The sequence below is a fragment of the Streptomyces sp. CBMA123 genome (genome assembly GCF_014596465.1).
Taxonomy (GTDB): Bacteria; Actinomycetota; Actinomycetes; order Streptomycetales; family Streptomycetaceae; genus Kitasatospora.
Map to the genome: position 1 here is coordinate 1 of NZ_MECK01000368.1, position 48176 is coordinate 48176.

The 48176-nt window shown below is 74.1% G+C and carries 33 protein-coding genes; 20 read left to right on the forward strand and 13 right to left on the reverse strand.

Features of this window, described 5'->3' with window-relative positions; translation table 11 throughout:
• The 4 genes from BG452_RS30730 to BG452_RS30745 form a co-directional block, all read right to left on the reverse strand.
• Positions 1-1948, reverse strand: a 1948-nt coding sequence (locus BG452_RS30730; RefSeq protein ID WP_317621297.1) for a class I tRNA ligase family protein, incomplete at its 3' end; no start/stop codon positions are given.
• 151 nt (positions 1949-2099) lie between these two features.
• On the reverse strand, positions 2100-3431 hold the full coding sequence (locus BG452_RS30735) for a lysine N(6)-hydroxylase/L-ornithine N(5)-oxygenase family protein (protein WP_188307627.1): 1332 nt from the start codon (positions 3429-3431) through the stop codon (positions 2100-2102).
• 32 nt (positions 3432-3463) lie between these two features.
• Entirely contained in the window at positions 3464-4603 is a 1140-nt protein-coding gene (locus BG452_RS30740; protein ID WP_188307628.1) for a saccharopine dehydrogenase family protein, read from the reverse strand.
• A 61-nt stretch (positions 4604-4664) separates the two neighbouring features.
• Positions 4665-5933 (reverse strand): ATP-grasp domain-containing protein, encoded by a 1269-nt coding sequence (locus BG452_RS30745; RefSeq protein WP_317621298.1) that lies wholly within the window; start codon positions 5931-5933, stop codon positions 4665-4667.
• A gap of 830 nt (positions 5934-6763) precedes the next feature.
• On the opposite strand from BG452_RS30745, the gene BG452_RS30750 reads away from it, so the two are divergent.
• Complete coding sequence (locus BG452_RS30750; protein WP_188307630.1) at positions 6764-8701, forward strand: prolyl oligopeptidase family serine peptidase; 1938 nt, start codon at positions 6764-6766, stop codon at positions 8699-8701.
• A gap of 76 nt (positions 8702-8777) precedes the next feature.
• Here BG452_RS30750 and BG452_RS30755 read toward each other — a convergent pair whose 3' ends face one another.
• The 6 genes from BG452_RS30755 to BG452_RS30780 form a co-directional block, all read right to left on the reverse strand.
• Complete coding sequence (locus BG452_RS30755) at positions 8778-9341, reverse strand: NUDIX hydrolase (protein ID WP_188307631.1); 564 nt, start codon at positions 9339-9341, stop codon at positions 8778-8780.
• A 147-nt stretch (positions 9342-9488) separates the two neighbouring features.
• The gene (locus BG452_RS30760; protein WP_188307632.1) at positions 9489-10679 is read right to left on the reverse strand and encodes an amidohydrolase family protein; all 1191 of its coding nucleotides are present in this window, start codon (positions 10677-10679) and stop codon (positions 9489-9491) included.
• A gap of 25 nt (positions 10680-10704) precedes the next feature.
• Positions 10705-11829 carry an FAD-dependent oxidoreductase gene (locus tag BG452_RS30765; protein ID WP_317621299.1) on the reverse strand — a complete coding sequence of 375 codons (1125 nt, stop codon included), beginning with the start codon at positions 11827-11829 and terminating at the stop codon, positions 10705-10707.
• The gene (locus tag BG452_RS30770; protein ID WP_188307634.1) at positions 11826-13442 is read right to left on the reverse strand and encodes an FAD-dependent oxidoreductase; all 1617 of its coding nucleotides are present in this window, start codon (positions 13440-13442) and stop codon (positions 11826-11828) included. The genes BG452_RS30765 and BG452_RS30770 overlap by 4 nt, the downstream gene beginning before the upstream one ends.
• A gap of 146 nt (positions 13443-13588) precedes the next feature.
• The gene (gene purB / locus BG452_RS30775; RefSeq protein WP_188307635.1) at positions 13589-15013 is read right to left on the reverse strand and encodes an adenylosuccinate lyase; all 1425 of its coding nucleotides are present in this window, start codon (positions 15011-15013) and stop codon (positions 13589-13591) included.
• A gap of 101 nt (positions 15014-15114) precedes the next feature.
• Complete coding sequence (locus BG452_RS30780; protein ID WP_188307636.1) at positions 15115-16140, reverse strand: beta-ribofuranosylaminobenzene 5'-phosphate synthase family protein; 1026 nt, start codon at positions 16138-16140, stop codon at positions 15115-15117.
• A 320-nt stretch (positions 16141-16460) separates the two neighbouring features.
• Between BG452_RS30780 and BG452_RS30785 the strand changes: the two genes are divergently transcribed.
• The 10 genes from BG452_RS30785 (at position 16461) to BG452_RS30825 (ending at position 28967) form a co-directional block, all read left to right on the forward strand.
• Positions 16461-17687, forward strand: coding sequence for a Rieske 2Fe-2S domain-containing protein (locus BG452_RS30785; protein ID WP_188307637.1), 1227 nt, complete (start codon positions 16461-16463; stop codon positions 17685-17687).
• A 135-nt stretch (positions 17688-17822) separates the two neighbouring features.
• Positions 17823-18380, forward strand: coding sequence for an NADPH-dependent FMN reductase (gene ssuE / locus BG452_RS30790; protein WP_188307638.1), 558 nt, complete (start codon positions 17823-17825; stop codon positions 18378-18380).
• Between the two features lie 26 nt (positions 18381-18406).
• Complete coding sequence (locus BG452_RS30795; RefSeq protein ID WP_188307639.1) at positions 18407-19408, forward strand: phosphoribosylaminoimidazolesuccinocarboxamide synthase; 1002 nt, start codon at positions 18407-18409, stop codon at positions 19406-19408.
• A 10-nt stretch (positions 19409-19418) separates the two neighbouring features.
• A complete protein-coding gene (locus BG452_RS30800) occupies positions 19419-22247 on the forward strand; it encodes an FAD-binding and (Fe-S)-binding domain-containing protein (protein ID WP_188307640.1) in 2829 nt (942 codons plus the stop codon).
• Positions 22244-23164: a PfkB family carbohydrate kinase gene (locus BG452_RS30805; RefSeq protein ID WP_188307641.1), complete on the forward strand. Its 921-nt coding sequence runs from the start codon at positions 22244-22246 to the stop codon at positions 23162-23164. Before BG452_RS30800 ends, BG452_RS30805 begins: the two co-directional genes overlap by 4 nt.
• Positions 23165-23257: 93 nt before the next feature.
• Entirely contained in the window at positions 23258-23350 is a 93-nt protein-coding gene (locus BG452_RS47840; RefSeq protein WP_317621300.1) for an Ms4533A family Cys-rich leader peptide, read from the forward strand.
• A 145-nt stretch (positions 23351-23495) separates the two neighbouring features.
• The gene (locus BG452_RS30810; protein ID WP_188307642.1) at positions 23496-25214 is read left to right on the forward strand and encodes an ABC transporter substrate-binding protein; all 1719 of its coding nucleotides are present in this window, start codon (positions 23496-23498) and stop codon (positions 25212-25214) included.
• Between the two features lie 32 nt (positions 25215-25246).
• Positions 25247-26281 (forward strand): ABC transporter permease, encoded by a 1035-nt coding sequence (locus tag BG452_RS30815; protein ID WP_188307643.1) that lies wholly within the window; start codon positions 25247-25249, stop codon positions 26279-26281.
• Positions 26278-27267: an ABC transporter permease gene (locus BG452_RS30820; RefSeq protein ID WP_188307644.1), complete on the forward strand. Its 990-nt coding sequence runs from the start codon at positions 26278-26280 to the stop codon at positions 27265-27267. Before BG452_RS30815 ends, BG452_RS30820 begins: the two co-directional genes overlap by 4 nt.
• Entirely contained in the window at positions 27264-28967 is a 1704-nt protein-coding gene (locus BG452_RS30825; protein ID WP_188307645.1) for an ABC transporter ATP-binding protein, read from the forward strand. Before BG452_RS30820 ends, BG452_RS30825 begins: the two co-directional genes overlap by 4 nt.
• 43 nt (positions 28968-29010) lie before the next feature.
• Here the strand turns inward: BG452_RS30825 and BG452_RS30830 are convergent, their stop codons facing one another.
• Both BG452_RS30830 and BG452_RS30835 read right to left on the reverse strand, forming a co-directional pair.
• Positions 29011-30807, reverse strand: coding sequence for an acyl-CoA dehydrogenase (locus tag BG452_RS30830; protein WP_188307646.1), 1797 nt, complete (start codon positions 30805-30807; stop codon positions 29011-29013).
• A gap of 140 nt (positions 30808-30947) precedes the next feature.
• A complete protein-coding gene (locus BG452_RS30835) occupies positions 30948-32294 on the reverse strand; it encodes an MFS transporter (RefSeq protein WP_188307647.1) in 1347 nt (448 codons plus the stop codon).
• A gap of 937 nt (positions 32295-33231) precedes the next feature.
• Here BG452_RS30835 and BG452_RS30840 point away from each other — a divergent pair.
• Genes BG452_RS30840 through BG452_RS30860 form a run of 5 tightly spaced genes read left to right on the forward strand, consistent with a single transcriptional unit; the run spans position 33232 to position 44873 of the window.
• Positions 33232-39246, forward strand: a complete 6015-nt coding sequence (locus tag BG452_RS30840; protein ID WP_188307648.1) for a type I polyketide synthase — start codon at positions 33232-33234, stop codon at positions 39244-39246.
• Complete coding sequence (locus BG452_RS30845) at positions 39243-41066, forward strand: non-ribosomal peptide synthetase (protein WP_188307649.1); 1824 nt, start codon at positions 39243-39245, stop codon at positions 41064-41066. Before BG452_RS30840 ends, BG452_RS30845 begins: the two co-directional genes overlap by 4 nt.
• 42 nt (positions 41067-41108) lie before the next feature.
• Positions 41109-42890 carry a beta-ketoacyl synthase N-terminal-like domain-containing protein gene (locus BG452_RS30850; protein WP_188307650.1) on the forward strand — a complete coding sequence of 594 codons (1782 nt, stop codon included), beginning with the start codon at positions 41109-41111 and terminating at the stop codon, positions 42888-42890.
• A gap of 2 nt (positions 42891-42892) precedes the next feature.
• Entirely contained in the window at positions 42893-44131 is a 1239-nt protein-coding gene (locus tag BG452_RS30855) for a cytochrome P450 (RefSeq protein ID WP_188307651.1), read from the forward strand.
• Between the two features lie 46 nt (positions 44132-44177).
• Complete coding sequence (locus BG452_RS30860) at positions 44178-44873, forward strand: formyltransferase family protein (protein ID WP_188307652.1); 696 nt, start codon at positions 44178-44180, stop codon at positions 44871-44873.
• A gap of 177 nt (positions 44874-45050) precedes the next feature.
• Here the strand turns inward: BG452_RS30860 and BG452_RS30865 are convergent, their stop codons facing one another.
• Positions 45051-45995 carry a helix-turn-helix domain-containing protein gene (locus tag BG452_RS30865; protein WP_223242964.1) on the reverse strand — a complete coding sequence of 315 codons (945 nt, stop codon included), beginning with the start codon at positions 45993-45995 and terminating at the stop codon, positions 45051-45053.
• A 249-nt stretch (positions 45996-46244) separates the two neighbouring features.
• Here BG452_RS30865 and BG452_RS30870 point away from each other — a divergent pair, with 249 nt between their 5' ends.
• The 4 genes from BG452_RS30870 to BG452_RS30885 all read left to right on the forward strand — a co-directional run.
• Positions 46245-46940 (forward strand): hypothetical protein, encoded by a 696-nt coding sequence (locus BG452_RS30870; RefSeq protein ID WP_188307654.1) that lies wholly within the window; start codon positions 46245-46247, stop codon positions 46938-46940.
• On the forward strand, positions 46927-47178 hold the full coding sequence (locus tag BG452_RS30875) for a hypothetical protein (RefSeq protein ID WP_188307655.1): 252 nt from the start codon (positions 46927-46929) through the stop codon (positions 47176-47178). The genes BG452_RS30870 and BG452_RS30875 overlap by 14 nt, the downstream gene beginning before the upstream one ends.
• 228 nt (positions 47179-47406) lie before the next feature.
• Positions 47407-47811, forward strand: coding sequence for an SsgA family sporulation/cell division regulator (locus BG452_RS30880; RefSeq protein WP_188307656.1), 405 nt, complete (start codon positions 47407-47409; stop codon positions 47809-47811).
• Positions 47812-47981: 170 nt separating this feature from the next.
• The coding region (locus BG452_RS30885) for a hypothetical protein (RefSeq protein ID WP_411293049.1) at positions 47982-48176 on the forward strand (195 nt) is incomplete at its 3' end.

The window sequence follows — 48176 nt, forward strand, 5'->3', positions numbered from 1 at the left end:
AGCGCACGGGGGGGTCCCCGGCCGCGGGGGCGCTCTCCCCCAGCTGGCCGGCGAGGCGGGCGGCCAGCTCCGGCAGCAGCGGCGCGGCCGCCACCGCCAGGGCCCGGACGGCCGTCAGTTCCAGGGCCATGCAGGTCCGCGCGGTGGCCGAGACCGGCTGCACCAGGAGGACGTCCTCGCAGACCTCGGTGAACCGGCGGGCCTCGGCCACGAACTCGCGCAGTTCGCGGGCGGCGGTGCGGGCGGAGAATCGTTCCGGCTCCAGGGCGTTCGCCAGCCGGGCGGCGAAGGCGCGGATCCGGCCGTAGAACTGCTCGGCCTCACCGTTCCAGCTGCCCGCCTCCGGCGCCACGCCGTCGAAGTGCTTGCGCAGCCGGCCGTCGACCGAGGCCAGCCAGCCCTCCCACTCGCCGAGCAGCTCGGTACGGACGAACTCCCGGTAGTCCGCGACGACGAAGTCCCGGCGCCGGATGTCCGGGCTGGTGGCGGCCAGGTAGAGCCGCAGCTGGTCGCCGGTCTCCGGGCGGAAGGCGTCCCGGCCCCAGATCGCGTGCTTGCGCCCGGTGGAGAACTTCTGCCCGTCGAGCAGGTAGAACTCGTTGCACACCATGGTGTCGGCGAGCGCCAGCTTGTCGGTGAAGGCCCCGAGGACGGCGGGGAAGACCACCGCGCGCAGGAAGGCGTTGTCGAAGCCGAAGAACAGCACCGTGCGCGGTGCCTCGGCCTCGGCGTACTCCTCCCAGCCGGACAGGCCCTGCTGACCGGCCAGGTCGTCGATCGCGGTGAGGAAGCGCGCGGCCAGTTCGAAGGCCGAGTACATCCGCTGGCCGTCGGTGGCGCCGGACGGGTCGGCGGGCAGCAGGATGCCGTCCGTGGCGACGGTGCTCACCGGCAGGTCGGGCAGCGGGGCGGCCAGCACCCGGTCCACGTAGGACCGCAGCCGGGCGCTCATCGAGACCGACCGCAGGTAGCCGGTCAGCCGGGCCCGCAGCGGCTCCAGCGGCATGTAGTAGCGGGTCAGTTCGCGCTGCTCGGCCGGCGTCCCGCAGGAGCGGCAGCTCGGGTCCAGCAGCTCGTCGTCGGCGAAGGGCAGCGCGCAGGCCTCGCACTCGATGCCCGCGGTGTCCCGCGAGCCGCAGTGCGGACAGGCCCCCGCGACGAACGCCTCGAACAGGTAGGTCCCGCACGGGGCACAGTAGTTGGCCTGAACGGTCTTGGCCACCACCGTCCCGTCGGCGCGCAGCCGCTCGAACACCTCCAGGGCCACCTGCGGGTAGCGCGGGGAGGACGGCCGGACGAAGACGTCCCACTCGACCCGGGCGGCGGCCAGCGCCTCCTGGATCGCGTCGGTGTTGCGCTCGGCCAGCTCGTAGAACGTCAGCCCCTGCTCCTGGGCGGCGGCCGCGACCTGGCTCTGGTGCCCGACCGTGCCCAGCAGCAGCCGCACCGGGGTGCCCCGCGCGATCAGGCCGCGGCGCAGCAGGTCGGCATTGAGGAACGGGCCGGCCAGGTGGCCCAGGTGGAGCTCGCCGTTGGGCGTCGGGAAGGAGGGCAGCAGTAGGACGGGACGCCCGGCCTGCGCGGTGCGGGCGGCGCGCCGCTCGTGCTCGGCGTCCAGCGCGGCCAGGTCCTCCCACCAGAAGGTGAGGAAGGACAGCGGCCGGTCCTCGGCCGGGTTGTGCAGGGTGTGCACGCCCAGCGGCGGGATGCGCAGCGCGTCGCCCGCCGTCACCGGCACGGTCTCGCCGTCCGCGGTGACCTCGCCGCTGCCGTCGAGGATCACCCAGACCTCGATGTCGTGGTGGTTGTGCGGGGCCGTGGTCTCGCCGGGCCGCAGGGTCACCCTGCGGACGTTGACGGGGAGTTCGGGGTTCTGCGCCCAGGCCGGCTGGACGCTGCGGACGAAGTCCGGCAGCCCCATCTCATTGACGGTGCGTGGAACGGTCACGATGTCCATCGTGTGGTGGGGGTGGACTCGCCCCCGGCTCCTCTCCCGGAGTCGTTGGTGCTCGGTCGGTGCCCGGTGTCGGCTCGGTGGCCGGTGCTGCTCGGTGGCCGGTGCTGCTCGGTGGATGGTGCTGCTCAGTGGCCGGTGTCGCTCAGTGGCCGGTGTTGAGGGCGAGTTCGGTGAGTGCGTCGCCCGCCTCCTGCGGAGCGGCGGACGGCCAGTCCAGCGCCGTGCTCACCGATCCGGTGTCGTAGCGCGGGCGGCCGAGCAGGCTGTTGGTGATCACCGCGCTGCGCCAGGCGAGCAGGCTGAGGTTGGGGTCCGCGACCCCGTACTCCCGCCGCGCGGCGTTCTGGACGAAGATGCGGTTCTCCGCCGGGCCGTCCCACTGGAGGCTGAAGTCCGGCCCCACCACCGGCAGGCCGTCGCTGATCGCGAGCCGGTCCTTGAGGCCGAGCAGCAGGTCGGGCATGGCGTGCTCGTAGCCGGTGGCGCAGATGACGATGTCCACCGTCTCCCGCACCGGCGCCCCGCCGCGGGCCGGACGCCAGCTGATCACCAGACCGTCGGCGGTCTCCTCCAGGTCCTCCAGGGTGTGGTCGAGCAGGATGCGGCAGCTGCGGCCACGCCCCTCCAGGAGGTCCAGGTCGTAGAGCCGGCGGTAGAGGTCCTCCAGCAGCGGGATGGAGATGCCGTCGCTGGTGAGGCGCAGCCGCTGGACGATCTCCTCGCGCTGATCCTCCGGCAGGCCGTAGAAGTGGTGGCTGTAGTCGGGCAGGTAGAGCTCGTCGACGAACGGGCTGTCGTCCAGCGGGAGCAGGTTGGTCCGCCGGGTGCCCCAGAGGATCTGCTCGGGGCGGCGGTCCTCGCCGGCCAGCAGGTAGTTGACGACCTCGGCGCCGCTCTGCCCGCCGCCGACCACGGCGACCCGCTTGCCGGCGAAGTCGCGCGGCCGGCGGAGCAGTTGGTCGGTGTGGAAGACCCGCTCCGGGTCGTGGCCGCGCAGGCTGTGCGGCAGGCGCGGCGACAGGCCGGTGCCCACCACCAGGTTGCGGGCCTGGAGCAGGCCGTCGCTGGTGTGGACGACGAAGGCGCCGCCGTCCCACTCGACGTTCTCGGCCCGCACGCCGAAGCGCAGGTTGTCCAGGCCGGCCACCGCCCACTGGCAGTACTGCTCGAACTCCCGGCGCGGCACCTTGGACCGGCCGGTCACCAGCAGGCGGTAGAGCCGCTTGGTGTCCACCTGGAAGGCCAGGAAGGAGAACGGATTGGTCGGGTCGACCGGGGTGACCAGGTCCTTCAGGAAGTGGACCTGCATCTGGGCGTCCGGCAGCATCAGGCCGGGGTGCCACTCGAATCGTTCCTTGTGGTCGACGAAGACGGTCGACAGGCCCGGTTCCCCCGACGTCAGTGCCGCGAGACTCAGATTCGAGGGACCTATGCCGACACCCACCAGATCGAAAGTCTCCGGCATCTCACTCATGCTGTCTCTCCCGTTGTCACTAGGGTGCTGGGTCAGCCGATCTCGTGCGCCGGTAGCCAGGTCACTCCCCGGGCGGTGAGTGACCCCATCAGTCCGTCGAACTGCTCGGCGGACAGGGTGCGGTGCGGTTTGTGCCAGCCGGGGCCGGTGACCGACCGCCCGGCGAGCAGCCCGGTCGCCCCGGCCAGCGCGAACCCGGTGGTGCGGGCCATCGCGGAGAGGCCGGTCGCCTCGTCCGCGGAGTCCAGGACGGTGCTGCGCAGGCTGGCCGGCGCGCCGGCCAGCCGGCCGTGCGCGGTCACCTCCAGGACCACCAGGTCCCGGTCGCCGGAGCGGGCGCGCACCTGCGGGGCCAGCACCCGTTCGACCACCCGCTTGGGCGGCACCTCGACGCCGTCGACGTCCACGGTGTCCTCGGCCAGCAGCCCGAGCCGGGCCAGGTCGGAGACGGCCTGGGCGAAGCCGGGCCAGCGCAGGGTCTTCTGGGTGCAGTCGGCCCCTCGCAGCAGCGGGTGCTCGCCGAGCCAGGGGGCCATGCCGTCGTGGTAGGCCTCCAGCCGGCCGACGCCGTCGACCTCCCGCGTCTCGACCCCGGAGAAGCGGGCGTGCCGCACCCTGCGGCCACCGCTCAGAGCCAGTGCCTCTCGCTGGGCGATCGGCAGGTGGTGGTCGTTCTCGCCGCCGAAGAAGGCGGTGTAGCCGAGCGGTTCGCGCGGCTGCTCGGGCACGCCGCCGCAGCAGATCTCCAGCGTCTCGACCTGGTCCAGGCGCTGGGCCACGTGCACCGCGAGCAGCTCGGTGAGGCCCGGTTCGAGCCCGAGCGGCAGCAGTACGGTGGCGCCGGCCGCCCGGAACCAGGCGTCGAGGCCGGGGAGTTCCTCGGTCGGCGGCCGGGTGATGCTGGCCACCGGCACCCTCGGGTCGGTGCGCACCACGGTGCGGATCACCGCCCGGGTCGCCGCCCACGGCAGGGCCGTGGCGACGGCGTCCCGCCCGGCGAGCGCGTCGGCCGCATCGGTCTCGACCCGGACCGGGCAGTCGCCGAACCCGGCCAGCCAGCGGGCCAGTTCCTCGGCCCGCTCGCGGTCCCGGTCGACCAGCGTCAGCTCGGTGGTGTCCGGGCCGGTCGCCAGCGCGTACGCGGCGGCCCGGCCCATCTGCCCGCAACCCACCAGCGCCGCCCTCACGAGCGCCGCCCCCGCGCCACGACGCGCACTGGGGTCGCCACGGCGTCTACTCGCCGTCGGCCGCGGTCACCCGGGCCACCGCCTCGGCGGGCACCCGGCCCAGCAGGTCCTCCAGGCCGGCCCGGGTGACGTGCCGGGCGAGCACCGCGGCGACCCGCTGCTGGCCGAAGTTCTCCGGCGGCAGGGCGACTTCGGTGCCGGCCGGGACCTCGTAGAAGACGTGGTCGAAGCCCGCCTGCTCGCAGATCGCCTGCAGGCCGCCGACCTCCTCGAAGCGGCCGGCCCGCTCGGCGAGCACGAACCGCAGGCCCGCGTTGAGCTGCCGGTCGTGCTCCAGCCGCAGCGGGTCGCCGGTGGCGACCCGGATGACGTTCTCGAAGTAGTCGACGCCGGTGGCCGCCGGCACCAGGTGCGAGCCGATGTAGTCACCGGCCGGGCGGGCGGCGATCTCGATGAACCGCAGGCCGCGCTCGCTCCACTTGGCCTCCAGGTGGAAGGCGCAGTGGTCGAAGCCCAGGCCGGCCACGATGTCCTTGGTGGTCGCGGTGATCTCCGCCCAGGCGTCGGCGGGCAGCGCGCTGGGGACCTTGTGGCACAGTTCCAGGTGGTACGGGACGCTGGTCACCTTGTCGGTGACGGTGACGACGTGCACCTCGCCGTCCGAGACGAAGCCCTCGACGCTCAGCTCGTCGCCCTCCAGGAACTCCTCGACGATGAACTCCGCGCCGAACTGGCGGAACACCGGGTCGAAGTCCGGCCGGGCGATGCCGGCCAGGCGGGCCATGGCCGGTTCGAGGTCCGCCTGCTCGCGCAGCTCGAAGATGCCCTTGGAGCCGGAGGCCCCGGTGGGCTTGACGACGGCCGGCAGCCCGACCTCGTCCAGCGCGGTGCGCAGCTCGTCCAGGCCGGTGACCCGGGCGAAGCGCGGGAGCACGCCGCCGAGGTGGCGCAGCGCCTCCTTCATCGCGTACTTGTTGCGGGCCCGGAGCGCGGCCGTCTCGGACATGCCGCGCAGGCCGAGGTCGGCGGCGATCGCCGAGACCAGCTGGACGTCGACCTCGGTGAAGTTGGCGACGCCGGCCAGGTCGTAGCTCTTGGCGAGCTCCCGGGCGGCCGTCAGCGAGGCCTCCCGGTCGTAGGTGTCGACCTGGCGGAATTCGTCCACGAGCGGCTTCGCGAATTCCGGGACGGAACGGCCGAGGAGCACCACACCATATCCGAGACGACGGGCCGCGAGAAGGGACTCGAGACCCTCTCGCTGAATCCTCCGCAGGTTCACGAAAAGAACATGGCGCTTCGCCACAGGACCCTCCACTTTGCCTTGCCGGATGAGAAAGCCGAGCAGATCCAACGATGACCAGAGAGGCCTTCGATTGCCTCTCCGGCCTGACCGGTGGTCAAACCTGTCCGGTTACGGGGAATGTGCGCAAGTTCCGCACGGTAAACCGGTCACGCTCACAGGAAGTTCCGCGCACGACGCCGCGGGCCGCGTCGGAGTGGCACGCGACCGATTGCGGAGAGGAGCACGGAAGAATTGACGGGAATCCCGAGTCGGCGGCATGGGTACCGCCGCGCAACCCCCGGCCCCGGACCGGGTTTCAGGATTCTCCAGTAACACGGGCACCGTCGACAACGCCGCCCTCGGGTTCACCACCAGCATGATTTGCCCACTGAGACATGTCAACCGGTCGCTTCAGGTCAGCGCCGAAGCTCCGACGATCATCGGTCACTTCCCGGGCGACACCCGTCGACACCTGCCGTTCCACCGTCAAGGGCCATCTGTTGCACGCGAGTTAGCGCTTTCTCCGATCCCGGGTGGAACGCCCCCCGGCCCCGGCGTCCGGGTGCCCGGTGCCCTGGTCCGGCCCACCTTTCGAGCCCGCTTGGCCGAAATCCTTCCCTCCGGTAGAAACTTGTCCGGACCTCGGGCGGGGCCGGTCGGCCTCTGGCAGGATGATCAGTCCGACCGGGGCGGCCCCGGGTGGCATCCCGTTCCGGCCGTCCGCCTCTTCGACGTCACCGAACCCGCCTGTGGCGCAGACGACTTGAGTCGCGCCCGGGCGGTGCGCCCGCCGGCCCCGCCCGGGCACTCCGGCCCCCGGTCCCCGTTCCCGACCCGGCCCCCCTGACTGCCGAGGAGAACGCATGGCAGACCACGCCCGAAGCGCGCCGTACGGCACCTGGCCCTCCCCCGTCACCCCCGCCGACGTGGTGCGCGGCGGGGTCCTCGTCGAGTGGGTCGGCTTCCTGGGAGCCGACCCCTGCTGGACGGAGGTGCTCCCGGAGGACGGCGGGCGCAACGCCCTGATGCGGCGCGGCCCGGACGGCGCCGTCGTCCAGGTGCTGCCGCCCGGCTGGGACGTGCGCAGCGGCGTCATCGAGTACGGCGGGCGGCCGTGGACGGCGGTGTCGGACCGGGCCGAGCACGGGGTGGTCTTCAGCCACCGCGGCGACCAGCGGCTCTACCGGTGGTCCCCCGGGCGGGAGCCCGTCCCGCTGAGCCCCGTCCCGCCGCCCGGCACCCAACTGCGCTACTGCGACTTCACGGTGCGCGGCAACAAGGTGTGGACGCTGCGCGAGACCGTCCTGAACGAGGCCGGCACCGAAGCCGAACGCCACCTGGTGGCCCTGCCGCTGGACGGCGGCGCGGCCGAGGACCCGAAGGCTGTGCGCGAACTGGCCGCCGGCCACGCCTTCCTGACGGGGCCTCGGCTGTCGCCCGACGGCCGCCGGGTGTGCTGGCTGGGCTGGGACCACCCGAACATGCCCTGGGACGGCACCGAGCTGATGACCGCCGACATCGGCCCGGACGGCACGCTCGGCGAGCCGCTGCGGCTGCTGGGCGGCGACCGCGAGGCCGTGGTGCAGGCCGACTGGGCGGCCGACGGCTCCGACCGGCTCTACGCGGTCGCCGACCCCGGTGGCTGGTGGAACGTCCACGAGCTGGGCCCGGACGGCGCCGTCCGCGCACTCCACCCGGCCGAGGAGGAGTTCGGCGAGGCCCCGTGGCGGATCGGCCTGCGCTGGCTGCTGCCGCTGCGCGACGGCACCCTCGCCACCGTCCACGGCACCGGCCGGCGCCGGCTCGGCCTGCTCGGCCCGGACGGCGGACTGACCGACCTCGACCTCCCGTACACCGAGTGGTCCTCGGTGGCCACCGACGGCCGGCGGATCGCGGCCGTGGTCGCCGGCCCGGAGCACCGCCGCACCGTGGTGCTGGTCGACCCGGCCCACGGCACCGCCGAGGTGGTCCGGGCGCCGCTGCGGGCCCACGAGGAGTACGCCTCCCGCCCGGTGGTGCGGACCTTCCAGGGCCCGGACTCCCCGGTGCACGCCTACGTCCACCCGCCGTACCACCCGGAGTTCGAGGGGCCGGCCGGCGAGCTGCCGCCGTACCTGGTCTTCGTCCACGGCGGGCCCAACAGCCGCAGCCAGCCGGTGCGCAACCAGGAGATCAGCTACTTCACCAGCCGGGGCATCGGCGTGGTGGACGTCCAGTACGGCGGTTCCAGCGGCTTCGGCCGGGCCTACCGGGAGCGGCTGCGCGGCCGCTGGGGGCAGGTGGACGTGCGGGACTGCGCGACGGTGGTGCGCGCCCTGGTCGCCGAGGGCCTGGCCGACCCGGCCCGGATCGCCATCCGCGGCGGCAGCGCCGGCGGCTGGACGGCGATCCTGTCCGCGCTCGCCGAGCCGGAGCTGTACCGGGCGGCCGGCCTCTACTTCCCGGTGCTCGACCCGGTGACCTGGCGGGCCGGCGGCACCCACGACTTCGAGTCCCGGTACGCGGACGCCCTGATCGGCCCGTGGCCGCAGCAGCGCGCCGCGTACGAGGAGCGCTCGCCGGTACGGCTGGCGGACGGCCTGGACGTCCCGGTGGTGCTGTTCCAGGGCGAGTTGGACACCATCTGCCCGCCCGCCCAGGCGGAGCGGCTGGTGGAGCGGCTGGTCCGGGCCGGCATCCCGCACACCTACCTGCTGTTCCCCGGGGAGCGCCACGGGTTCCGCCGCCGGGACACCGTGGTGCGCTGCCTGGAGGCCGAACTGGAGCTGTACGGGCGGGCGCTGGGCTTCGCCCCGGCGTGAGCCGGGCGGGCACGCGGCTGAGCCCGCGGACCCCGGGCGGGGTCCGCGGGCTCAGCCGCAGCCGTGCTCCGGAACGTCAGACCGTGTCCAGCAGCCGGCCGGCCCGGTCGAGGGTCTCGCGGAAGTTCTCCTCGGTGGTCCGCTCGCGGGCCTGGGCCACCGTCAGCCACTCCAGCGGCGACTCCGGGTTCTCCGGCCGCGCGTCCTGCGGCCTGCCGGTGGCCAGCAGGAAGCGCAGGTCCGCGTGCTCGTGCGCGGGCTCGCGCGACGAGGCCGGCACCGGCACCACGGTGAGGTGCACCAGCGCGGCGTCCGGCCACGGCACCAGATCGGTCAGGTGGGTCTCCTCCAGCCCCTCCCGCAGCGCGATCTCCAGCGGCAGCGTCTCGCCCGGGTCGCCGTGCCCGCCGACCTGCAGCCAGGCCTGCTGGCGGACGTGCCAGCGCAGCAGCACCCGCTTGGTCTCCGGGTGGACGATCAGGGCGGAGGCCGTGAAGTGCAGCGGGGTCGCGCGGTCCCAGGCGTCGGGCTTGCCGACCAGGCCCAGCAGCCGCTCGTGGTCCGCCGTCTCGGCCGCGCCCTGGGGCCGGTACCGGCCCAGCAGCTCGGCCAGGCCGGGGGTCTGCGTCCCGCTCGTCATCCTCAGCACTCCTCGTTCCGTGTCGTTCCGTCTCGCACCGTCTCGCACCGTCCCAGCCGGTCCCGGACCGCCGGGTCCGCTCCATCGGCGGTGCCCCGCAGGGCCGTTGGACCCGTCCGCGTCCCGCGTGGGGCGAACGGGCCCACCCTACCCGGTGATCGCGCGGCGGCGGTCGGTGAGCACCGCGGGCCGGGCGGCCCTGGGGGTGTTGCGGCTGGCCAGGAAGCGCACCTCGCCGGCCGTCACGACCGCCGAGATGCCGGGCATGTCGCCGATCGCCAGGGCGTCCAGGGCGGTGCCCGCCGCCGAGCCGCGCGGCGCGTCGAGGAGGACGAGGTCGGCCTCGTCGCCCACCCGCAGCCGTCCGGCGGGCAGGCCCCAGACGTCGGCGACGTTGCCGGTGGCGAGCGCCCAGACCCGGGCCGGCTCCACCGGGCCCAGCGCGGACAGCTCCACCACCGTCTTCAGCACCGCCAGCGGGATCACCCCGAAGCCCGACGGGGTGTCCGAGCCCAGCACGATCCGCTCCAGCGCGCCCTCCTCGACGGCCCGCCGCACGATCCGCAGGCCCGCCCGCAGGTTTCCGGCCTGGACGATCTGCAGCGCCATCCGGCTCTCGGCCAGCAGCCGGTCCACGGCGGCGTCGGGCAGCGCGGTGGGGCCGCCGTTGGCGTGCCCGCAGACGTCCGGGTCGAGCGCCAGCAGGTCGTCCGCGCCGAGCGAGGCGGAGCCGGCCGCGCTGGCGCCCCCGGCGTGGCACATCACCGTCAGGCCGTGCGCCTTGGCCCAGCGGATCTGCTCGACGCCGTCCACGGCCTTCTCGTACGCGCCGAAGCCGAACTTGGCCAGCCACACCCCGCAGCTCGCCAGCTCCGCGAAGTCGGCCTCGTCCAGGGTGGGTTCGAGCAGCACGTTGCCGGCGTGCACCCGCATCCCGCCGGGCCGGAAGTTGTCGTAGGACGCCCGGGCGGCGACCGCGAGCGCCTTGACCCCGGCCCGGTCGCGCGGGCGGCCGGGGACGTGCACCTCCCCGGCCGAGATGGTCCGGGTGATGCCGCCGTGGACGTACCCCTCCAGGTAGTCCACGGCCTTCTGCCGGGGCGAGTAGTCGCCGAAGGCGACGTGCCCGTGCGAGTCGATCAGGCCGGGCGCCACGGTGGCCCCGGCCGCGTCCAGGACCAGCTCGGCGGCCGCCAGTTCAGCCGCCAGGTCGGCGGCCCGGCCCACCGCCGTGATGAGGCCGTCCACGCACAGAACGGTGTCCGCGCCGTCGACCAGCGGAGCGGTGAGATCACCGGAGACCACGCATCCGGCCCCCGTGACTGCCAATGTGCCCACGTCCTCGTCCTCTCCTCGTCCTGTCTCACACCGCGGCGAAGCGCTCGGGCCGGAACGCCGCCGCCAGTTCGGACGGCTCGCCCAGCACCTCCCGCGCGACGATCTCCCCGAGCACCGGCGCCAGGGTGAGACCGCTGTGGGTCACCACCACGTACAGCGAAGCGGCCCCGGGCACCCAGCCCAGCACGCTCATCCCGTCCACCGGCATCGGACGGACCCCGACGAAGGCGTCCTCCACCGTGACGTCCGCCCCGGCGGTGCCGGGCAGCACCTGCGCCAGGCGCGCCAGCACCTTCTCCGCCGCGGCCGGGCCCTGCCCCTCGTCGGTCAGCTCCTCGTCCACGTCGTGGCAGTGCAGCACCAGCCGCCCGCCGCTGTGCGGACGGATGCTCAGGTGCGGCGCGTGCAGCACCCGCTCCACCCGGACGGGCACCGGGGAGGTCCGCACCAGCAGCCCCATCACGGTGGTGCCGGAGTCGTCCCCCGGCTCCACCAGCGGCACGTCGGCGCCCGCCCGGCAGAGCAGTTCCCTGGTGCCGCGCCCGGCGCAGCTCACCACGGCGTCCGCCTCGATCTGCTGCCCGGAGGCCAGCCGGACGCCGCGCACCCGGTCGGCGCCGAGCAGGCCGGTGACGGCGTCCCCGATCCGCAGCCGGACGCCCAGGCTCCGGGCCCGCTCCTGGACGGCCGCGACCAGCCGGTCGCTGACCACGTGGGCGTCGTCCGGGTAGTACCGCAGCGGCCCGTGCAGGCCGTCGAGCGCCAGGCCCGGCTGGAGTTCGCGCCGGGCCCGGTCGGCGTCCAGTTCCTCGACCGGGTAGCCCTTGGCCCGGTAGCCGTCGGCGATGCCGGCCAGCCGCCGGTCCCCCTCCGCGCTGTCGGCCCAGTGCAGGTTGCCGCGCCGGAAGAACCAGGGCTCGCCGCCGGTCGCGGCGGCCAGCCGCTCGTGGGCGCGCAGCCCCTCGGCCGAGAGCCGGTAGTAGGGGTCGAACCCGTTGTCCACCGCGTTGACCCAGCCGAAGCCGTGGGCGGAGAGCCCCTCGGCGGGCTCCCGGGCGTCCACCAGGACGACCTCCGCGCCCTGTTCGGCCAGCCGCAGCGCGACACAGCTGCCGATCGATCCGGCTCCGACGACGACGATCCTGGTCACCGCTGCTCCTCCTTGCCGAGCGCCGTCCCGCACAGGTAGCCGCCGACCAGCGCCGGCCCGAGGGTGCCGCCGGAGCCCGGGTAGCCCGGGCCCATCACCGGCGAGGTGACGTTCCCGCAGGCGTACAGCCCGGGCACGGGGGTGTCGTCGTGTCGCAGCACCCGGCCCCGCTCGTCGGTGACCAGGCCGCCCTTGGTGCCGAGCATGCCCGGCTCGACCCGGACGGCGTGGAACGGCGGCTCCACCAGCGGCGCCAGGCAGGGGTTGGGCTCGTGCAGCGGGTCGCCGTAGTAGCGGTCGTGGCTGGTGGTGCCGCGGCCGAAGGCGGTGTCGACGCCCCGGACGGCGTCCGGGTTGAAGACGGCCAGGGTCTCGGTCAGGCCCTGCTCGTCCACGCCGATCAGCCGGGCGAGTCCGGCGGGGGTGTCGGCGCTGGTGTACCAGCCTGGCACCGGGCCGCCCGGCTGCGCGCCGGCGATCGGATAGGTACGGCGGAACGCCTCGTCGAAGACCAGCCAGGCGGGCAGGTTGGGGCGCTCGTGCCGGGTGGGGTCGAAGGCCAGGAAGGCCTTGGTGACGTCGTTGTAGTTGACGGCCTCGTTGACGAAGCGCCGGCCGTGCCGGTTGACCATGATCGAGCCGGGCAGGCAGCGCTCGCCGACCAGGTGCCGGGACATCGGCACCCCGTCGTACTCCTCGCCCTGGCCGGACACCGCCGGCACCCACCAGGCCTGGGACATGGTGCCGAGCGCCGCCCCGAGGGCGGTCGCCATCAGCAGGCCGTCGCCGTCGTTCCACGGCGGGCTGACCGGGCGCGTCCCGGCCAGCCCGAGGTGGGCCCGCTTGAGCCGCTCGTTCCACTCGAAGCCGCCGGTGGCCAGCACCACGCCGGCCCGCGCCCGGTACTCCACCGGGCCGTCGGCGGTCTCGGCCCGGACGCCGACCACCCGGCCGTCCTCGACCAGCAGCCCGGTGGCGCGCACCCCGGTCTGGTAGGTCACCCCGCGGTCGTCGCAGGCCGCCACCAGGCCGGCCACCAGCGCGGCGCCCACCGTGACCACGCCCTCGGCCTTGCGGCGGGCGACCAGCTCGTGGTCGTAGCGCCCGGGGATCTGCCAGCGGTGCCGCTCGTCGTAGGTGACGGCGTCGAAGTGGCTGCCCTTGCGGATCCGCTCCAGCAGACCGGGGCGGTCGGCGGTCGGGAACGGCACGTTGTCGAGGGTGCGGCCGACGTCCCGGGCGCCGGGCCAGTCCGAGTGGTAGTCGGGCCGGTCGATCGGGAACAGCCGGACGGGCGTCTCGGCGTGCAGGTAGTCGACCACCCGCGGCGCCACCTCGACGTACTGTTCGAGCCGCCACCGCTCGGTCTCGCCCTCGGTGACGAGCTCCAGGTAGCGCAGCGCGTCCTCGGCGGAGTCGGGCATGCCGTGCTCGCGCATCACGGAGCTGTCGGGCACCCAGATCATGCCGCCGGACACGGCGGTGGTGCCGCCCAGCACCGGGGTGCGTTCGAGGACCAGCACCCGGTGCCCGGCGTCGGCGGCGCGGCAGGCCGCCAGCAGTCCGGCGCCGCCGGAGCCGATCACCAGGGAGTCGGTTTCAACCTGTCGCACGGCAGTCCAATCCTCGGGAGTCAAGCGGGCTCTGGGTCCAGCGGACCCAGGAGTCGGTACGGCTCAGGAGTCGGTACGGCTCAGGAGTCGGTACGGCTCAGGAGTCGGTACGGCTCAGGAGTCGGTACGGCTCAGGAACGGGGAAGTCAGAGCAGCGGGGCGGGCCGGTAGCCGGACCACTCGGGGTGCCGGGCGGCCAGCTCCTCGATCCGCGCCACCACGGCCGCGACCTGGTCGGTGGCGGCGCCGGTGAAGCCGATCCGGTCGGCCAGCAGGGCGTCCAACTGGGCGCGGTCCAGCGGCAGTCGGTCGTCCGCGGCGAGCCGGGCCATCAGGTGGTTGTCCACGCCCTCCGAGCGCATGTCCAGGGCCGCGCCGACGGCGTGCTCCTTGATGATCTCGTGCGCGGTCTCCCGGCCGACGCCCGCGCGCACCGCCGCCATCAGGATCTTGGTGGTGCCCAGGAACGGCAGGTAGCGCTCCAGCTCGGCGCCGACCATCGACGGGAAGACGCCGAACTCGTCCAGGACGGTCAGCAGCGTCTCCAGCATCCCGTCGAAGGCGAAGAAGGCGTCCGGCAGCGCGACCCGGCGCACCACCGAGCAGGACACGTCGCCCTCGTTCCACTGGTCGCCGGACAGCTCGCCGGCCATCGACGCGAAGCCGCGCAGCACGATCATCAGGCCGTTGATCCGCTCACAGGAGCGGGAGTTCATCTTGTGCGGCATCGCCGAGGAGCCGACCTGGCCCTCCGCGAAGCCCTCGGTCACCAGCTCGTCGCCGGCCATCAGCCGGATCGACTTGGCCAGCGAGGACGGGCCGGCCGCCAGCTGCACCAGCAGGCTCAGCACCTCGTAGTCGAGCGAGCGCGGGTAGACCTGGCCGACACTGGTGAGCCGGTGCGCGAACCCGAGGTGGCCGGCCACCCGGTCCTCCAGCTCGACCAGCCGGGCGCGGTCCCCGCCGAGCAGGTCCAGCATGTCCTGGGCCGTCCCCATCGGGCCCTTGATGCCGCGCATCGGGTAGCGCTCGATCAGCTCCTCCAGCCGCACCAGGGCGGCCAGCACCTCGTCGGCCACGGTCGCGAAGCGCTTGCCCAGCGTGGTGGCCTGGGCGGCCACGTTGTGCGAGCGGCCGGCCATCACCAGCTCGGCGTGCTCGGCGGCCAGCGCTCCCAGCCGGGTCAGCAGCGCGACGCAGCGGCCGCGCACCAGCACCAGGCTCTCCCGGATCTGCAGCTGCTCGACGTTCTCGGTGAGGTCCCGGGAGGTCATCCCCTTGTGGATGTGCTCGTGCCCGGCCAGGGCGTTGAACTCCTCGATCCGGGCCTTCACATCGTGCCGGGTGACCCGCTCGCGCGCCTCGATGGAGGCGTGGTCGATCCGGTCGAGGACCTTCTCGTAGTCGGCCACCACGCCGTCCGGGACGGCTATGCCGAGGTCGCGCTGGGCGCTCAGCACGGCCAGCCACAGCCGGCGCTCCAGCACGATCTTGTGCTCGGCCGACCAGAGTTCGACCAGCTCGGGCGAGGCGTAGCGGGCGGCCAGGACGTCGGGGATGTCGGTCTTCATGGCCCTGCTTTCGGGTGGGGGGTCGTCCGCGCGGTCTTCCGCACGGTGTCGTCCGAGGCGGCGGGGTGCCGGATCGGGAGTGCCGGGTCAGGAGTCCCGGGTCAGGAGACCGCGGTGGTGGTCAGGCCCTGGTTGTTGGCCCGGGTGAACCAGAAGTCCCGGATCAGGCCCCGGTTCTTCAGCTCCCAGGCCCACCGCTCGGCGTCCTGCGGACGCCGGGTGAAGGCGAAGCAGGCCGGCCCGGTGACGCTGAGCGCGATCGCGTCCACCGACGGGGCGGCCCGGCCGGCCTCCAGCACGCTCGCCACCGACTCGCCCTGGAAGGCGATCTGGGCCTGCTTGAAGTGGCCGGTGAAGGTGATCTCGTTGACCGCCGCGCAGAACGCGTCGAAGTCCTGCTCCAGGACGGCCGGGGCGAGCCCCATGAAGACCAGGTGGGAGGTGCGCCAGGACTCCTCGGCCGGGATCGGCGTGACGGAGTGGAACCAGTCCAGCTCCTCCTGGCCGCCCAGGTGGCGTCCGTGGGTGAGCAGCACCAGGATCGGCCAGTCCGGGAAGTCCAGCCGGACCACCGGCTTCGGCGGCGCGACCTGCTGGGCGAAGCGGCTGGGCCGCAGGTACTTCTGCGGCTGCTCGGCGAAGTCCGGCGGGTTGACGTGACCGCCGTCGACCAGGAAGCCGCCGTACGCGGACAGCCCGGTGCTGGCGCCGGAGGTCCGGCCGCGGCCGAGGGCGCGGGCCAGCTCCCGCTGGTCCGGCTCCACCCCGCACAGCCGGCCGTAGGCGTGGCCGACGGCCAGCAGGGTGCTGGTCTTGGAGCCGAAACCGCTGTGCTGGGGCAGCGCTTCGAGGACGTCCACCCGGGCGGCCGGGCCGTCCCACAGCTTGCGCAGGGTCTCCAGGGCGGCGGTCAGTTCGCGCGCCGTCTCCTCGGCGGTGCCGGTCACCGCGACGATCCCGTCCGCGGCCTCCCGCACCTCGGCGGTCAGGCCGGGCCGGTCGACGGCCATCGCGGCGATGCCGTTGCGGCGCAGCGAGCTGCCGTCGAGGCTGATCAGGGTGAAGCTCAGCCGGGCCGGAGCGGACACCCGGACGGCACCGCTTCGGTCGGGTCGGTCAAGTGCCATGGTGGGACCTCCGATTGATCGTCGATCACGGTCACGGGCGCGCCGGTCCGCACGCGGAACACGGGGTCCGGGGGGTCGCTGGGTTCGGGGGGCTGGTTCCGGGGGCCGGTCGTCGGCGCGTCACGCCCCTGGGCAACCGGCATCGGCTGCGGGGCCCGCGGCGATGCAATCTTGGACCGGTTCCGGACGCACCGTCAATCACCGTATTCCGTCCGACCGCTCCTCACCTGGGGTGTCACATCCGCGATCGCCGATTCGTCTCAGGAGTGGAAGCCGATCATCGCGATCGCAGGTCGCGACCACCGAAACGGAGGCCACCAGTGGCTACGCGGAAGGTCAACGAATCCCTGACCCGGGTCGGACCGGGCACGCCGATGGGCCGGATGCTCCGCGAGTACTGGCTTCCGGTGATGCGCAGCGAGCGGCTGGCCGAACCAGGCGGCGCGCCCGTCCCGGTGGAGCTGCTCGGCGAGAAGTACGTGCTGTTCCGCGGCGCGGACGGCCGGGTCGGCTGCTTCGACGAGGCCTGCCCGCACCGGGGCGCCTCGCTGGCGCTGGCCCGGAACGAGGACTGCGCGCTGCGCTGCGTCTACCACGGCTGGAAGTTCGACGTCTCCGGCACGGTGCTGGACACCCCGTCGGAGCCCGAGGACGGCGGCCGGTTCGCCTCGCGGGTCTCGCTGAAGCACCACCCGGTGGTGGAGGCCGGCGGGGTCATCTGGGTGTGGCTCGGCGGCACCGGCCGGGAGCCCAACGCCTTCCCGGCGTTCCCGTTCACCAAGCTCCCGGCCGAGCAGGTCTTCGCCACCGTCGCCCTGGTGGACTGCAACTGGTTCCAGGGCGTCGAGGCCGACATCGACTCGGCGCACGTCTCCCTGCTGCACGAGACCGAGGCCCGCAACGGCCCGCTGCGCGACCTGCTCGACGACACCGCCCCGCGCGACGAGATCGACGAGCAGCCGTACGGGCTGCGCTACGCCGCGATCCGCTCGCTGTCCTCCGGGGACTCCCTGGTGCGGATCAAGCCCTTCGCCATGCCCTGGTACACCGTGGTGCCCGAACTGCCCACCGGTGACCGGCTCTGGCACGCCTGGGTGCCCGTCAACGACCACCAGACCATCATGTGGTACCTGTGGTGGAACGACGACAAGCCCGTCGACCCGACGTACTTCGCCGAGCAGTTCGGCCTCGACCTCGACCGGCTCAACCCCGACAACATCCGCGAGGGCTACTCCCGCGAGAACCTGTGGGGCCAGGACCGCGCCGCGATGGCCGACGGCCGCAGCTTCTCCGGGATCCGCGGCCTGGTGCTCCAGGACGTCGCCGTGCAGGAGAGCATGGGGCCGATCGTCGACCGGACCATCGAGAACCCGGGCAAGAGCGACCGCGGCATCGTGCGCGCCCGCCGCTACATGCTGGACGCCCTCGACGCCCACGCCAGTGGCGCCACCCCGCCCGGGCTCGGGCCGGACGCCGACTACGGCAAGGCGACCTCCGCCAACATGGTCGTCCCGGACGGCACCGACTGGCGCGGCCTGGTGGGCTGAGCCCGCCTCGCGCCCAGCCCGCTCAGTCCCGCAGCCGCTCAGCCACTCAGTCCCGCAGCCACTGAGCCCCTCAGCCGCTCAGTCCCGCAGCCATTGAGTCACTCAGCCACTCAGCCACTCGGAGGAGGATCTGCCATGGCCCACGTGCTGTCCCTCTCGGGAAGTCCGTCCGCGACGTCCCGCACCACCGCCCTGCTGCGCCACCTCGGCACCCGTCTCACCGCCCACGGCCACCGGGTGACGCCCCTGGAGGTCCGGTCCCTGCCGGCCGAGGCACTGCTCGGCGCCGACCCCCGGCACCCCGCCATCGCGGCGGTGGCCGAACTCTTCGAGGCGGCCGACGGGATCGTGGTCGGCACGCCCGTCTACAAGGCCGCCTACTCCGGTCTGCTGAAGTCCCTGCTCGACCTGCTGCCGCAGTACGCCCTCGCCGGGAAGGTGGTGCTGCCGCTGGCCACCGGCGGCACCACCGCGCACGTGCTGGCGATCGACTACGCGCTGCGCCCGGTGCTCACCTCGATGGGCGCCGCGCAGGTCACCCCCGGCTGGTTCACCCTCGACCGCGAGATCACCGTGCGCGAGGACGGCACGGTGACGGTCGCCGAGCCGGCCGCCGACGCCCTGGCCCAGGTCACCGACCAGTTCTCCGTCGCCCTCGGCGGGCGCGCCGCGCTGTCCGCGGCCTCCGCCTGAGCCCGCCCCTATCTGTTGGAGTACCTGTGAAGCGCTGGTCCACCAAGGACTTGGAAATCCTCCGCCCGCCGGCCGACGGCCGCCCCGGTGACGGCATCCTCACCTTCACCGACCGCTACTCGGTGTACGACTTCGGCGTGATGCCGGACGAGATCCCCGGCAAGGGCATCGCCTCCGCCACCATGGCCGTCCACTCCTTCGGGCTGCTCGAAGCGGCCGGCGTGTCGACCCACTTCGTGGAGCAGGTGGACGAGCGCTCGCTGCGCATCCGGCTGCTGGACATCGACCTCCTGGGCCGCCACGCCGCCACCGGCCCGGCCGGGATGATCCCGCTCCAGGTGGTCTACCGCAACGCGCTGCCGCGCGAGTCCTCCGTTCACCGCCGCACCGCCGCGGGCACCCTGGACCGGGCGCTGGTGCCCCCGTACGGCGCCGACGGTGCGCCGTGGCTGGCCGCCCCGATGGTGGAGTTCACCACCAAGTTCGAGGAGACCGACCGCTTCGTCACCGCCGAGGAGGCCGCCCTGGTCGGCCGGGTCACCCCCGGTGACCTGGCCGGGATCGCCGAACTGACCCGCACCGTCGCCGGGGTCCTGACCGCCCACGCGGACGCGGTCGGGCTGCGGCTCGCGGACGGCAAGGCCGAGTACGGCTTCGACGAGCACCGCCGTCCGCTGCTGATCGACCACGTCGGCACCCCGGACGAGAACCGCTTCTACTTCCACGGGACCCCGGTCTGCAAGGAGTTGCTGCGGCTGCTCCACCCCGGGCTGCGCGACCAGGTGCAGGAGGCCGTGCGCAACGGCACGCCCCGCTCCGAGTGGCCGCCCCCGGAGCCGCTCAGCGACCGGCTGGTGACGGCAACCGCCGAGGTCTACCATGCGCTCACCGCGCTGTGGACGGGCGGCCGCCCGGACACCCCGCAGCCCGAGCGACGGCTGGCCGCGGCGGTCGAGGAGTTCCACTCCTCGCTGCCCGCACCGCAGTTGCTGGAGCGGGTCGGGCTGGTCGGGACTTCGAACAACTAGGGTACGGAACATGAGAGTTGGGGACGTGGCCGAGCCGGGGGACGTGGCCGAGCCGGGTGAGGCGACCGCCGCACTCCGCCGCGCCGGGGTCGAGGCGGACGGCTCCACGCGCCGCCGGGCGGAGTACTCCAGCGACGCCTCGCTCTACCGGATCGTCCCCGCCGCCGTCGCGTTCCCGCGCGGCGCCGACGAGGTGGCGGCGGCGCTGGACGTCTGCCGCTCGCTCGGCGTTCCGCTGACGGCCCGGGGCGCCGGTACGTCGATCGCCGGGAACGCGGTCGGCCCCGGCGTCGTCCTGGACTTCTCCCGCCACCTCAACCGGGTGCACGGGATCGACCCGGAGACCCGAACCGCCGTGGTGGACCCGGGAGTCGTCCTGGACGACCTGCAACGGGCCGCCGCCGCCCACGGCCTGCGCTTCGGCCCCGACCCGTCCACCCACAGCCGCTGCACGATCGGCGGGATGATCGGCAACAACGCCTGCGGCTCCCGGGCGCTCGGCTACGGGCGCACCGCCGACAACGTGGTCGAGCTGGACGTGGTCACCGGCACCGGCGAACGCCTCACCGCCCGCAAGGGCGCGGACCCCTCCGGCTCGCCGACCCTCACCGCGCTCTCCCGCGTGGTGCAGGGCCGGCTGGCCGTCATCCGCACCGAACTCGGCCGGTTCGGGCGGCAGGTGTCCGGCTACTCCCTCGAACACCTACTGCCGGAAAGGGGTTTCGACCTCCCGGCCGCCCTCGCCGGCTCCGAGGGCACCCTCGGGGTGCTGCTCGGGGCCCGGCTGCGGCTCACCGCCGTCCCCGCCGCGACCGCGCTGGCGGTGCTGGGCTACCCCGACATGGCCGGCGCCGCCGACGACGTCCCCCGGCTGCTGCCCTGCGAGCCGGTCGCCGTCGAGGGCCTGGACCGGCGCATCGTCGACATCGTCCGCGGTCTGCGCGGCTCCGCCGCCCTGCCGCAACTGCCGCGCGGCGGCGGCTGGTTGCTGGTCGAGGTGGCGGGCGACACCGCGGAGGAGGCCCGCGCGGGCGCGGCCCGGGTGATCGCCGCCGCCGGGGCGCTGGACTCCCGGCTGATCACCGACGCGGCGGAGGCCGCGGCGCTGTGGCGGATCCGCGAGGACGGCGCCGGCCTGGTCGCCCGCACCGGCCGCGCCCACCCCGGCTGGGAGGACGCCGCCGTTCCGCCCGACCGACTCGGCGCCTACCTGCGCGAGTTCGAGGCACTGCTGACCGACCACGGCCTCACCGGCATCCCGTACGGCCACTTCGGCGACGGCTGCGTCCACGTCCGGCTCGACTTCCCGCTCGAACGGCCGGGCGGCCCGGCCGTGTTCCGGGCCTTCCTGGAACAGGCCGCGCAACTGGTCGGCCGGCACGGCGGTTCGATGTCCGGCGAGCACGGCGACGGCCGCGCCCGCGGCGAACTCCTGCCCCACATGTACTCCCCCGCCGCACTGGAGGCCTTCGGCGCGGTCAAGGCCGTCTTCGACCCCGACGGCCTGCTCAACCCCGGCGTCCTGGTGCACCCGGCCCCGCTGGACGCCGACCTCCGCCTCCCCGCCGCCGCCCCGCTGCGCATCGGTCTCGGACTCGCCCACCACCGGGACGACGGCGACTTCACCCGGGCCGTCCACCGCTGCACCGGCGTCGGCAAGTGCCGGGCGAGCAGCCCCGCCCCGGACTCCGTGATGTGCCCGAGCTACCTGGCCACCCGGGACGAGAAGGACTCCACCCGGGGCCGTGCCCGGGTGCTCCAGGAGATGGTCAACGGCACGCTGGTGCAAGGCTGGCAGGCCCCCGAACTCGCCGAGGCACTGGACCTCTGCCTGGCCTGCAAGGGCTGCTCCTCCGACTGCCCCAGCGGCGTCGACATGGCCTCCTACAAGGCCGAGTACCTCCACCAGCGCTACCGCGGCCGGCTGCGCCCCGCCTCCCACTACTCGCTCGGCCTGCTCCCGTACTGGGCCCGCCTCGCCGCCCTCGCCCCGGGGCTCACCAACCGCGCCCTGGCCGGGCCGCTCGGCCGGCTGGGCCGACGGGCCGCCGGAGTGGACCCGCGCCGGGAGCTGCCGCGGTTCGCCCCGCGCACCTTCCGCCAGTGGTTCGCCGCCCGCCCGCGACCGGCGTCCACCGGCGACCCGGTGCTGCTCTGGGTCGACACCTTCACCAACCACTTCGCCCCGCAGGTCGGCCAGGCCGCCGTACGGGTCCTCGAAGGGGCCGGCTACCAGGTGCGGATCCCGGACCGGCAGCTCTGCTGCGGCCTCACCACCATCAGCACCGGACAGCTGGACCTCGCCCGCCGCACCCTCGGCCGCAGCGTCGCCGCCCTGGCCCCGCACGCCGAGGCGGGCATCCCGGTCGTCGGGCTGGAACCGTCCTGCACCGCGGTCTTCCGCGGCGACGCCGCCGAACTCCTGGGCGCCACACCGGCCGTGGCGGCCGTCGCGCGCGCCACCCGCACCCTGGCCGAGCTGCTCACCGACACCCCCGGCTGGACGCCCCCGCCGCTCACCGGCACCCAGGTCGTCGCCCAGCCGCACTGCCACCACCGCGCCGTCCTGGGCTGGTCCGCCGACCGCGAGCTGCTCACCCGGGCGGGCGCCACCGTTCAGGCGGTCGACGGCTGTTGCGGGCTGGCCGGGAACTTCGGCGCCGAGCGCGGCCACTACGAGACCAGTGTGCGGGTCGCCGAGACCTCCCTGCTGCCCGCCGTCCGCGCCGCCGGGCCGGACACCGACCTGCTCGCCGACGGCTTCTCCTGCCGCACCCAACTCGACCAGCTCGCCCACCGCGAGAGCCTCCACCTCGCCGAACTTCTGGACCGCAGATGACCACCGAGCGCCCCCTGCTGATAGGCACCGTCACCCTCGACTACCTCCACGAGGGCCCGATCGGCCGCGCCCTGCCGCCCGCGGCCCTGCAGTGGGGCGGCGTCATCCACAACGTCGCATGCGCGATGGCCGCCCGCGGCAGCGACCCGCTCTTCCTCACCGCCGAGTACACCGGCGACCTCGCCCCCGCCGTGGACGCGCACCTCGCCGCCCACGGCGTCGAGCGGATCGCCCTGCCCGCCCCGACCCCGCTGCCCCTGTTCGAGGCCCAGCTGGTGGACGGCTCGGTCATCGACATGCACTTCGTCGGCCAAGCGGCGCTCGACCTGCTCACTCCCGAACTGCTGGGCGCCCGGCCCGAGTTGTTCGACCAGGCCTCGGTCATCGTCTCCGGCACCGACAGCCACCCCGCCACCCTGGCCTGGCTGTGCGCCACCGCCCGCGAACGCGGCATCCCGTTCTGGCTGCTCTCCGCCGACCCGACCGAAGTCCACAAGCTCGTCCCCGACGGCGAACAGGCGACCTTCGTCTCGCTCAACGCCCGTGAACTCTCGCTCTGGGCCGGCACCGAGCTGCCCGGCCTGCCCGGCCTGCCCCACGGGTCCGACCTGTCCGACCTGTCCGCGCACGAGGCGATCGCCGCCGCCCGCAAGCTCGTCGACTCCGACGGCCACGTGCTCGTCACCCTCGGCGCCCAGGGCTCCGTCCTCGTCCCCGGGGACGGCGGCGCCCTGCTGCACCAGCCCGCTCCCACCGTCAACGGGCAGCCGCTCACCGTCGGCGCCGGCGACATCCTGTTCGCCTGCCTCCTCGCCGCCCGGCTCGCCCCCACCCCGTGGGCCGAGGCGCTCCGGGAGGCCGCCGCCCTGACCACGGCGTACCTGACCACGCCGACGTACGCCGCGCTGCGGCCGTAGGGCCGGCCCCCAGGGGGGGGCCGGCGCCCGCCCCGGCACCCCCCGACAAACGGCACTTTGACATTCCGCTTTTAGTCGTACAGTCTTTTCGGCATGTCCGACCGTCACCCGATCCGCTGCGCCGCCATCGAGCTGGCGCTGATCGGCGTGGCCGCGCACTGCGTCGCCGACAACCTCTGTCGCTGAACCCGCCTGTCCCGAAGCGTTGCGGTGATCGCCGCCTCGGGGCGTCGCCCCTTCCCGCGGGCGCGGTGCCGTTCCCCTTTTCCCGAGGCCTCACTGCCGCCCGCCTTCCTCCGTACACCATCGGTAGCGAAAGGCCCCCTTTCCGATGTCTCGAACCACCTTCAGCCCCCGCCGCCTCGCCGCGGCGACCGTCACCGTCGCCCTGGTCGCCGGAGCGGCGGCCTGCGGACCGAAGGCCGACGGCGGTGGGAGCACCGGCAAGGACGCGGCGCCGAAGCCGGGCGGCACCCTCACCGTCCTGAACCAGAACCCCCAGGACCAGTTCGACCCCGCGCGGCTCTACACCTCCGGCGGCGGCAACGTCCCCTCGCTGGTCTTCCGCACCCTCACCACCCGCAACCGGGCCGACGGCGCGGCCGGCACCAAGGTCGTCCCCGACCTCGCCACCGACACCGGCACCTCCTCCGAGGGCGCCACGGTGTGGACGTACCACCTCAAGGACAACCTCAGCTACGAGGACGGCTCGCCGATCACCACCGCCGACATCAAGTACGGCATCGAGCGCTCCTTCGCCCCCGAACTCTCCGGCGGGGCACCCTATCTGAGGGACTGGCTGGTCGGCGCCGCCGACTACCAGGGTCCGTACCAGGGCGGCCGCGGCCTGGACGCCATCGAGACGCCGGACCAGAAGACCATCGTGTTCCACCTGAACAAGCCCGAGGGCGACTTCCCCTACCTGGCCACCCAGACCCAGTTCGCCCCCGTCCCGCAGGCCAAGGACACCGGGACGAAGTACCAGGACCACCCCGTCTCCTCCGGCCCCTACCAGGTGGTCAAGAACGAGAACGACGGCACCCACATCGTCCTCAAGCGCAACCCCCACTGGTCCACGGCGACGGACGACCAGCGCAAGGCGTACCCCGACACCATCGACGTGCAGTCCGGCCTCGACCCGGCGGTGATCAACCAGCGGCTCGCCTCCGGCACCGGCGCCGACGCGGCCGCCGTCACCACCGACACCAACCTCGGCCCCTCCGAACTCGCCCAGGTGAAGGACGACAAGGCGCTCGCCGCCCGGGTCGGCACCGGCCACTTCGGCTACGTCAACTACCTGGCGTTCAACCCCAAGGTCAAGCCCTTCGACAACCCCAAGGTCCGACAGGCGATCGCCTACGCGCTCAACCGCACCTCGGTGGTCAACGCCGCCGGCGGCTCCTCGCTCGCCGAGGCCGCCACCACCTACCTGCCCGCCCAGGAGACCTTCGGGTACACGCCGTACGACCCGTTCCCGGCCGGCGCCACCGGCAACCCGGACAAGGCCAAGGAGCTGCTGAAGGAGGCCGGCTACCCGGACGGCCTGACCATCACGCTCACCCACTCCACCGAGTCCGGCAAGGGCTACGGACCCAACTTGGCCACCGCCGTCCAGGACGGTCTGAAGGCCGCCGGGATCACCGTCCAGCTCGACGCCCTGGACGGCACCCGCTACTCCAAGACCATCCACACCGTCGGCACCGAGCCCGGCCTCTTCCTCTCCGGCTGGGGCGCCGACTGGCCGTCCGGCGGCCCGTTCCTGGCGCCGATCTTCGACGGCCGGCAGATCGTCACCGACGGCTACAACTTCAACTCCGCCCAGCTGGACGACCCTTCGGTGAACGACGAGATCGACCAGATCAACAAGATCACCGACCACGCCGAGGCCGCCAAGCGCTGGGGCGCCCTGGACCAGCGGATCGGCGACCAGGCCCTGACCGTCCCGCTGTTCCACCCGGTCTACAAGCGCCTCGCCGGCAAGGACGTCCGCAACGTCGTGATCAGCGACTGGACCGGCGTGCTGGACATCTCCCAGGTCGCGGTCAAGTAGCGGACGGCGACGGACGGATCGGTCGGACCACCATGGCTCCACAGAAGCCCACCACCGGGGAGGCCCTCACGGCCTCCCCGGCCGCCGGGGGACGGCAGGTGTGGCGGCGGCTGCTCGCGCGGCGCACCGTCCGCGCCGCCGGCCTCGTCATCGTCCTGCTCGCCCTGATCGCGGCGGCGGCACCGCTGCTCAGCGCGCTCGAAGGCCAGGACCCCACCGGCTACCACAACGACCTGCTCGACTCCGCGGCCGGCGGAGTGCCCACCGGCCCGCTCGGCGGGGTCAGCGCCGAGCACTGGCTCGGCGTCGAACCGGGCACCGGGCGGGACGTGTTCGCCCGGCTGGTGCACGGCGCCCGGATCTCGCTGCTGGTCGCCGTCGGCGCCACCCTCGTCCAGGTCACCCTCGGTGTGCTGCTCGGCCTCGCCGCGGGCCTGGGCAGCCGGCTGCTCGACCAACTGATCGGCAACACCACCGAGGTGATGCTCGCCCTGCCCTCGCTGGTCTTCGCCATCTCGCTGATGGCGATCGTGCCCTCCGACTTCCCCCGCCCGCTGCTGCTGACCCTGGTCATCGGGCTGCTGGGCTGGGCCGGCACCTCCCGGCTGGTCCGGGCCCAGACGCTCAGCCTCCGCCAACTCGACTACGTGGCCGCGGCCCGGCTGGCCGGCGCCTCCCGGTGGCGGATCGCCCGCCGGGAACTGCTGCCCTCGCTGGCCGCGCCGGTCATCACCTACGCGGCGGTGCTGCTGCCCGCCAACGTGGTCTCCGAGGCCGGGCTGTCCTTCCTCGGCGTGGGCGTCAAGCCGCCCACCTCCTCGTGGGGGCAGATGCTCTCCGGCGCGACCACCTGGTTCCGGGCGGACCCGATGTACGTCCTGCTGCCGTCCGCGCTGCTGTTCGTCACTGTGCTCGCCTTCACCGTGCTCGGCGACGCCGTCCGCACCGAGCTCGACCCGCGCGCGGCCTCCCGGCTGCGGGTCGGGACGCGGAGCGGGACCACGTCGGGCGCCGGCCCGTCGGCCGCCGGCCCGTCGGGCGCCGCCACCGAGGAGGCCACCGCATGACCCGCTTCCTGCTCCGCAAGGCCGTCGGCATGTTCGGCGTGCTGCTCGCGCTCTCCCTGGTCGTCTACGCGGTGTTCTACCTCGCCCCCGGCGACCCCGCCCAGCTCGCCTGCGGCGAGAAGTGCAGCCCCGCCCAGGTCCTCCAGGTGCGCGAACGGCTGGGCCTCGACGCGCCGGTGTACCTGCAGTACGCCCACTTCCTCCAGGGGATCGTCGCCGGACGCGACTTCAGCGCCGGGACCGGCCTGCTGCACTGCCCCGCGCCCTGCCTGGGCGTCTCCTACCGCAGCGGCGAACAGGTCACCGACATGATCACCGCCCGGCTCCCGGTGACGGCCTCGCTGGCGTTCGGCGCCATGGTGCTCTGGCTGGCCCTCGGGGTCGGTGCCGGGCTGCTCTCCGCGCTGCGCCGGGGCCGGCTGAGCGAGCGGCTGCTGACCGCGCTGACCCTGGCCGGCACCGCCGTCCCGGTGTTCGTCATCGGCCTGGTGCTGCTGATCGTCCTGTGCGCCCAGCTCCAGTGGCTGCCCTTCCCCAGCTACGTGCCGCTGACCGAGGACCCGCAGCAGTGGTTCTGGGGCCTGCTGCTGCCCTGGGTCTCGCTCGCCCTGATCGAGTCCGCCAAGTACGCCCGGCTGACCCGCTCGTCCATGCTGGAGACCCTCGCCGACGACCACATCCGGACCTTCCGGGCGTACGGCGTCAGCGAACGGCGGCTGGTGACCCGGCACGCGCTGCGCGGCGCGCTCACCCCGGTGATCGCGCTCACCGCGCTGGACCTCGGGACGATGTTCGGCTCCGCCGTGCTGACCGAGACGCTCTTCGGCCTCCCCGGGCTCGGCAAGCTGCTGGTCAGCTCGGTGGGCCTGATCGACCTGCCCACCGTGGTCGGCCTGACCCTGGTCACCGGGTTCTGCGTCGTGCTCGCCAATGTCGTCGCGGACGTGCTCTACGCGGTGACCGACCGAAGGGTGGTCCTCGCATGAGCCCCGAACCGCTGGTGGACGTCCGGGACCTGGTCGTGGACTTCCCCGTCGGCGACGGCCACGTCCGCGCCGTCGACGGCGTCGGCTTCACCCTGGAGCCCGGGCAGGCGCTCGGCATCGTCGGCGAGTCCGGCTCCGGCAAGAGCACCATCGCCTACGGGCTGCTCGGCCTGCACCGCGGGACGGGCGCCCGGATCGGCGGCTCGGTGCGGGTCGCCGGGGTCGACGCGGTCACCGCCGAAGGCGACGAACTCCGCCGGCTGCGGGGCGGACTGGCGGCCATGGTGTTCCAGGACCCGCTCTCCGCCCTCGACCCCTACTACGCGGTCGGGGACCAGATCGCCGAGGTCGTCCGGGTCCACCGGCCCGTCTCCCGCCGCGAGGCCCGGGCCCGGGCCGTCGAGGTGCTCGACCGGGTCGGCATCGCCGACGCGGCGCGGCGCTGCCGCTCCCGGCCACACGAGTTCAGCGGCGGGATGCGCCAGCGGGTGCTGATCGCGATGGCCCTGGCCTGCGAGCCGCGGCTGCTGGTCGCCGACGAGCCGACCACCGCCCTGGACGTCACCGTCCAGGCCCAGATCCTCGACCTGCTGCACGAGTTGCGCACCGAGACCGGGGCCGGGCTGGTCCTGGTCACCCACGACCTGGGGGTGGTCGCCGGGAGCGTGGACCGGGTGCTGGTGATGAAGGACGGCCGGGCGGTGGAACACGGGCCGGTCGCCGAGGTACTGGGCGCGCCGCGCGAGCCGTACACCCGGGCCCTGCTGTCGGCGGTGCCCCGGGTCGACGCCCCGGCCGCCCCGGCTGTTCCGGCTGTTCCGGCCGCCCCGGGCGGACCTGCCGGGCCTGCCCGGCCCGCCGAGGGCGAGGTGCTGCTCGAAGCCGTCGACCTGCGCCGGGAGTTCACCACCCGCGGCTCCCTCGCCCGGCGCGCCGCCCCGGTGGCCGCCGTGGACGGCGTCTCGCTCACCGTCCGGGCCGGCGAGACCCTGGGCGTGGTCGGCGAGTCCGGCTCCGGGAAGACCACCCTCGGGCGGATGCTCGTCCGGCTGCTGGACCCGACGAGCGGCCGGCTCCACTACCGCGGCCGCGACATCGGGGCGCTCGGGGACAAGGAGCTGCGCCCGCTGCGGCAGGAGCTGCAGATGGTCTTCCAGGACCCGGTCTCCTCGCTCAACCCGCGCCGCTCCATCGGGGAGTCCGTCGCCGACCCGCTGCGGATCGCCGGCCGGACCGACGAGCGCCGGATCCGCTCCCGGGTCGGCGAGTTGCTCGAACGCGTCGGGCTCGACCCCGACTGGTACCACCGCTACCCGCACGAGTTCTCCGGCGGGCAGCGCCAGCGGGTCGGCATCGCCCGGGCCCTGGCACCCGGGCCGCGGCTGATCGTCTGCGACGAACCGGTGTCCGCGCTGGACGTCACCACCCAGGCCCAGGTGGTCGAGCTGCTCGGCGAACTGCAGCGCGACCTGGGCCTGGCGCTGGTCTTCATCGCCCATGACCTCGCCGTGGTCCGGCAGGTGAGCGACCGGGTCGCGGTGATGCGGGCCGGGCGGATCGTCGAACAGGGCGAGGCCGACGCGGTCTACGACGCGCCCCAGCACCCGTACACCAAGGGCCTGCTGGCCGCAGTCCCGGTGCTGGACCCGGCCGAGGCGAGCGCCCGGCGCCACGCCCGGCTGGCCTCCGTCGGGGCCTGACCGGTCCCCCGCACCCTGACCGGGGTGCGGGGGCCTTCCGGGTTCAGAACGCGTCGTCGGGGATCTCGACCGCCGTCCGGTCCAGGCTCTCCAGCAGCCGGAACTGCGCCTCCGTCCTGGGCAGTTCCTGGCGGAAGAAGAACCGGCAGGCGTGCCGCTTGCCCTCGTAGAAGGGGCCGCTGCCACCCTCGGCGGCGAGGAACTGCTCCAGCCACAGCCAGGCGACCACGGTGTGGCCGACCGCCTCCAGGTAGCAACTGGAGTTGGCCAGGGCGGTCTCCGGATCGCCCGTCGCCCACAGCCGTCGGGTGACCGAGGCGATCCGCCGCACGGCCGCGTCCAGCTGCGCCGCGTACTCGCCGGCGTCACCGCCGAGGCCCTTGGCCCGGTCGACCGTCGCCGCGACGGTCTCGACCAGCAGCCGCAGCCCCGCCCCGCCGTCCATCACGACCTTGCGGCCGAGCAGGTCCAGCCCGTGGATCCCGTGGGTGCCCTCGTGGATCGGGTTGAGCCGGTTGTCGCGGTAGAACTGCTCCACCGCGTACTCGCGGGTGTAGCCGTAGCCGCCGTGCACCTGGATGGCGAGGCTGTTGGCCTCCAGGCACCACTGCGAGGGCCAGCTCTTGACGACGGGTGTGAGGACGTCCAGCAGCAGCTTGGCGCGGGCCCGGTCCTCGGGCGTCACGCCGGTGCGCTCCTCGTCCAGCAGCCGGCCGGCGTACAGCACCAGCGCCAACGCCCCCTCGGCGTAGCACTTCTGGGCCAGCAGCATCCGGCGGACGTCGGCGTGGGCGATGATCGGCACCTGGGGGGCGGCCGGGTCCTTGGCGCCGGCCGGACGGCCCTGGGGGCGGCTGCGGGCGTACTCCAGGGCGTGCAGGTAGCCGGTGTAGCCGAGGGCGGCGGCGCCCAGCCCGACGCCGATCCGGGCCTCGTTCATCATGTGGAACATGAGGGCCAGGCCGTGGTGCGGCTCACCGACGAGCCGGCCGACGGCACCGGGCTCGCCGCCCGGCCGGTGGACGCCTTCGCCGAAGTTGAGCAGGGTGTTGGTGGTCCCCCGGAAGCCCATCTTGTGGTTCAGCCCGGCCAGGACCACGTCATTGCGCTCGCCGGGCGAACCGTCGGCGCCCACCAGCACCTTGGGCACGATGAACAGCGACAGGCCCTTCACCCCGGGCGGCCCGCCGGGGATCCTGGCCAGCACCAGGTGGACGATGTTCTCGGACAGCTCGTGGTCGCCGCCGGAGATCCACATCTTGTTGCCGAACAGCCGGTAGGTGCCGTCCGCCCGCGGCTCGGCCCGGGTGCGCAGGTCCGCCAGCGAGGACCCGGCCTGCGGCTCCGACAGGCACATGGTGCCGAAGAACCGGCCCTCCAGCATCGGCCGCACATAGGTGTCGATCTGGTCCCGGCTGCCGTGCGCCAGCAGCAGGTTGGCATGGCCCGCGGTGAGGAACGGGTACCCGGAGGTGCCCGGGTTGGCGGCCTGGAACCAGGCGAAGCAGGCGTTGGCGACGACGGCGGGCAGCTGGGCCCCGCCCACCTCGTGGTCCATCGCGCTGCCCAGCAGCCCGGTGCCGGCGAAGACGTCCAGCGCCTCCTTCACCTCCGGGATGATGTGCACCCGCTCCCCGTCGAAGCGCGGCTCCTGCGCGTCGTTCTTCCTGTTGTGCGGCGCGAAGTGCCGGGTGGCGACCTGCTCGCTCAGCTCCAGGGCGGCGTCGAAGGTCTCCCGCGCGTGCTCGGCGTAGCGCGGCCGCTCGGTGAGCGCGGCCACGTCCAGCCACTCGTACAGCAGGAAGTCGAGGTCACGGCGGGAGAGCAGCAGGGACGTCATCGGGCGGCGCCTTTCGGGTCGTGGAAGCGGACCACGGTCGGACTCCTTCTTACCTCCTCGCGGATCCGCGCGGAACGCCTCCGCCGGCGCGGGGAGCCCGGTGGGCGGGTGTGCCCGCCGGGCCTCCCCGGGCGGGCGGGTCAGGCCTGGCGGCGGGTGGCGATGAGGGCCGCGCCGAGGACGCAGGCGCCGGCGGCGGTGGCGTAGGCGAGGTGGTAGCCGGTGAGCTGGTCGGTGCTGGTCGCGGCGACCAGGACCATCACGGCCGTGCCCACGCTGGCACCGATCTGCTGGGTCACCACGTTCACCGCCCCGGCGACGGCGTGCTGTTCGGCGGGGACGCCGGTGAGTCCGGCGGAGGTCATCGACGGGAAGTTGAGGCCCTGGCCGATGCCGCTGACCACCAGGCCGGGCAGCACGTGCACCAGGTAGCCGCCCTCGTGCGGGGTGGTCAGCCAGAGTCCGGCGCCGGCGCCGATCAGCACCAGGCCGACGACCATCAGGGTGCGCGCGGTGTAGCGGGCCAGCAGGCGGCCGGTGACGAAGTTGGCGGTGAGGAAGACGGCGGCGGACATCGGGACCAGCGCGAGGCCGGACTCCGAGGGCGAGTAGTGCAGCATGCCCTGGAGGTACAGCGGCGCGAAGAACAGCAGGCCGACCGAGCCCATGTACTGGAGGAACGCCGCCAGGCTGGCGGCCCGCACCGAGGCGAGCCGGAACAGGCCGAGCGGCAGCACCGGGTCCTCGGTGCGGCTCTCCCGCACCACGAACAGCACCAGGCAGAGCACCGCGACGCAGAGCACCGCCCACGCGGTCGCGCCGTCGCTGCTGACGCCGACCACGAGCAGGGTGAGGCCGAGGGTGCCGGATACCGCGCCGGGCAGGTCGAGGCGGCCGCTGTGCCCGGTGCCGTCGGGCAGTCCGACCCGGGTCACGGCGAGCACGACGACTCCGAGCAGCACCGAGAACCCCAGCACCGAGCGCCAGCCGAGGAACTGGGTCAGCACGCCGCCGAGCAGCACTCCCCCGCTGAAGCTCGCGGCGCCGACGGCCGCGTACACGCCGAAGGCCCGGTTGCGGGCCGGGCCGGCCGGGAAGGTCTCGGTGAGCAGGGCCAGCGCGGCGGGCCCCGACAGGGCGGCGCCGATGCCCTGGACGGCGCGGGCGCCCAGCAGCACCCCGATGTTCGGCGCGATCGCTCCGACCAGCGCGGACGCGGTGAACAGGGCGATGCCGACCTCGAACACCCGCCGCCGGCCGAGCACGTCGGCGAGCCGGCCGCCGACCAGCAGGAAGCCGGCGAAGGTGACGGCGTAGGCGGTCATCACCCACTGGAGCGTGCTGTCGTGGAGTTGGAAGCGCTCTCCGACGGAGGGCAGGGCGGCGTTGAGCACCCCGAGGCCGCTCACGTCCAGGGCGAGTGCCCCGGCGAGCACTCCGAGGGCGAGTCCTGGCCGGCGCAGCGGCTCGACCGCGGTGTCGGTCATGCCGTTTCGCCCTCTCCGTCGCGGCGGGTGCGGGCACTGCGGGGGGTGGACACCGGGTGGTGTGGGGGGCGTTTTGCTAAGGAGCCGTCGGGCCGGGCTGACGCCGTATCAATATTCTCAACTGCCATGCTGATCAGATTGCAGTGGTCACTCAACTGCTGTCCACCCCGCCCGGGCCCGAACTACCACTCGGGCCACCTCCGTTGGGGCGTGCCCGGGCGGTGTCCGAGTCGTGACCGGGTGGCGGCCGAGCCGCGGCGGGCCGACCGCCGGCTGACGACTGGCTGACGGTTGGCTGACAACCGACTGACGGCCGACTGACGGCCGGCCCCGGCGACAGGTCGTGGGCGGCCGGTTCGCTACGGTACGCGTGTACCTGTCACCCGCTATCCTCCGTCCCCCGCCCGGGAGTTCCGGCCCGGCCCCGGAGGGCGCCGCCGACCTGGGCGGACGGCGACGGGGGGCGGCTCGGCGCGGCGGATCCGGCCGGGTCGGCGGGGGGCCCGCCGTGGCCGGGGATGCCTGGTTTCGACCGAGTAATCCGAAAGATTCCGAAAGATTCTGCGCATTTTTCGCGCCTGAAGAGGCTTATTCAGACACAGGCGAGATCAGAACTCGCCACGCCTCAACTGACCCTCAAAGTGCGCTTGTCTCACCATTCACAGGGTGGCACGCTGATGTCCGCCGATCAGGTAAGCATCAGGCAATCCGGCCTCCATTGAATCCGCATACTCGTTGCACTCACCTCTGCGACCATGCGTTCCCGCCCGCCCGGTTCCAGGGCGGACGAAGAGACCAGCGCCACGGATTCCCGCGCCCGAGCCACCCGCGCCCCGGCCCGCGCTTTCATTCGACTCTGTACGAAACCACGGCAGTCGACCATGCCCACCGCCACCCCCTGACCGCCCATTCCACCCGGCCCGCCGAGGGAGTCGCCATGCCCGAAGAACGCGCAGCGCGAGACCTGTCCGCCGTGACGGACTTCCTGCTATCCCGCGCCGCCGAGCTGTTGGCCGTGGCCCCGACCGCCCTGGACCGCCGGGCGCCGCTGCACCGCTACGGACTGGACTCCGGCAGGTCGGTGGCGCTCGCGGCCGCGCTGTCCGAGTTCCTCGGCCGGCAGGTGCCCGCCACCTGGCTGTGGCAGTACCCGACCGTGGACGAGCTGGCCCGCGCCCTGGTCCACGGCCCGGGCACCGCCGAAGCCGCCGCGGCCAAGGAGCGCCGCTCGCCCTCCCAGGAGCCGGTGGCGATCGTCGGCATCGGCTGCCGGTTCCCCGGCGGGCCGGACCCGTCCGCGTTCTGGCGGCTGCTGGTCGAGGGCGGCGACGCCGTCGGGCCGGTGCCGGCCGCCCGCCGCGAGCTGATGAACGACGCGGTGCGCTGGGGCGGGTTCATCGACGGCATCGACCGCTTCGACCCGCTGTTCTTCGGCATCTCGCCCCGCGAGGCCGTCCAGATGGACCCGCAGCAGCGGCTGGTCCTGGAACTGTGCTGGGAGGCCCTGGAGGACGCCGGCATCGCCCCGCACAGCCTGCTCGGCAGCGACACCGGCGTGTTCATGGCCTCCTGCTGGGGCGACTACGCCGCGCTGGCGCACTACCGCGGCCCGGACGCCCAGATCACCCCGCACACCGCGACCGGCATGCACGACGGCATCATCGCCAACCGGGTCTCCTACGTCCTCGGCCTCCAGGGCCCGAGCATGGCCATCGACGCCGCCTGCGCCGGCTCCCTGGTCTCGGTACACGTGGGCTGCCAGTCGATCCAGCTGGGCGAGAGCGACCTCGTCCTGGCCGGCGGGGTCAACCTCAGCTTCGTCTCCGACTACTACACCGCCATGGACCAGATGGGCGCGCTCGCCCCGGACGGCCGCTGCAAGTCCTTCGACGCCCGTGCCAACGGCTACGTGCGCGGCGAGGGCGCCGGCGTGGTGGTGCTCGCCCCGCTGAGCGTCGCCCTCGAACGCGACCTGCCGGTGTACTGCCTGATCAAGGGCAGCTCCTCCAACAACGACGGCCTGAGCAACGGCATGACGGCGCCCAACCCGCTGGCGCAGGAGAAGATGCTGCGCACCGCGTACCGGCGGGCGGGCATCGCCCCGCACCTGGTGGACTACATCGAGTGCCACGGCTCCGCGACACCGCTCGGCGACCCGATCGAGGCCAACGCCATCGGCGCCGTCCTCGGCGGCGACCGCGCCGAGCCGCTGCGGCTGGGCTCCGTCAAGTCCAACGTCGGGCACCTGGAGGCGGCGGCCGGCATCGTCGGGCTGGTCAAGCTGGCGATGTCGATGCGCAACGGCGTGCTGCCGCCGAGCCTGCACTACAGCGCACCCAACCCGCAGATCATGTTCGACGAGTACAACCTCACCGTGCAGGACCGGCTGACGCCCTGGCCGCGGCGCTCGGACGCCCGCCGGGGCGGCGTCAGCTCCTTCGGCTTCGGCGGCGCGATCTGTCACGTCGCCGTGGAGGAACTGCCGCGCCCGGAGAGCTCCTTGCTGCTGCTGGCCGCCGACTCCCGGGAGGAGCTGGCCGAGCGGGCCCGGGCGGTGCGCGACGCGACCGACCTGCGCGCGCTCTGCCGCCGCACCCCCGGCGAGGGCCCGTTCCGGCTCGCGGCCGCCGCCCACGACCTGGCCGCGCTCCGCTCCCAGCTGGACGCCTTCGGCAGCGGCGTGGAGGCCGACGGGCTGAGCGTCGGGGAGGCCGCCGGGCGCCGGCCGCGGGTGGCGTTCCTGTTCTCCGGCAACGGCTCGCAGTGGCTCGGCATGGGCCGCCAACTGCTGGCCGGGCTGCCGGTGTTCCGCCGCTCCATGATGCGCTCCGACCGGCGGATGCGGGAGCTGCTGGGCTTCTCCCTGGTCGACCAGCTGCTGTCGCCGGAGGGCCGGCTGGACGACATGGACGTCTTCCAGCCGCTGCTGTTCTCGCTCCAGGTCGCGCTGGCCGAGGCCTGGCGCTCGCTGGGGGTGGAGCCGGACGTCGTGGTCGGGCAGAGCGTCGGCGAGTTCGCCGCCGCCCACGTCGCCGGGGCGCTGGACTTCGCCGACGCCTCCCGGCTGGCCGCCCACCACGGCCGACTGCTCCAGCAGTTGGCGGTCGGGCGCGGCGAGGGCATCGTGGTGATGACCGCCGCCGAGGAGGTCGAGCCGTACCTGACCGGCGGGCTCACCCTCTCCGGCCGCAACGGGCTGCGCTCCACCCTGGTCACCGGCACCCCGCAGGAGATCGACGGCCTGGTCCGCCGGCTCACCGACCTGGGCGTCACCAACCACCGGGTGCGGATGGGCCACGCCCCGCACTCCCCGCTGGTCGACCACGTCCTCGCCCCGCTGAAGGCCGAACTGGACGGCATCCGGCCCCGGACGGCCCGCATCCCGATGATCTCCACGGTCACCGGCGAGGCCGTCGACGGCGCCGAACTGGGCCCGGACTACTGGGCGGACAACCTGCGCCGGGAGATCCGGGTGGTCGACGCCCTGACCAGGCTGCGCGACCACGACGTCGACGCGGTGGTCGAACTCAGCCCGCACCCGCTGCTGCTCAAGTCGGTCTCGGAGATCCTCACCGCGACCACCCTGCCCTCGCTGCGCCGCGGCGCCGACGAGGCCGGCACCCTGCTCGGCTCGCTCGGCGCCCTGTACACCGCCGGACTGCCCGTCCCGGCCCACCCGTTCCTGGCCGGCGACCGGGGCCGCCACACCGCGCCGGTCCCCGGCGAGCGCGCCGCCGACGAACAGCTGCACCTGGTGCCCGTCACCGCCCGGACGGCGGGCGCGCTGGCCGACACCTGCCGCGCACTGTCCAACCACGTGGAGCGCGACCCGGGCCTGCGGGTCTGCGACCTCGCCTACACCCTCGCCGCCCGGCGCACCCACCACGGCCACCGGGTGGCGCTGCTCGCCCGCAACCGGCAGGACGTCCTGGACGGCCTCGCCCGGGTCGCGGCCGGCCGCCCGCACCCCGACGTGGTCACCGGCACCGTCTCCGGCAACGCCGACCGCCGGGTGGCGCTGGTGTTCTCCGGCGGCGGCACCCAGTGGGTCGGCATGGGCCGGGAACTGCTGCGCTCCCACGCCGGGTTCCGGTCCTGGATGGAGGCCTGCGACGCGGCCGTGCGCGCGGCCGGCGGCGGCTCGGTGCTGGAGCGGCTCGCCGCGCCCGCCGAGGAGGCCCGGTACGAGGAGATGGACTTCCAGCAGCCGGTGCTGTTCGCCCTCCAGGTCTCGCTGGCACAGGTCTGGCTCGGGCTCGGCGTCGAGCCGACCGCCGTGGTCGGGCACAGCCTGGGCGAGGTCGCGGCCGCCTGCGTGGCGGGCGCGCTGTCGCTGGAGGACGCCGCCCGAGTCGTGGTCACCCGCTCGCACCTGCTCGAACGCAAGGCCGCCGCGGGCGCCATGATCTCGGTCGACCTGCCGGAGGCGGAGCTGCTGCCCCTGCTCGCCCCGTACGCCGCGCACGCGGCCGTCGCCGTGGTCAACAGCCCCACCAGCGCGGCCGTCTCCGGCTCGCCCGAGGCCGTCGACGCCCTGGAGGCCGACCTTCGACGGGACGGGGTCTCGGTCCGCCGGATCCGGGTGGAGCGGCCGGTGCACAGCCCCGGGATGGACCCGCTGCTCCCGCCGCTGCGGGAGGGCATCGAGGGCATCACCGCGCTGCCGCCCGTCATCGACTTCCACTCCACGGCGCTGGCCGACAGCGTCAACCCGGCCACCGACGTGGACTACTGGGTGCACAACCTGCGCAACCAGGTCCGGTTCGCCGAGACCGTCGGGGCGCTGGTCGACCGGGGCGTCGACACCTTCATCGAGATCGGCCCGCACGAGACGCTGCGCGGCGCGGTGGAGGAGATCGCCGTGACCCGCGGCGCCCGGGTGCACGCCGTCAACTCGCTGCGGCGGGACGAGAGCGACCTGCGCTGCCTGCTGGGCGCCGCCGCCTCGCTGTACGTCCGGGGCCTGCCGCTGACCTTCGACCCGCTGTTCGGCGATGACGTCGACCTGGTGGAGACCCCGCTGGTGCAGTGGCAGAAGGAGCGCTACTGGATCGACACCGAGCCGCTCGCGCCGCGGGCCCCCGCGCCGGCCGCCGAACCCACCGCCGCCGCCGTGGTGGCGGCGCAGCCCGAGGCACGGTCGGTGGAACGGGCGCCGGGCCGACCGGTGGCCGAGATCGTCCTGGCCGAACTCGCCGACGCCCTGGGCGTGCCGGTGAGCGGCTTCGACACCGAGGCGTGCCTGCGCGACTTCGGCCTCGACTCGATGCTGGGGATCCGGCTGGTCAACCGGATGCAGTCGCTGTTCGGGCACCGGGTGTCGCCGGTGGTCTTCCTGGACGGCCGGTCGATCTCCGAAGTGGTCGGCCACTTCGTCGAACTCACCGCCGGACCGCCCGCGGCCCCCGCCGCCCCCGCCGCCACCGCGCCCGCCCCCACGTCGGCTCCACCACCGAAGGCCGAGCCGGACCGCGCCTTCCTCGACGAGCTGTCCGAGCTGGACGCCGAGGAGCTGCTGGACGAACTGGACGCCCGCGGCCTGCTGGCGGCCGACGACACCCCCGCCCTGGCGCAGCTGCGCGCCGCCGGCCTCGGCCTGGAACTGGCGCCGGCCTCGCACGGCCAGGCCTCGCTGTGGTTCATGCAGATGGTCTCGCCGGACGCCGTGCCCTACAACTTCATGGTGACCGCCCGGATCCGGACGGCCGTCGACGAGCAGGCCCTGGAGCGCGCCGTCCGGGCCGTCATGACCCGCCACCCCGCGCTGCGCACCCTGTTCGTGGAGGCCGGCGGCCGGCCGTACCAGGTCGTCCTGGACGAGCCGGTGTACGAGTTCCTGACGGTGGACGGCTCCGGGCTGGACGACGAACAGGCCCGCGAGGAACTGGCCCGGCACGGGCACCGGCCGCTCGACCTGGACAACGGGCCGCTGGTGCGGGTCGTCCTGCTGAACCGCGGCCCGGCCGACCACTACCTGCTGGTGCTGGTCCACCACATCGCCTCGGACGCGGCCTCCGCCGATGTGATGATCCGCGAACTCCAGGCGTACTACCAGGGCGCAGACCCGGCCGCCGACGCGCCCGCCGCCCCGTACACCGAGTTCGTCGCCTGGGAGCGGCAGTGGCTGGCCGGGCCGGCCGCCGACGCGGCCCTGGACTGGTGGTCGGAGAAGCTGGCCGACCCGCCCGCCCACCTCGACCTGTCCGCCAAGCAGCGCCCGCCGGGCGTCACCTACGAGGGCCGCGACCTCGCGTTCCGCTGGAGCGCCGAGGAGACCCGGCTGCTGCGGGAGTTCGCGGTGCGCGAGGGCGTGTCGATCAGCACCGTCGTGCTGGCCGGGTTCTTCGCCACCCTCAACCGCGCGGTCGGCACCGAGGACGCCGTACTGGCCACCGCGATCGCCCAACGCTCCGAGCCCGGCTGGGAGTCGGCGATCGGCTACTACCTCAACACCGTGCTGGTCCGGGCGAGCCCGGCCGCCGACCGCAGCTTCCGCGACCTGCTGCGCGAGGTCCACGCCTTCTCGCTCGGCCTGCTGGAGCACATGAACTACCCCCTGGACCTGCTGGCCTCCCAGTTGAAGCCGCCGAGGGTCGAGGGCCGCTCCCCGTGGTTCGACGTGGTGGTGAACTGGCTGTCCTCGGACGCCTTCCCCCGCTCCGTCAAGCTCTTCCACGGCGTCGGCGAGACCCTCACCCCGGACGGCGCGCTGCCCCTCGAACCGCTCCAGGTGCGCCGGCACCTCGCCAAGTTCGACCTGGAGATCTCGATGGCGGACATCGACGGCGAGGTGGCCGGCCACGTCCAGTTCAAACCGAGCTACCTGGAGAGGCCCACCGTGACCGCACTGCTCGCGCTGTACCGCAGCGTGCTCTTCGACGCGATCGCCCGACCCGACCTGGCCCTGGGCGCCATCGCCCCGGCCGGCCTGCCCGAGGAGACGGACCGGTGACCGACACCCTGCACTCCGCGTTCGTCGAACTGGCCGCCAAGAGCCCCGGGGCGACCGCCGTCTACGCCGAGGCCGGCGTCCTGACCTACGGCGAACTCGACCAGCGCTCCCGGGAGTTGGCCGAACGGCTGACCGCCGCCGGCGCCGGCCCGGGCGTCCCGGTCGGCATCTGCGTCGAACGCACCCCGGACCTGCTGGTCGGCATCCTGGCCGCCCTGCGCAGCGGCTCCTGCTACCTGCCGCTGGACCCGAACTACCCCGCCGACCGGCTGACCTTCATGGTCCAGGACAGCGGCACCCGGCTGCTGCTCACCACGCCCGCCTCCCGGGCCGGCTGCCCGCCCGGCCCGACCGTGCTCGTACTCGGCGACGGCGGCACTGTCACCACCGAGCCCGGCGCCGGGCCCGTCCCGGTCGTGCCCGAGGACACCGCGTACGTCATCTACACCTCGGGCTCCACCGGCAAGCCCAAGGGCGTGGCCGTACGGCACGGCGGCGCCGTGGCGATGCTCGCCGCGATGGACCGCGTCCTGGAGGGCTGCGACCTGAGCGGCATCGCGGCGGCCAGCTCGGTCTGCTTCGACATGTCGGTGATGGAGATCTTCAACGCGCTCTGCCGGGGCGGCGCCGTGGTGCTGGTGGAGAGCGCCGTGCACCTGCCGGAGAGCCGGTACGCCGACCGGATCACCCACCTCAACGTCGTCCCCTCGGTGATGAACGGCCTGCTCGACGCCGGGGCCCTGCCGCCCGAGCTGCGCTCGGTGGTGTTCGGCGGCGAGGCGCTGCGCCGCAAACTGGTCGACCGCACCTTCCGGGAGACGGGCGCCACCCGGGTGTTCAACGCCTACGGCCCCACCGAGGGCACCGTGTTCTGCTCCTTCGGGCCCGTCCCCGAGGACTCGGCCGAGGAGCCGACGATCGGCCCGCCCACCGAGGGCGCCCGGGTCTACGTGCTGGACGAGCAGCTGCGCCGGCTCCCGGCCGGCACGCCCGGCGAGCTGTACCTCGGCGGCGCCGGCCTCGCCCACGGCTACGTCAACCGGCCGCGCACCACCGCCGAGCGCTTCGTCCCCGACCCGTTCCGGGCCGGCGAGCGGATGTACCGCACCGGCGACGTGGTCGAGTTGACCGACGGCGGCGAACTGCGCTTCCACGGCCGCAGCGACCACCAGGTCAAGCTGCGCGGCTACCGGATCGAGCTGGAGGAGGTCGAGGCCCGGCTGACCGGCTGCCCCGAGGTCCGGGAGGCCGCCGCCGTCGTCCGGGGCAACCGGCTGGTCGGCTACCTGGTGCCGGCCGGCGACGCCCCCGACGGCCCCCGGCTGGACGCCGCGCTGCAGAGCGCCGTCACCGCCCGGCTCGCCGTCGAACTGCCCGACTACATGGTGCCCGCGGCCCTGGTCTCGCTGCCCGCCCTGCCGCTCGGCCCCGGCGGCAAGCTCGACCGCAACGCGCTCCCCGAGCCGCCGGCCGCCGACCCCGACGGGCCGCTGACCGCCCCCGGCACGCCCACCGAGATCGCGCTGGCCGAGATCTGGGGCCAGCTGCTCGACCTCGAACCGTCGACCATCGACGTGCAGTCCGCGTTCTACGACCTCGGCGGCGACTCGCTGCTGCTCATCCGGCTGGCCCGGCTGATGACCCGCCGCTTCGACCGACGGGTCCGGGTGCCCGACCTCTTCAGCTTCCGCGACATCGCCTCGCTGGCCCGGTGGCTCGACGACGACAGCGGCGCCACCCCCGAGGTGGTCCAGTCCGCCCGCCGCCGCGCCGGCGCCCGCCGCGCCGCGCTGCGCGGCCGCTCCGCCGACGACCGCTGAGCCAGGCCCACCCCCGACGAAGAACGAAGCAGGAGCCCCCTCATGACCGACCGCCCCGAACAGGACTACGACCCGGGCGACGTGGCCGTCATCGGCATGTCGCTCCGGGCCCCCGGCGCCCGCACCAAGGAACAGTTCTGGGACAACCTCGTCCACGGCCGGGAGTCCGTCAGCTTCCTGGCCAAGGACGACATCCACGTCGACGAGACCCTGATCCACAGCCCGTTCTACGTCCGGGCCTGCGGCGTGCTGGACACCTACGACAAGTTCGACCCCTCGGTGTTCGGCATCAGCGACCGGATGGCCGCCGCGATGACCCCGGAGAACCGGCTGTTCCTGGAGAGCGCCTGGGAGTCGCTGGAGGACGGCGGCTACGACCCGGACCGGCTCCAGGCCGAGATCGGCATGTACGGCGCCAACAACCCGCAGACCGCCGCGCTCTACGGCTCCCCGCCGGACCGGGTCTCGGTCGGCCCCGAGGCGATCGAGGCCAGCCTGGCGTGGTCCCCGGACACCATGACCTCCAACGCCCTGTACTACATGGGGCTCACCGGCGAGGCCGTCACCGTGGCCGCCGTCTGCGCGGGCTTCCACTACTCGGTGCACCTGGCCTGTCAGTCGCTGCTGCTCGGCCAGACCGACCTGGCGATCGCCGGCGGCGCGATGGTGCGCCTGCCGCACCCGCGCGGCCACCTGTGGGAGGAGAACCGCATCCTGTCGAAGGACGGCCACTGCCGCCCGTTCGACGCCAACGGCACCGGCACCGCGCTGTCCAGCGGCGTCGTCACCGTGCTGCTGAAGCCGCTCAGCCACGCCGTCGCCGACCGCGACCACATCTACGCGGTGGTCAAGGGCTCGGCCGTGAACAACAACGGCGTCAGCGCGATGGCCTACGGCCTGGCCCAGCCCGAGCGGCTGAGCGCCTGCATCGCCGCCGCCATGGAGGTCGGCGGGGTCACCCCCGACACGGTGGGCATGTACGAGGCCAACGGGCTCGGCCTGCCGATGACCGACGAGCTCGAGGTGCACGCCGCGAGCATGGCGTTCGGCAAGCAGACCGCCACCACCTCGATCGGCGGCGTCAAGGGCAACGTGGGCCACGGCGGCGTGGTCTCCGGCGGCTTCGGGGCGATCAAGGCGGCGCTGGCGCTCCACCACAAGCAGCTCCCGGCGACGATCAACCTGACCGAGGTCAACCCCGACCTCGACTTCCCCGGCACCCCGTTCGTGCCGCAGCTCGAAGGCGCGGACTGGGAGCCGGAGTCCGGCATCCGCCGCGCGGGCATCACCTCGATCGGCGGCGGCGGCTACAACGCCCACCTGCTGCTGGAGGAGGCGCCCGCCCCCGCCGGGCGCGCCCCCGAGGAGGACGGCCGGCCGCGGCTGGCCACCCTGTCCGCCCTGGACGACGAGGCGCTGGCCCGTCAGCGCGCCCGGCTCCGCGAGCGGCTGGAGGCCGACCCGGGGCTGCGGCTGGACGACGTCTGCTACAGCCTCAACCTCGGCCGCAAGGTGATGCCCCGCCGCTGGGCGGCCGTGGTCCGCAGCCGCGCCGAGCTGATCGCCGCACTGGCCGTGGACGCGGGCGGCCCGGCCACCACGACCGCCGCCGCCCCCGCCGCCGACCCCGGCGCCCTCACCCGCGGCGATCACGGGCTGGTGCCGGCCGGCCGGGACGCCCGGGCGCTGGCCGACCTGGCCGCCGCCTGGGTGAACGGTCAGCAGGTGGACTTCGCCGCCCTGCACCGCGGCGAGGCCAGCCACCGGGTGCCGCTGCCCACCTACCCGTTCCAGCCGCGCCGGTTCTGGCGCACGGACTGGTGACCATGAACGCACCGGCACCGGCCCCGGCCACCGCCGACCTGGGCGACCCGGCCACCTTCGCCGGCCACGACCTCGACGGCTTCTGGCGCACCCTGCGGGACACCGCGCCGCTGCACTGGAACCCCCCGGCGGACGGCCGCCGCGGCTTCTGGGTGCTCTCCCGGCACGAGTCCATCATGGCCGTCTACCGGGACGACGCGAACTTCACCTCCGAGCGCGGCAACGTGCTCGTCACCCTCCTGGAGGGCGGCGACGCCGGGGCCGGCCGGATGCTCGCCGTCACCGACGGGCACCGCCACCACGAACTGCGCAAGATCCTCCAACGGGTGCTCTCCCCGCGGGTGCTGGACGAGGTCGCGAGGTCCGTCCGGGCCAACACCCGGCGCTGGATCCGCGAGGCCGTCGAGTCCGGCGGCTGCGACTTCGCCGCGCAGATCGCCGCCCGGATCCCGATGACCACCATCTCCAACCTGCTCGGCGTCCCCGAACAGGACCAGGAGTACCTGCTCAGCCTCACCAAGGCCGCGCTCTCCGCGGACCACGAGGACGTCGACGAGGTCGACTCCGAGATGGCCCGCAACGAGATCCTGATGTACTTCATGGACCTCGTCGAGGAACGCCGCGAGCACCCCGGCGAGGACGTCATCAGCATGCTGGTCGCCAGCTCCATCGACGGCGTGCCGCTGACCGACGAGGACGTGGTGCTCAACTGCTACAGCCTGATCATCGGCGGCGACGAGACCAGCCGGCTGACGATGATCGACTGCGTCCACACCCTCGCCGCCCGCCCCGAGCAGTGGCAGCGGCTCAAACGCCGCGAGGTCGCGGTGGAGACCGCCGTGGACGAGGTGCTGCGCTGGGCCTCGCCCACCATGCACTTCGGGCGCAGCGTCCGCCGGGAGACCGAACTGCACGGCGTACGGCTGCGCCCCGGGGAGATCGTCACCCTCTGGCACGCCTCCGGCAACCGCGACGAGCGGGTCTTCGCCCGGCCCGAACGCTTCGACCTCGGCCGCACCCCCAACAAGCACCTGGCGTTCGGCTACGGCCCGCACTTCTGCGTCGGCTCCTACCTCGCCAAGGTGGAGATCGCCGAACTGCTCACCGCGCTGCGGGACTTCACCACCGGCTTCGAGCAGACCGGACCGGCCCGGCGGATCCGCTCCAACTTCCTGACCGGGTTCTCCACCATGCCGGTGCGGTTCGAACCCGACCGCGCCGGGCTGGAAGGAGCCGGGTAGCGACCTGACACCGACCGAGACCCGACCAGCCAGCGCAGGAGTACGGATGAACATCTACCTATCGGGACAAGGGGCGTTCGCGGTGCAGGTCGCGGAAGCCCTGCTGGACAGCGGACACAAGATCGTCGGCGCGGCGGCCCCCCGGCTGCGCAAGGGGCAGTCCGACGAGGCCAACGCGATGTGCTGGGACCGCCTGCGCTCCTGGGCGTACCCCCGGGACATCCTCTGGACCGACTCGGCCGAACTGCGCGCCCGGCACGTGCCCGACGGGGTGGACATCATCCTCGCCGCGCACTCGCACGCCTTCCTCGGCCGGGAGACCCGCGCCCGGGCCGCCGTCGCCACCATCGGCTACCACCCCAGCCTGCTGCCGCTGCACCGCGGCCGGGACGCCATCCGCTGGACGGTGCGCGACGGCGACAAGGTGACCGGCGGCAGCGTCTACCACCTCACCGAACGCACCGACGCCGGCCCGATCGCCGCCCAGCAGCACCTGTTCGTCCCCCCGGGCTCCACCGCGCAGAGCCTGTGGCGCGACCACCTGGCACCGCTCGGGGTGCGACTGCTCCTCAAGGTGGTCACCGACCTCGCCGCCGACCGGCGGATCGAAGTCCCCCAGGACGAGTCGCTGGCGACCTGGGAGCCCGCGATGGGCGCGCCGCCGCTGTTCAAACCCGAACTCATCGCCCTGCCCGGCACGGCCCGGGTCGACGGCAGCAAGTGGGCCCTGCACGAGCAGTGAGCCGGACTCCCCGCCCCGCGCCCTCCCCGGGTGCGGGGCACCGGCGTTCCCGCCGGCGGTCAGCGGGCGGCCGCCGCACGGCCCCGCAGCGCGTTCCGCCGCACCGCACCGCGCCGTACCACGTCGCGTCGCACCGTCCGGACGCTCCGCCGCCGTCGCCGCTCGCGCGGGTGCGGCTCAGGCCCGTTCGCGCAGGGTGTCGCCGGGCGAGCGGTGGTAGGCCTCGCGGTAGAGGCCGGCGAAGTGCCCCTGGTGGGCGAAGCCCCAGCGCATCGCAATCCCGGCCACCGTGGCGCCGCCCGGATCGGCGGCCAGCAGCTCCCGGTGCGCGGCGTCCAGCCGTACCCGGCGCAGATAGCCGAGCGGCGTGGTGTCCAGGTGCCGGCGGAAGGCGTACTGCAGTGCCCTCGGGGTGACGAAGGCGGCCGCGGCGATGTCCGCGAGCGAGACGTCGCGCTCCGCGTTCGCCTCGATGTGGGCGATCGCCCGGCGCAGGGTGTCCGGGGTGGCGTCCGTCCGGTCGGCGGGCACCGGCTCGGTGCGGCCGGTGTGGGGCAGGGCCGCCAGGGTCGCGGCCGCCAGGTGCTGGGCCGCGGAGGCGATCAGCAGCTCGCTGGCGCAGGCCGCCGGATTGCCCACCACGTGGTCGCGGACGTAGGCGACCGCGGCGCCGAGCTGCCGGTTCGCCGCCTCGTCGACGGCCCCCAGCCCGGTCAGCCGCACCGGGCCGCGCCCGTCCGCACCGGTCGGCGCGACGGCCTCCAGCAGACTGCTGTCGAACATCGCGATGGTGTAGCGGGCCGAACGGACCTCGCCCTGGTAGGGGGCGTCCGGCGGGGCGATCAGGAAGGTCTCGCCCGGGCCGAACACCGTCTCCTCGCCGTCTCCGGTCCGGTCGGCGAGCGTCCCGGCGTGCACGCTGATCAGGCACACCCGGCCGAGGCTGTCGGCGGTGTAGGACATGTCGTAGCCGAAGGACAGCCGGTCCACGCTGAGCGGGCCGACCGCCCGGCGGCTGATGCTCGCCCGGGCGTCCGCCACCGACTTGCCGATCCGCATCGGCGTGTAGGCGGTGGACAGGAACTCCTCCGTGGCCTCCAGGCTCGCGCTGTCGAACGACAACGACTCGACCATCCTCACCACCCGTCCGTCCGCGCGGCAGCCCTGGCCCGCGCACCTGGTCCAGACGCTACGCGCCCGTCGGCGGCACGCAAAGCCGGGCCCTCGCCCGCCCGCCCGCAGCCGTTTCGTTCCGGCAGCCGTCCGGGGCCGGCGCTTCGCTCCCGCAGCTGTGGGCGGGCCCCGCGGTGCACCACGGTGGGATCGGTGCCCTGCCCCTGGGCGCCGTCCACCCACCGGGAAAGGACCACCATGACCGTGCGCAGGGCTCCGCAGTCCCGCCGCCCGCAGTCCGGTACCGACATGTCCGCGCAGGTCACCGAGCTCGCCGCGGAGGCTGAACGCCAGTTCCGGGACGGGCTCCTGGAGTTCGCCGCGCAGGACGCGGTCCTCGCCCGGACGACCGCCGAGGGCCTCGCCCAGGCGGTGGGCACCGCCGCCGAGCAGGAGCGGCTGGCGGTCATCGACCGGCTGGAGCACCTCCGTGAGGCGCTCGCGGTGCTGGCCATCGGCATCGCCCGCACCCACGGGCAGCTGGCCTGGTTCCTCGCCCGGGCCAGCACCGTGCTGACGCCCGTGCTGCGCTGGCGGTCGCTGCCCGCCGACCGGCGGCAGTCCTTCGGCACCGTCGTACCGGACGCCGATGAACTCGGCGACGCCGAGGGCGCCGTACGCCGGCTCTGCTCGGCGCTCACCCGGATCGGCACGGCCGGCGTCGGCCCGCAGCCGGGGCCGGAGACCAGCCCGGACAGCCGGGCCGCGGGCGGACCGGCCCCCGACGGGCCCGCCCGGACGGCCTGGCCCCGGACGCCGTCGCCTGATCCGGTCCGCGGGCGCCGCGCCCTCGGGGCGTCCGGTCCGGCTGATTCGGAACCGGGCTGGCGGGCACCCGCCGAACCGTCCGACCATCGCCGCCTCGGAAGGGAAGCACACCATGACCACGCGTGACGACAACGGGACCCAGCCGGACGAGCCGGCCCGGGAGCGGTCCGCCGAGGAGCGTTCGATCACCTCGCCCACCCCGGCCGACGTCCGGGAGAAGGCGGAGGGGCCGGTCGGGGACCGGGAGCGGTCCGCCGAGGAGCGCTCGATCACCGCCCCCACCCCGGCCGACGTCCGGCGCAAGGCCGCAACGCACGACGAGGACGACCCGGAGCCGCCCGCGGCCGACGCCGTGGCGCCCTGACGACGCCCCGCCCCCGCCCCGCACCCGTCCGGCACCCGCCGCCGGACGGGTGCCGGGCCTGCGCGGAACCCGCGGGGACGGCGTGCGGAACCGGCGGGATCCGGTGTGTTTCCGTGGCACGCCGGAGCGGTGGATCGGCCCGGAAGGGGTAGCCGAGCGCTGCCGCCGTCGGCGTTCGGCGCCGCGGCGGGCCCCCGGAGCCCCGTCCACCGAATGGAGATCCACCGCATGACCGTCGCCACCTGCCGGCTCACCTCCGTCACCCTGCCCGAAGGCCCGTTCCCGCACGTGTCGGTCGAGGCCGAGCTGCGTTTCGACGCCTCGCTCCCGTACGCGGTGTGCCTGGCCTTCCCCCCGGTCGACGACGGAGGCGAGGAGCTCCGGTGGTTCTTCGCGCGCGAGCTGCTGAACGAGGGCCGGCACGCCCCGGCCGGGTACGGGGACGTGACCGTCGCCCCCGGGCCGCGCGGGCAGGTCCTGGTGACCCTGCGCAGCCGCGAGGGGCGGGCGCTGATCAGCGTCCCGGCGGAAGCGGTGACCGCCTTCCTCGTCGACTCCTTCGCCCTGGTGCCGGCCGGCCGCGAGCCGGAACACCTGGACGTCGACGCCGCCCTCGCCCGGCTGCTGCCCTGACGGGCCGGCCCGTCCACCGCCGCGCGACGGCCGTGCATGGGCCGGACCGGGCGGGGTAGCCGGAACGCACGGCGGTCCCGGCCCGGCGCCCTTCCTCCCCGCGGGGCCGGGCCGCCGCCACGGCCCTCCGGCCCCCGACCCCATGGCAACCGAACGGAACGGAGCCGACCATGACCACGCAACCGCTCTCGGCCGCGCTCGCCGTCAGCCCCTCGCTGCCGGCCGTCCTGCTGCCCGCCCTGGTCGTCGCCGCGCTGCTCATCGGCGCCTTCGCCTGGGGCAGCCACCGCCTGTCCCGGCGCCGGCCGCCCCGGGCCGAGCGGGGCGCCGCCGCCGGGCGCGCGGACTCCTGGCGCACGCCCGAC

What these genes read in the sequence shown, in the direction of transcription:
- BG452_RS30780 (WP_188307636.1), bottom strand. Translation starts at nt 16,140, where the DNA reads ATGGCACTTGACCGACCCGACCGAAGCGGTGCCGTCCGGGTGTCCGCT.
- BG452_RS30820 (WP_188307644.1), top strand. Translation starts at nt 26,278, where the DNA reads ATGACCCGCTTCCTGCTCCGCAAGGCCGTCGGCATGTTCGGCGTGCTG.
- BG452_RS30815 (WP_188307643.1), top strand. Translation starts at nt 25,247, where the DNA reads ATGGCTCCACAGAAGCCCACCACCGGGGAGGCCCTCACGGCCTCCCCG.
- BG452_RS30825 (WP_188307645.1), top strand. Translation starts at nt 27,264, where the DNA reads ATGAGCCCCGAACCGCTGGTGGACGTCCGGGACCTGGTCGTGGACTTC.
- BG452_RS30755 (WP_188307631.1), bottom strand. Translation starts at nt 9,341, where the DNA reads ATGACGAGCGGGACGCAGACCCCCGGCCTGGCCGAGCTGCTGGGCCGG.
- purB (WP_188307635.1), bottom strand. Translation starts at nt 15,013, where the DNA reads ATGAAGACCGACATCCCCGACGTCCTGGCCGCCCGCTACGCCTCGCCC.
- BG452_RS30810 (WP_188307642.1), top strand. Translation starts at nt 23,496, where the DNA reads ATGTCTCGAACCACCTTCAGCCCCCGCCGCCTCGCCGCGGCGACCGTC.
- ssuE (WP_188307638.1), top strand. Translation starts at nt 17,823, where the DNA reads ATGGCCCACGTGCTGTCCCTCTCGGGAAGTCCGTCCGCGACGTCCCGC.
- BG452_RS30860 (WP_188307652.1), top strand. Translation starts at nt 44,178, where the DNA reads ATGAACATCTACCTATCGGGACAAGGGGCGTTCGCGGTGCAGGTCGCG.
- BG452_RS30880 (WP_188307656.1), top strand. Translation starts at nt 47,407, where the DNA reads ATGACCGTCGCCACCTGCCGGCTCACCTCCGTCACCCTGCCCGAAGGC.
- BG452_RS30840 (WP_188307648.1), top strand. Translation starts at nt 33,232, where the DNA reads ATGCCCGAAGAACGCGCAGCGCGAGACCTGTCCGCCGTGACGGACTTC.
- BG452_RS47840 (WP_317621300.1), top strand. Translation starts at nt 23,258, where the DNA reads ATGTCCGACCGTCACCCGATCCGCTGCGCCGCCATCGAGCTGGCGCTG.
- BG452_RS30800 (WP_188307640.1), top strand. Translation starts at nt 19,419, where the DNA reads ATGAGAGTTGGGGACGTGGCCGAGCCGGGGGACGTGGCCGAGCCGGGT.
- BG452_RS30855 (WP_188307651.1), top strand. Translation starts at nt 42,893, where the DNA reads ATGAACGCACCGGCACCGGCCCCGGCCACCGCCGACCTGGGCGACCCG.
- BG452_RS30870 (WP_188307654.1), top strand. Translation starts at nt 46,245, where the DNA reads ATGACCGTGCGCAGGGCTCCGCAGTCCCGCCGCCCGCAGTCCGGTACC.
- BG452_RS30830 (WP_188307646.1), bottom strand. Translation starts at nt 30,807, where the DNA reads ATGACGTCCCTGCTGCTCTCCCGCCGTGACCTCGACTTCCTGCTGTAC.
- BG452_RS30875 (WP_188307655.1), top strand. Translation starts at nt 46,927, where the DNA reads ATGACCACGCGTGACGACAACGGGACCCAGCCGGACGAGCCGGCCCGG.
- BG452_RS30850 (WP_188307650.1), top strand. Translation starts at nt 41,109, where the DNA reads ATGACCGACCGCCCCGAACAGGACTACGACCCGGGCGACGTGGCCGTC.
- BG452_RS30805 (WP_188307641.1), top strand. Translation starts at nt 22,244, where the DNA reads ATGACCACCGAGCGCCCCCTGCTGATAGGCACCGTCACCCTCGACTAC.
- BG452_RS30835 (WP_188307647.1), bottom strand. Translation starts at nt 32,294, where the DNA reads ATGACCGACACCGCGGTCGAGCCGCTGCGCCGGCCAGGACTCGCCCTC.
- BG452_RS30735 (WP_188307627.1), bottom strand. Translation starts at nt 3,431, where the DNA reads ATGAGTGAGATGCCGGAGACTTTCGATCTGGTGGGTGTCGGCATAGGT.
- BG452_RS30750 (WP_188307630.1), top strand. Translation starts at nt 6,764, where the DNA reads ATGGCAGACCACGCCCGAAGCGCGCCGTACGGCACCTGGCCCTCCCCC.